Below are 57,671 nucleotides of genomic sequence, written 5' to 3'. Positions count from 1 at the left end.
AAAACGAGAGCAGGCATTCTCTGAACTTAAGAAGTTGGATATAAGCTAGTAAATAGAAGACGATTCGGAAAAAAGCCCGAATCGTTTTTTATTACTAATAGGGAAGGATGAGGATTCTAAGCTTCAATCCCATCCCTCTAATAAATTTGAGTTTGTTCAAAAACTATAGCTTGGGTAAATTAGTAGTTAGAATTAAAAAGGCGGGATCAATTGATCCCGCCTCCATATCAGTCACCATTAAACATATCAAAAATTCCTCTTGCGATACTGCCTTCGTCTTTTGCCCCGCCACGTGAAGGTGCTGCAGCAAAAACACGGCTTGCCAGACGGCTAAATGGCAAGGATTGAATCCAAACGGAACCGGGACCGCGGAGTGTGGCAAAAAACAAGCCTTCTCCGCCAAACAAGGCTGTTTTAACTCCTTTTACAAATTCGATATCATAATTTACACTACTTGTCATCGCCACTAAACAGCCTGTATCCACGCGCAGTGACTGGCCTGGCAAAAGGTCTTTTTTTATAATCGTTCCACCTGCATGAACAAAAGCGAGCCCATCACCTTCTAACTTTTGCATAATAAATCCTTCGCCGCCAAAGAAGCCGGCGCCAATTTTTCGTTGGAATTCAATCCCGACCTGAACCCCTTTAGCCGCAGCAAGAAAGGCGTCCTTTTGGCAGATAATTTTTCCTCCCAATTGGCTTAAGTCCATCGGAATAATCTTACCAGGGTAAGGAGAAGCAAACGACACCCGTTTTTTGCCGATGCCGTTATTGGTAAAGGCAGTCATAAACAAGCTTTCACCGGTAAGTACCCGTTTACCAGCGCCGAACAGCTTACCCATAAGTCCGCTTCCGGCACTAGTGCCGCTGCCATCACCAAAAATAGTCTCCATATGTATGTCATCTTCCATCATCATAAAGCTTCCTGCTTCAGCAACAACTGTCTCTTGTGGATCGAGCTCTACTTCAACAAACTGCATGTCGTCACCATAGATTTTATAATCAATTTCGTGGTTATTCATACTTTTCCCTCCACTCTTTATAATGGCAAATCTATATATATTATAAAAAATTTAGGAAAAAAGTGCCAATTTTAACATAATAAAAATAAAAAGACCCTGTTTACACAGACGTCTTTCAATATTGTCGAGAAATGGTCATTTTCATGGCATTTTTTATTTTGTCCGAATCTAAACTTCCAATCTTTATTAATTGATGGTACCTGCTAATAGGCCTGTTGATTTCCGCTCCGGGCACTCGCTTTCCGCGGGGAGGTCCGGGAGCCTCCTCGGCGCTTTGGCGCCTGCGGGGTCTCCCGTGACCTCTATATCCCGCTGGAGTCGAGTGCCCTCCGCTCCAATCAACAGGGAGTTAAATTAATCTAAAGTATTGCAACATACTATTTCTATCCCTACTAAATCTTCTGGTATAAGTTCTTCAATAGACACATATTCACTTTGGCTAAACTCATTTGGCTTAAACATTAGAACATTCATGAAAGGAATAAAATAAAAGGCTATCGAAAGTTTTTCGACAGCATAAAAAGACGCCTGTTTACACAGACGTCTTTTGCGTATTGAGGCGAAAAACCACACTCCACATAGTGTGCTCCAAAAAGGAATGTTTCTCGACTTACACAACTCAGCTCATCGCTTTGCTATTGTAACATGCCCTTGTGAATCAAACAAGTAGTTTTTATTAAATATAAATTTTCTTTTTTTAAAACAAAATACTTGCTATCTTAGTTAAATTACCATATATTCAAATAATCAGATATACAAAAATAAGAAGATGAGAAGGGTATATATATGTTTATTGACAAAAGATTCCATAATTATTCCTTAAGGAGTGTGCCAAAGGATCTCCTTTCAGGATTGATTGTCGGGGTAATCGCAATTCCACTTGGGATGGCTTTTGCTATGGCTTCAGGAGTGAAGCCAGAATATGGAATCTATACGACAATTGTTGCAGGGATTCTTATCTCCTTATTTGGCGGATCGAAGTATCAAATAGGAGGACCAACTGGAGCGTTTATTCCCATTTTATTTGGTATTGTGATGACATACGGCTATGATAATCTCCTCATCGCAGGATTTATGGCCGGTATTATTCTGCTATTAATGGGAGTATTTAAACTTGGATCACTAATTAAATATATTCCTAGACCAGTAACCATTGGGTTTACAACAGGGATAGCAGTGACTATATTTTTTGGGCAGGTTGCTAGTTTCTTAGGTTTAGTGGGAATAAAGAAACACGAGGAATTTATTAAAAATGTCCAAGAAATTTTTGTTCATTTAGATACAATAAATATTTTCAGTATTCTAACGGCAGCCATTTGTTTAGTAACCGTCATTATAACGCCAAAGGTTGCACCAAAAGTTCCAGGCCCGCTGATTGGCTTAGTGGTTTCCTCGGTCATCGCAACCATATTTTACCCAAGTCAAATTGCGACGATTGGAACCGCTTATGGTCAAATCCCAAGCACACTGCCGGAACTTCATATTCCGAACATGAATTTAGAAATGATTATCAGGCTATTAAAACCTGCATTCATTATTGCAATGTTAGGCGGTATTGAATCATTGTTATCGGCAGTGGTGGCTGATGGAATGACCAATAGCAGGCACAACAGCAATAAAGAATTAATCGGACAAGGAATTGCCAATATGATTACGCCGTTATTTGGCGGAATTCCAGCAACAGGTGCGATTGCTCGAACTGCGACAAATATTAAAAATGGAGCGATTTCGCCGTTTTCTGGCATTATCCATGGGTTTGTTGTCTTGCTAGTCCTGCTATTTTTTGCACCATATGCATCGTATATTCCATTAGCAAGTATGGCGCCAATCTTGATGGTCGTCGCTTGGAATATGAGTGAAAGAAAAGTATTTTCACATATTTTAAAAACAAAATCCACGGATTCGCTTGTCTTAACGGTTACGTTTTTATTAACCGTTTTTGTAAATTTGACTATGGCTGTTGAGGTTGGCTTAGTGATGTCTGCCATTCTTTTTGCAAAAAGAATGAGTGATGTAATGGTTACGGCTAAAGCTTTGCCAAACCGAAAACATAAACACGAAAAGGTAGAGACAGGAATTGTCTCTGATACAAATGACTGTCCACAAATTAGTATATTTAATGTGGAGGGTCCGTTATTTTTCGGTGCCGCTGAAACATTTGAAAAAACGATCATGAGCACAATAAATTATCGACCTAAAATCCTATTGTTGCGAATGAGTAAAGTGCCATTAATGGATACAACCGGAGAAGCAACGTTATCAAGTATTGTTCGTCATTTTTCTAAAAATGGTATAATTATGATATCGGGTTTAAATCAGCAGCCGGTAAATGTCTTGAAAAAGACTGGATTATATCAAATAATCGGCGAGGAACATTTTTTTGAACATACGGGTGAAGCCATCCAATATGCACTTGAGCATATTAACAAAAATAAGTGCCTAGGCTGTAAGCATTACGCATTTAGAGAATGCAAAAAGCTATCAGCTGCGGAGGCAGTAGAAGGAAGCAGAGCAAAACTTACGGCTACTTTCTAAAAGGCTGTGTTAAAGGTCTTTGTTGATTTTGTAGCTATGTTGATTGGAGCGGAAGGCGCGAGACTCCTGCGGGAGTACGGGGCTGGGGAGACCCCTCAGGCGCTTAAGCGCCGAGGAGGCTCCCCGGACCGCCCGCGGAAAGCGAAGAGCCTGAAGTGGAAATCAACAGCCAAGTTTAACACAGCCTTCTAAAAAAGCATAGGAGTGGACAATTTGAATCTTGAAATGCAACAATTTAAGGCGGAATTTTTCAAAGCATTAGCACATCCCTTGAGAATCCGCATTTTAGAACTTCTTGCCGAAGGGGATAAGAATGTAAATGAAATTCAAACCCTTGTTGGCAGTGAAGGCTCGGCAGTTTCACAGCAGTTAACTATTCTAAGAGCGAAGAATATTGTGTCTGGAACGAAAGAGGGCAACAAAGTTATCTACACTTTAAAGGACCCGATGATCATCGAATTGTTAGCCGTTGCAAGGCAAATATTTAACAATCATCTCGTGGATACGATCACAATACTAGACAAGTTTAAAGAAGATGAGGAAGAGCCAGCAATACCGAAGAATTAATTTTCTTCGGTATTTTTTTTCTTATGTTTCAGTGAAAAGGTTTTAAAGCTGTTTGCGGATTTCCCATCTCTAACCTATATAGGTTTGGAATTACTTGTGAAGGACATCATTAAAGGAATTAAGTGTTGCAAAGTTTGAGTTTAATAATCTTTCCATTTGAATGGAATGGTCCCTATTGAAGAGATGTCGATTTGACTCGAAATTTCCGAAGAAAATAAGGGGGGAATGTAGAAGTATGTAGGTTTATCTTGCTCTGTCCTTTATTGACATTTAAGCTATTAGAATGCTAAAATTTAATCAGCCGTTGCACGAGATTAGATTTATATTACAAGCTTGTTCAAAGTTTTAACCGATGTTTGGATGAGGAAATGAAGGTAAAGCTATCACGTTGTAATTTGGTGAATTTACACATGGCTTAAGTGTATAAGCCAATAGGAGGATTTTTTTTCATGAAAAACGGTAAAGTAAAATGGTTTAACTCAGAAAAAGGTTTTGGATTCATCGAAGCTGAAGACGGTAACGACGTATTCGTTCATTATTCTGCAATCCAAACAGAAGGTTTCAAAACTTTAGAAGAAGGTCAAGAAGTATCTTTCGAAGTAGTTGAAGGAGCTCGTGGACCACAAGCTGCTAACGTAACTAAAAAATAATATTGTAATCTATTATAACAGCCCGGACTAGGTTCCGGGCTGTTTTTTGCATTTTTATAGATTCCCTTCAAATAACCTCTAGTATAAAATACCCATTGTTCCAGTAATCTGCTAGCATTTCCAAGCTCATATCTGAAAGTATTTTGTTATAATAGTAGTATTGGAAAAGATGCAGATTAAAAAATTGGGGTGAGCAGATGAAATTTATCCATACAGCTGATTGGCATTTAGGAAAATTAGTCCATGGGGTCTATATGACAGAGAATCAACGCGAAGTACTAGAGCAATTTGTGGCCATTGTTGCTGAAGAAAAGCCCGATGCCGTTGTCATCGCAGGAGACTTATATGATCGCTCGGTACCGCCAACCGATGCCGTGGAATTACTTGATGAAATGCTTTTTATAATAAATGTCGAATTGAAAACACCGGTTGTCGCCATTGCAGGGAACCACGATAGTGCAGAGAGACTTTCCTTTGGCAGTTCATGGTATAAGCACAGCCAATTTTATCTTTCTGGAAAATTATCAACAAGCTTCACTCCTGTGCAAATAAACGGAGTAAACTTCTATCTTGTTCCTTATGCAGAGCCAGGGATGGTCCGTCAACTTCTCCAGGATGATTCGATCCATACCCATCAAGAAGCGATGAAAGCACTGATTGGAAAAATGGAGGAACACCTTAACCCAAACGAGCCCAATGTTTTGGTTGGACATGCCTTTGTTTTAGGTGGACAAACCTCGGATTCTGAACGAGTCTTATCCGTAGGCGGCTCAGGTTGTGTTGGAGCCGAATTGTTCGAACCGTTTTCCTATACCGCACTGGGTCACTTACACAGTCCAGAGGCAATTAACCATCACAAAGTTAAATATTCTGGTTCCCTCTTAAAATATTCCTTCTCGGAAGCAAAACAAAGAAAGTCGATCTCCATTATTGAAATGGATGAAAAAGGTAACTTTACACAACGTTATCGATCGCTCAAACCTAAACATGATATGCGTGAAATAGAAGGACATCTTGAAGAATTACTTGATCCTTATTTTTATGAAAAAGAAACCGTCCATGATTATTTGAAAATCACTCTCCTTGATGAAGGTGCTTTAATCGATCCGATTAATAAGTTACGTCAAGTGTATCCGAACGTCCTCCATCTTGAAAGAAAACTGGATATTACCGATTTAAAGAAGAAACAATCTTTCACTTCTATTCGAAGTGAAAAAAAGTCGGAACTTGAGTTGTTTGAACAATTTTACTCAGAGATGACAACCTCTGAATTTTCGCTGGATAAAAAAGAGGCAATGACTGATGTAATTGAAAAAGTGCTTAGGGAAGAGGGATTGAAATGAAACCTTTAAAACTGACGATGCAAGCTTTCGGCCCTTATGCAGGAAATGAAGTAATCGACTTTACCGCCCTGGGCAATCGTACGATGTTTGTCATTTCTGGTAAAACCGGTTCCGGGAAAACAACCATTTTTGATGCAATTAGTTATGCGATTTATGGAAAAGCGAGTGGAGAAGACCGTAATGGTCCCGAACTTCGCAGCCAGTTTGCGAAGGATGAGGTATTAACCGAAGTTTCACTTGATTTTTCCCTTCGTAACAAAGCGTATTCGATTACAAGGTCACCTCAGCAGTTGAAGAAGAAAGAAAAAGGTGATGGCTATACACAAATAGGTGCCAAAGCTGAGTTATATATGTGGACAGAAAATGGCGAGAAGAAGCTGCTGGCTTCTAAAATCAATGATGTTGAGGAAAAGATTAAGGAAATTATGCTTATTGATGCGAATCAATTCCGGCAAATATTAATGATTCCGCAGGGCGAATTCCGTAAACTCCTTACCTCAGATAGTAAGGATAAAGAAGTGATCCTGCAGCGCCTGTTCCATACCCAGTTATATAAAATGGTAGAAGATAAGTTAAAGGAAGAAGCAACGGAGTTAAAAAGGACTGTTGAAGACCAGATACAATCAAGAAATGAAGCAATTCGACGCATTCATTCGGTAACAAATGAAGAGATTCGTGGGTATCTGGATGTGGATTCTGTAAATGACACGATCATTATGCCGCTTTTACAAGCAGAAATTTCCGGCATGGGTGTAGCGTTGGAACAACTGAACCACCAATTAAAAGGAAAGGTACAGGAACAGGACAAACTTAAGGGGCAGCTTTTTGAAGCAGAAGCGATCTTAAAACAACTGCAAATGAAAGAGGAATTAAAGGGGCAAAAGGACAGCATAGTTTCTCAAGAAGAAGTATTTATTGAAAAAGAAAAGCAGGTTCAACTTGCACAAAAGGCTGCCCTTTTAGCAAAGCAGGAGGAGCTGTGCCACCGTTTAAAACGCGAAGTTGATCAACTTGAGGGAAATTTGAAGTCGATTCAGATGGAAATGGAAAAATTGGATGGACTTTTAAAACAGCATGAGCAACAGCTGCAACGGGAGCTTGGACGAGAGGGTGAGCGCCAGACGGCCCTTGATGAGCTGAATCGATTAGTAAATATGAAAGAGGATGTCTATTCGTTTGCCGCATTGCTTAAAGAAACGCAAAACAAGGATACTGAACTAAAAACTGCGAAAGAAAAGCATATGCAGTCCGAACAACTTCTTGAACAACTAGTAGGACAAATAGGATTCCTTAATCGGCAGAAAGAAGAAATTGAAAAAGGAAAGCTGACTTATTTAGAAAATGAAGGAAGAATTGAAAAAATAAAGGCTGAACTTGACCGTTATGAAAAATATGACACTCTGCTCGGAAAACATCAAGAGGCTGAACAAAATCTAAAGGCGATCACCGCCCGTTATGAAAATACGACGGCTAGATTTGCTGATGCCAGAGCAATGGTTGAAAATTTAGAGGGAAAATGGATGCACGGGCAGGCAGCGATATTAGCAGCAGGGCTTCAATCAGGTCAAGGCTGTCCTGTTTGCGGTTCAGAGCATCATCCATCACCTGCCATCCAACACGATGACAGTATTCCTACTGAAGAGGAAATGAAGGCGGCTAAGGCTCAATCTGCCAAATGGGAAAAAGAAAAGTCAGCAGATGAAGCTGCTTTTTACCAAAGTCAGTCAGCTGAGGCAGCACAAAGGGCAGCTGTAACTGAAATATTGCAAGAATTACGTACGTATCGGCCAGATTTTACAGAATCTGATTTACCTCATGCAAAAATTGAGGCTGACACCGCAAGGAACCAGCTTGTTCAGATTCAAGGAAATCTTGCTGAACAGATTAAACAGCTTGATAAGGTTAGGTTGGAAATAGAAAAAAGAGAAATTGAAAAAATTAATGTACAAAACACCATCCATCAGGTTTCCACTCAAATGAATGAGTTAACGGTGCAATTCACTGAAAAGAAGACCAATCTTTCACGGATGATGAAAGTCATTCCCGAAAATCTTCGCTCGGAAGCGGAATACGAAAAGGCTGTCTCTGTCTCCCGGAACCGCCAAGAAATACTAATTAAGCAGCTCGAAGAAGCACAGCAGCGCTTCCAGGCAGTGAAAGAAAAACTTTCCAATGAAGCGGCAAGATTACTAGATGCAGAGAAACACCATGCAAGTAAACACAAAGAGCTCGAAACGGAAAGGGAAATCTTTATTAACAAACTTTCAGAGCAGGGCTTTGAAAAATACGGTATGTATGCTGCTTCCAAACGGACAGAAGGAGAGATTCGCAGCCTTGAAGCAGAAATCCGCAGCTACCGTGAAGAAGTACGCTCGGTTTCTGACCGTTTGAAAGAACTTACTGAACTGTTAATCGACGTGAAAACACCTGATGTTGAGGGATTAAAGCAAGAGTTAGTGAAAATTACTTGCGAAATCGAGGCACTTAATCATCAAAGCACAAATTTATTTGTAAAAAAACGGGACAACGAAGAAATTTACAGCCGGGTGGAAAGCTTGAATGAACAGATGAAAGTTCTGGAAGAACGGTACAAGTTAATTGGCCATCTTTATGAAATTGCTAAGGGTCAAAATAACTTCCGAATTACCTTTGAACGGTATGTGCTGGCGGCTTTTCTTGATGATATTTTAAGAGAAGCCAACGGTCGCTTACGAAAAATGACCTCTGGCCGTTTTCAATTGCTGAGAAAAACCGATCGATCCAAAGGTAATACGCAAAGCGGTTTGGAATTGCTCGTGTTTGACCAGTATACGGGCCAGGAACGGCATGTCAAAACATTATCGGGTGGGGAAAGCTTTAAAGCTTCTTTATCTCTGGCACTAGGTCTGGCAGATGTAGTTCAAAATTATGCCGGCGGGGTATCGCTAGAAACGATGTTCATCGATGAAGGCTTTGGTACGCTGGATCCTGAGTCCCTGGATCAGGCAATTGAAGCATTAATGGATATTCAGAGCAGCGGCCGCTTGGTTGGAATTATCTCGCACGTTCCAGAACTAAAAGAACGAATTGATGTCAGACTAGAGGTCATGGCAGACCAGACGGGCAGCAGGACGGAATTTATGTTTACCAATTAATGCATTGGTAGCCTTCCATGGCCAAGCTGAAAGCAGTGTGATTTTAATGGCTTGAAATCACACTGCTTTTTGTGTTTTTCTAAGAACTTTAAAAATATCCATTACTCATAAAGGCTTAAAATTAGGAAACCGTTCTTGAGCTTCAGCAAGTGTTGAAAAGCTAGTTAATTCTGCTAAGGAACCAATTTTATCCCAAACGGCCATGACAGCAGCCGATTGGTGTGCTTTTTCAATTGCCTCCGTTGACACCCATTCAGCGATCTCGATAATCGTCCCATCCTCTGCTTGAAGAGTTAGTAAATCCCTGTTAGTAATTAAATTTTCTTCTCTTAATGTTGGGATATGTACTTTAAGAACTTCTTTCAATTCCTCTGCATTTCCTGGTTTTGGACGATAAAGTGCCATAAAAACTAATGATGACATATTTTCACCTCCTTTAATAAAATTCTCATCTTAATTATGATAATTCTTTAGCAATTGCACGTCCAGCCTGTCTTCCTGTAAACAAACAGCCGCCGACGAATGTTCCTTCCAACGAGCGATAGCCGTGAATTCCACCTCCGCCAAACCCTGAAACCTCTCCAGCTGCGTATAGTCCTGGAACAGGAATTCCTGATGCATCGAGGACTCTGCCTGATAAATCAGTCTGTAGTCCGCCCAGCGTTTTTCGACTGACAATATTTAAACGAACCGCGATTAATGGGCCCATCTTTGGATCGAGAATTCTATGTGGGGATGCGACTCTTATCAGTTTGTCACCAAGATAATTTCGGGCTCCCCGCATAGCGGTAATTTGCAGATCCTTTGTAAATTTATTTTCTATCTCCCGGTCTCGAGCTAGAACCTGCCTTTCAATTTCGGTAAAATTTAGTAAGTTATCACCTGTAAGTTGATTCATTCCATCAACAAGTTCTGTAAGGGTATTCGCAATAACAAAATCCTCGCCCTTATCCATGAAGGCTTTTACTGGTGCAGTGGGCCCGGGAAGAATACGGGCTAATACTTTTTTTATACTTTTTCCTGTCAAATCAGGATTTTGTTCAGACCCTGATAAGGCAAACTCTTTTTCTATAATCTTCTGAGTTAAAATGAACCATGAGTAGTCGTAGCCGGACTTCATAATCGCTTCAAGGGTTCCCAAGGTATCAAATCCGGGAAAGTTTGGCGCAGGAAAACGCTTACCTTTTGCATCGAGCCAAAGCGAGGATGGACCAGGGAGGATACGGATACCATGCATCGGCCAAACGGGGTCCCAGTTCTTAATACCTTCGGTGTAGTGCCACATCCGGTCGCGATTGACGATACGTCCGCCGACTTTCTCCGTTATTCCAAGCATTCTACCGTCCACATGTTCCGGTACTCCGGAAATCATATTTTTAGGCGCATCGCCGAGCCGCTCAGGCCAATTTTTCCTAATAAGCTCATGGTTTCCACCAATACCGCCGCTTGTCACCACTACTACGGATGAATGAAACTCAAAATCTCCAATCACCTCACGGGAACTTGCTTCACCGCGTGATGCGGAACTTGGTACAAGTATGTCTCCCCCGACACCTTTTACGGCACCATTTTCCTTTATTAATTCATTCACTCGATGGCGAGGGCGATAATCGACAAGACCTTTCGCCATTGCCTGTCTGACTCTAGCCTCAAATGGCTTAACCAGGCCGGGACCGGTTCCCCATACAATATGAAAGCGGGGCACTGAATTTCCATGGCCTTCAGCAGTATATCCGCCACGCTCTGCCCAGCCGACAACAGGGAAAAAACGAACGCCCATCCCTGATAGCCATTCACGTTTTTCACCTGCGGCGAAATCAACATAGGCTTCTGCCCACTTTTTCCCCCAATAATCCTCATCCTCCTCTCTATCAAACCCTGCCGCTCCTAACCAGTCCTGCCAGGCAAGCTCCCGCGAATCCCGGATACCCATTCTTCTCTGTTCGGGAGAATCGATGAGAAACAAACCTCCAAATGACCACCAAGCCTGTCCACCGATAGACACTTCGGGTTCTTGGTCTAATAGCAGCACTTTTGTTCCAGCTTCAGCCAGTTCAGCCGTAGCCACTAATCCAGCTAAACCTGCACCAACCACGATCACGTCAAATTTCAAATGAATCCCCCCGGTTAATAAAAGGTACTTATCTATTGTGTTGTTTTATTTTCTGAAAAATCAATATAATTCAGTATAACATAACTAACATAGGATTTTGGAGGTAGAATCCATTGACGAATTGAAAAATCAAAAGAAGAGGATGAGAAAATGATTCATCTGGCTCATCCTCTTCTTATCATTATTAATGACGTATCTTTCATTTTTTGGATTTTGCCTTTTCAATTTTTACTCCATAACTAATACTTTTAATGTGGGACATAGAAAGGCGCACTATTTCCCCATTATTGACCAAAAAAACAAAATCTTTATTTACCTCACAGAGTACTCCCTCTAACTTCTCAGGACCGCCACGATTAATTTGTATCCATTTTAATTTCAATGTGTCAAGAAGGTCTTGGAAATTAGCAGCTTTTTTAAACTTGAAATCTTTTGGAACTTTAATATTGAATTCCATCTGCTCCTTCATATTATCTGTAAAACTTTTAATATGAGATGTTTTGTAGTAAACGACCCCATCTTCTTCCGTGAGAAGGACGATAAGATTGTCACTTACATCCAGTAACATCCCAATTCTGGATTCTGGTCCACCTCGATCAATTCTGATTACTTTACCTATAAAACATTTCATGATGTCTTTATTCATAAAAAATTTTCCCCCTTAAAATAATTAATTATATTTATACTGCATCTATATGTATCATGGAATGATGTTGTCCTAATAAATTAGCCTGTTTATTTATAACTTAAGAGAAAAAATTGGTAATTAAAATGATCCCTTTTTAAACGAAAAAAACGACGTGTGCAAATGCACACGTCAATATATTTTATTGTTTAACAGCTATGGGATCTAACGTCACTATTAATCCATAAATTAGCCCAAAAACGTCTGTACGACCAGCCAAATATTTAATCCCATAATGATAATCGCAAAAAGAGCGGAAGCGATGGTTGTGATTCGTTTATTCGTTAACACGCCCATGAACTCTTTTTTTTGCGTAAAGTAGATTAAAGCAATTATCGGAAATGGTAACACAATGCTTAGAACGACTTGGCTGATAACAAGTGTTCGCGTCGGGTCGACCCCCATGGCAACAATGATGACTGTTGGGAGCATAGTTACTAGACGGCGGACCCAAATTGGAATGGTAAAGCCTACAAATCCCTGCATGATAACTTGGCCGGCCATTGTACCGACTACAGAACTTGATAGTCCTGAGGCGAGTAAGGAAATCAAAAATACACTAGCTGCTGCAGAGCCGAGGAGCGGTGTTAGCGTATGGTAGGCTGATTGGATGTCGGCAATCTGACTGTTTCCAGTAGTATTAAAAACAGACGCGGCCATGTACATCATTGATAAATTGATAAAGCCGGCTAAAGTCATCGCAATAAATATTTCTTTCGTGCTAAATTTTTGAATTTTGATTCTTTCTTTATCATTTCGAGGAACGATTCGTCCTTGTGTTAAGCTTGAATGTAAATAAATGGCATGCGGCATAACTGTGGCACCGATTACACCAACTGCTAGCATCAGGCTCTCGCTATTGCCAAGCCAGGGTACAACACTGTGATAGGCTATTTGAGCGAGATTTGGTTTGGAAAATATGGTTTCGACTAAATAACATAAACCAATCAGCACGGCAAATGCTGCAATAAACTTTTCAAGCGGACGAAATCCATATTTCTCTAACATTAAAATAAGGTAAGTGACGACCCCAATTATGATCGTTCCAAACAGCATTGGTATGCCCGCGAGTAAATTTAATGCAAGTGTCGCGCCTAAAAACTCGGCAAGGTCGGTCGCCATTGCTGCTAACTCAGAAACAATCCACATAATAATGGTAAGCCATTTGGGCATATTCTCTCGGCACAATTCAGGAAGACTTTTGCCTGTGGCAATGCCAAGTTTTGCAGACATGTTCTGTAAAAGCATGGCCATTAGATTAGCTAATACGATGACCCAAAGCATTTTATAACCAAAACGGGCACCACTTTGGATGTTAGTTGCAAAATTACCAGGATCTATATATGCAATGGAAGCAATGAAGGCCGGTCCTAGAAACGGTAGTAATGCCCGTATACCTTTTACTTTCCCATTTATGGCATCTCTAGCGGCAGAAACAGTTCGGTGTTCCGCTGCTTGAGCCTTGTCTACTGCAAGTAAATTTGAGTGGCTCATAAGATATCACCTTTTCTTTCATTTTTCATAAGTACAATATTTGTTCTCTAATGAATAAAAGTTGCCTCTGTGCAAAACTATATTTTTATTATACAAAATTTCGGGAAAGTTGTGTAGCTTTTGCTAAAGAAAGTTTTAATTAGGTTTAATCATTATTAATAGTGTTTTATGGGTTCTTAGTATTAAATGAACGGGTGAAATAACAAAAACCAGATGAATTTCTGGTTTTTGTTATTTCAGTGAGTTTTTTTAAAGGAAACTCCTAAATTCCTTCAAATTTTTTGATTGAAAGATAAGAGTAGATGTCGCAAAATCTACTCTTGAACAATAGAGCTATAAAGGCTAGAGTAGAATGGAAGAACGATAAAGTAGGTGGCAAAATTGGAAAAAAGATATTTTACGATTGGTATGGCAGGGCATATAGATCATGGGAAAACGTCGTTAACGAAAGCGTTAACTAATGTAGATACAGATCGTTTAAAAGAAGAAAAGGAACGTCAAATTTCAATTGAACTCGGATTTGCGCCTTTATATGAAGATAATGAAATTCAAATTTCTGTAATAGATGTTCCAGGACATGAACGGTTTATCAGGCAGATGATAGCTGGTGTAGCTGGGATAGATCTAGTAGTACTTGTCGTTGCAGCAGACGAAGGTGTTATGCCGCAAACGAGGGAGCACTTGGATATCTTGAAATTTTTAGGAGTTAAAAATGGTTTGATCGCTATTTCAAAAATAGACCGGGTAGAAGAAGAATTTATCGAGCTAGTGAAAGATGATATTTTGGAGGAACTTTCTGGGACCGTCTTTGAGGCTGCGCCGTTTGTTTTAGTAGACAGTCTTGCCAAAAAAGGGATTGAAGAAATTAAAGAATTAATCATCAAAATGTTAAAAGAACAAGAAATGCGAGATGCAAAAGGGGCCTTCCGTCTGCCGATTGATCAAGTATTCACGGTTAAGGGTCAGGGGACTGTGGTTCGAGGTACTGTTTATGAAGGAACGATCGAAGAAGGACAAACACTTAAGATTATGCCAAAAGGTATTGAGGTAAGAGCGCGGCAGATTCAAGTACATCATAATCCGGCCGAGAAGGCCTATGCTGGACAACGGACGGCGATTAACCTTTCAAGTGTTTCAAAGGAAGAGGTAGAACGGGGAGATGTGCTTGTATCGTCTGAACATTTCCTTGTTACGAAGACTTTGGATGTTGCTATTCGTGTGGTTGAGGACCTAGAGCATATGGTTAAACAGCGGATGCCAATTAAGCTTCATCTTGGAACAGCTGAGGTAATGGGGCGGATTGTCTTTTTTGACCGCAATGAAATCAAGGAAGAAAATGGTGAAGTCCTCTGCCAACTGAGGCTTGAGGGTGAAATTCTTACAAAACGAGGTGACCGCTTTATTCTACGCAGGCCAAGCCCGCAAGAGACGATAGGCGGGGGTTGGGTGATTGACCCACGCGGAGATAAATACCGGTTCGGCAATCAAACCATTGATGATCTTGAAAAGAAAAAAGTCGGCACACCGAAGGAGCGAATTACTGCTGCTTTAATGGAAGCGAAAAGTTTGCCCCTACATGAGTTGATCAAACGAACTTCCCTAGATGAAGCTACCTTAATTGAGCACTTATCGGAAGCAGAATTTGTTTTATATGATGGAAAAGAATATACACTCCAGCAGTTGATCGATTCGATAGAGGAAGATATCTTTGATAGATTGCAGGATTATCATCAACTTCATTCGATGAAGATAGGGATCAATAAAGCAGAGCTATTGCAAACGATGCAAAAAAGATTTCCTAAATCACTGCTAGATTATGTGGTGGAAAATGGAATGACAAATCACATTTTTAACAGAAAAGGACAGTTTGTTTCGTTGGCAAGTTTTGTACCACATGTACCAAAAAACTGGGCGAAGCGGACTGAAAATCTAATTAATGGATTGCAGAGGGACGGATTAAAGGTTCGTAACCTAAAGGAATATTTTGCTGATGCCGGTATTCCTGACAATCTTGAATCTGATTTACGACGCTTTCTTGAAGAGGAAGAACTTCTTATCCAGTTGGATGTACAGTTTGCCTATCATGGGGAAATATTTAAACAAGCCGTGGAGAAACTGCGCAGCCATACAGGTTCTGAATTTGAGGTCGGGGATGCAAAAGATGTTCTTGAACTGTCACGAAAATACATGATTCCGTTTTTAGAAAAATTAGATGCATTAGGACTTACAAAGCGAGTGGAAAATAAGCGGGTTTGGAAAAAATAGCCAAATAGCCTCGATCCTTGGATAGGAAAGAGGCTTTTTTCTTTTTAAGATAGAAACTCTGTAGGGTTTAGGCCGAGTTCAAGACAGATATCGCTAACCATTTGTTTTTCATTGTTGTCAAAATTTCCATCTGCATAGCCAATGGCGATGCAATAACGAGCGACAAGACGAGCAATTTCTCGCTTGGTTCTGATTTTTCCAAGGGCACGAAATGCCTCGGCACGACCAAGCATCCGATCATTTTCTATTCTAGAAACAAACATATTGAATTTTTGGAGGACCTTATTTGTATCAAACACTCGTAATTCTTCACTTTGATGGACGAACTCAGTCATTTTCTGGCGTTCAGAAGCATCCAAGTATCCGTCTGCCATCGCCACTAATGCACAGGCTGCGACTACTGCCTCGAGTACATCCTGGCTTTTATATCGATTAAATAGTTCTTGTGCTTTTTTCTTTTGATTGTTTGCCCACTCCGCATAATCTGTTTGCGAAGGGGACCAGTTGTTGCCACAGCTATTACATGAGAACTTTAGTTGATTTTTTCCAATAAAACCACCTAGTAAACCAACAGGACCAAGGATTAACCCGCCTATTGCTGCTTTACCAAGACCGAACCCTTTCTTTCCTGTCCGAACATTTGAGGAATGGCAGCGTGGACAAATGATATCATCTCCACCATACGATTGGTGAGAATTTGTTGAAGCAGGATAGGACTGTGTCGGATATCCGTAGGCAGGCTGCTGCTGATAAGATGATTCTGGCTGAAGATGAATGGGCTGCTGCTGATACGAATTTGAGCTTGATTGGTTTTGATGATATGAATTACTTTGTTGATAAGAATTAGGATTTGTTTGGCTTGGTTGATATGGATTACTCTGTTGATACGAATTAGTGCTTGATGGGTAACTTGTTGGCTGAGAAGGCGGCGTTGTTTGCACACTTGCAGGTGGGTCGTCAACGGTAATACCAAAGTTACCACATAAAGCAGCTAATCCCCCTTGAAAGCCACTGGCAATTGCATTAAACTTCCATTCACCGTTATGACGGTAGAGCTCCGCTGCCACAATTGCTGTTTCAACCGTGAAATCCCGTCCAAGGTTAAATCTCAATAATTCTTCATTTGTTTGCTCATTAAATATACGCACATAAGAATCAGAAATTTGTCCGAAATTTTGCCGTTTCGCTTGCGCATCATGGATCGTAATTGTAAAAGCAATCCGATGAATTTGGGAAGGAACCTTGTTTAAATCAATCCTGATCTGCTCATCATCCCGGGCTCCTGCACCAGTTCGATTGTCACCGCTATAGATAATGGAACCATTTCCACCTGACGGATTATTATAAAATACAAAATCCTGGTCACTGTTCACTTTCCCAGTTTGGCCTAATAAAAATGCAGAAGCATCTAAATCAAAATTGGACCCTGGCTGACTAATGTTCCAACCCAAGCCGACAACGACGTTTTGCAGTCCAGGGTGAGATTTTGTTAAATCTACTTTTTGCCCCTTGCTAAGTGTAACACCCACTTTTTTCACTCCTCTTGATTATTTTCATATGTACATTATAAATGTATTTTAAAAAAAGGGAAAAATTTCATGACAGATAAGTTTCTTCATTGTTTATACCACACTTTATGTACGTGACAAGAGTGAAAAAGTTTCAAAAATATATAAAGCTATAAAAAAGCACGCTGATCCATTTGATCAGCATGCATTAATTAGTTTATATGATTTGCACTATCATTATTTTTTCTAAATGGCCACCAATTGGCCTCGCCGAATGTTTTTACCATAACAGGTACAAACAGTGGGAGCACAACAAGTGAGTATAAGGCTAAGCCGATTAATAGGATCGTTGCAATTTCAAGCAAGGACAATACCCCTGATGGCATCATTGCTGCAAACGTTCCGCCCAAGATGATCGCTGCTGAAATAATAACTGTACCCATTTTTTTCATCGAAATCAGGATTGCTTTTTCAACCGGCATGTTTCGGTATTCGTTGAACCGGTCCATTAAGAAAATACTGTAGTCAATTCCTAAAGCTACTAAAATAACAAAGGCAAAGAAGGGAACTGCCCAACTAATACCTGAATATCCTAATAGATTCACAAAGATCTTTTCCGAAATAGCCATCGAAGTATAGTAGGTTAGGACTAATGAGCCAATCAGATAAAGGGGCATAATTAGTGAACGCAGTAGGATGATTAAGATAATACTTATCCCGACAAGCATTAATACGACGGTTCTTGAATAATCCGCTTTTGAAATAGTATCAAGATCGTTATGCATACTCGATACACCGCCAACAGCCACTTTAGCATTTTCCAGTTTAGTGTCCTTAATAACACGTTTGACTGCTTGCTTAATTTCAGGAACGCGATTAATCGCTACATTAGAATATGGATTTTTATTAAAGATCACATCAATCGTCATTACTTTTCTGTCGTTTGACATGTAAGCATTCAGTGCTTGCTCGAAATCTTTGCTGTCAAGGACGTCCTGAGGAATATAAAATCCGGTCTGCTTCTGTTTGGATACCTCGGAAAGATAATTTTGAGCAGAATTAAGGCCATCCGAAACTTTATTCAATCCGTCAGAACTTTTCGTTAACCCATCAGAAAGCTGAGTGATCTGTCCACCCATGTCTTGGTAGCCAGTAAGGAGCTGCATCTGCCCATCATTTATTCCAGAGAGTCCATCTGTTAATTGCGGAAGTCCATCAATGACTTTTCCTTGCCCTAGGGCCATTTTATCTAATCCTGTTTCAAGGTCGGAAATTCCTTTTAACAGTCCTTCCATACCGGTAATTAGGGCTTTCTGGCCATCTGTTATTTCTGCAAATTTACTATTAGCAAACTGAATTCCTGTTTGTACCCCATTTAAGCCAGTATTTAATTGCTGCAATCCTCCCGCTAATTCTTTCGTTGCCGTTTGGGAGCGCTGAACAGTCATTTTGATAGCTTGATAGTTTTGATTTTCTCTAATGTCACTATATTGTTTTTCAAGATTAGTAAAATATTGATTTGTAGCAGTTAGGGTTTTGTTCAATGTCTCCAACCTTGTCGCTACATCTTCGTATTGACCTTGAAGAGTAGCTAATCCAGACCTTGCTCTTTGGTAGCCGGCAAGCAATTGTTTACTACCAGCCAAAACCTCCGCAGATTTTGTCTTTATCTGAACCAAACCTTCTTTAATCTGTGTTGAACCAGCGGAACCAGCTTTCAGACCCTTCTCAATTTCAGTAAGTCCGCCTTGAATGTCTCCCATTCCTGTTTTTAATTTATTTGTTCCATTTATTAATTCACTGATGCCAGCTGTGGCTTCCTGCATTTTAGGCTGATTAGCCGCCATCTGGCTTCCTGCTTCCTTCAAGCCATCACTAATTTTTTTAATCCCATCATTGCCCTGACCAAGTCCATCACCAAGATTAGCCACCTGTTTGGAAAGATATAAATCATCAATCGGCTCACCGGTTGGCCGAGTCACAGAACGAACGGTATCAACATCATTTACCTTTTCTAGCTCTTGACTCATTTTTTCCGTAATCGCAATATAATCAGAAGTTTTCATTTGATCATCGTTTTTAATGACAATTTGGGTTGGCATGGATTCACCAGGACCAAATGATTCAGAAATGATATTGAATCCTTTTATGGAAGGAAAATCATCGCTGATTTCTTCAAGTGAATTAAATGATAATTGATCCTTATACGTAAATAAGAAAGGTACAAAATAGTTCCAACGATTATAAAAGCAATCAACGGACGTGCCAGCGCAAATTTCCCGGCCAAGCCCCAAAATTTACTTTCACTGTGTTCAAGTTTTTCTTTAGATGGCCAAAAAAGTTTTTTGCCAAGCACAGCCATGAAAAAGGGAACAACAGTTACAAGTGCGATTAGAAGAATCGCCACACCTACCGCAACAGCTGCTGCTGACTGATAAAGCTTGAAGGTGGAAAAGCCAATCGAAGCAAAACCAATCATTACAGCGACTCCGCTAAAGAAAACTGTTTTTCCGGCTGTCCGATAGGTTTCCACAATGGATTCTGTAACACTATCATTCTTTGCCATTTCCTCTTTAAAACGACTAAGCAGCAAAATACAATAGTCCGTTCCAATTCCGAAGAGGACCGCAACTAAGAAAATCTGAGTAAAAGTGGATAGAGGGAAGTTAACCTTATCCACTAATAGGGAAACTATGGATTGGGCCGTAAGATAACTGAAACCAACTGTTACTAACGGAATAATTGGTGCAATCGCCGACCTAAATACTAGAAGGAGGACAATTAGAATGAAACCAACGGTTATTCCTTCTGTTTTCTTCAAACCTTCCTGGGAATTGGTGACCAAGTCATCACTGATTACCCAGTTTCCCGTATAATAATGGTCCAACTTTACTTGATCAATCGCTTGATACAATTCATCCGAAATTTCCTTTGCTTCCCGATCATTCACATTCACTTTAAGAGAAACAAGAATGGTTTTTCCATCCTTTGAAACAAGCTGATCTTTCAATTGTGCTTGATCAAAATGGGTTAAAATTTCGGAAATCCCAAGTTTCGCCTTGTTCTTTTCAAGTTCATGAACAGCTTTTTCTGCTGTTGTAAAATCTGCTTTTGTTAACTTTTTATCACTGTGAAATACAAGGGCTGTTTGTAGATGACTTCCGCTGTTTTCACTTGACTGCACATCTAAGAGAATTTTTTCTGCGATGGTTGAGGAATATCCTTCTGGTACGGTAATCTGTCCTTTCTCCCGTACAAGTGCTTCCATATTCGGTGCTACCATGAAAAGTGCGGTAATAACAACGATCCAAGTTGCTAATATGAACCATTTTGCTTTTAATATAGCTCTCACTTGTTTATTCCTCCAGTTCTTCCTGTTTCTTGTTGATTAAGATTTGAGCCAATTTCTCGTAAGTATGGATAAAAGCTGTAATTTCGGTCTCTTCAAATTGAGTAATAATGGATTCAACAAGAAGCTGAACTTTTTCTTGGCAGTTTTCGTAAAGAGCATTTCCTTCCTTTGTTAACGTTAAGTAAACAACTCTGCGGTCATTTTCATCGCGCGTTCTTTGAATCAATCCTCTGTCTGCCATTCGATTGATGATTGCCGTGATGGCACTTTTATTTACCTCAAAAGCATCGGCCAATTCCGTGGAAGTGCATTCCTTCGACTGATGAATATATCTTAATATGTAATGTTGATCGTTGGTTAAGTCGTCACCAATTTGGCCTTTGATTAAATACTCCGCTTTTTTGTGTACTTGAAATGAAACAGACACATAGCGGTCAATTAATTCCTGGATGATGTATTTATCCATACTGTTTTCACCTCGTCAGATTTGAAATTAGTTAAACTGTTTAACTATTCACCTGTTAAACTATATTACATACAAAAATAACTGTCAATCAAAAAAAGCTTGACACTACCCGTTCAAATTTATGTTTTCCTCAAAACTTACTATCTTTTAAGGAAAAGTTAAGAAATAAACATAATAATGGGTGTAGATTAGATTATTTGGCTTCCTGGGGGGAATTCAGGACGGAAAAGGAGCAAGTTTAGATGAAAAAATGGATAATTATGGTAGGTTGTGTACTCGTTGTTGGTTTCGTTGGTTATCGATGGGATTCATTAAAGTTAGGTACACAAACGGTGTCAGCGCAAATCAGAACAGCAGTTGTTCAAAAAGGGACGTTAAACGTCAACATTAGTGGTTCGGGGACAGTTCAAGCGGTAACGAGTGAAGATATTAAAACAACGTTTAATAATAATGAAGTTGATGAAGTACTTGCAGCTGTGGGGGAGAATGTAACCGAAGGAGATGAGTTAATTACTTTTTCAGATGGAAGTGACCCTATAACAGCGCCCGCCACTGGGGTTATTACGACAATCGCAGTTTCCGCAGGAGAGCCAGTAACAAATGGACAAGTTGTTGCCCATGTCACAAACTATAAGCAATTACAAACCGTGGTTCAAATTGATGAGCTTGATATATCCAAAATTAAAAAGAATCAGCCAGTTGACCTAACCATTAATGCGTTTCCTGATCAAGTATTTACTGGTAAAGTATCTGCAATTTCTGAAGACGGAGTATCATCAAACGGAGTCTCTACTTTTGATGTTACCATTTCTATTAATAAACCAGATCAACTTAAAGTCGGGATGAGTGCGGAAGCAAGAATCTTAACAGAAAGTAAAGTTAATGCCCTTTATGTTCCACTTGATGCTGTATACACATCAAACAATAAGAAATATGTCATAGTCAATTCGAAGAGCACAGATAGTAACACCTCAGGAACGGAGAAAAATACAGTTCAAACAGGCATCGCAAATGAAGATTATGTGGAAATAACAAAAGGAGTATCGGGAGGAGAAACAGTAAAATTACCTCAATTAGCAAAAGCGAGCTCGTCAAATAATTCAAGTAGTAATTCCCAAAGCAGTGTTTTTGGTGGAATCGGAAACGTGGGCGGAATGAACCGGAACTTTGGAGGTCAAGGGCAATTTGGCGGTAGAGGTGGAAACTAACAGGAGGTAATTTTAGCTTCCCAAACACCTCTTTTAAATGAAAGGTAAACAGCGGACATGTCCTATGTTACGATCGCTTTATTTGCTATATAATTATTTTTAGATACAAACTTAGGAGAGATCGAAAATGCGTTTATTAGTTGTGGAGGATAATCTTCCTTTATTGGAATCGATTGTTCAGCTTTTATCAGATGAGTTTGAAGTGGATCAAGCATCCAATGGTGAGGATGCCTTATTTTTAGCGATGCAAAACATCCATGATGTGATTGTACTAGATGTCATGATTCCAGAGATTGATGGGTTCGAAGTTTTACGAACGATTCGAAAGGAAGGATTAAAGATTCCTGTCCTATTCCTTACTGCAAGAGATTCCCTCGAAGATCGTGTCAAAGGCTTAGATAGCGGTGGAGATGATTATTTAGTTAAACCATTTCAAGCAGCAGAATTGAAAGCCAGAATCCGTGCCTTGTTAAGAAGAAGCGGCAGCCTAACAACCAATCAAACCATTCAATTTCGCGGCATTGAATTGTTAGGGAAGGAAAGAGATATTGTCGTCGATGGTGAGCAGTTGAAACTCACGGCAAAGCAATATGAGTTATTAGAATATCTGATTCAGAATAAAGGCGCAATCCTAACGAAAGAGCAAATCTATGACCGTGTATGGGGCTTTGATTCGGATACAACAATCGCTATAGTTGAGGTATTCATGCACCACCTCCGTAAAAAATTAGAACCGTCAGGCTATCATATCGATATTAAAACCATTCGTGGCGTAGGCTACATGTTGAACGAAGAATAGGGGCATCTCATGTTTCGGCAAACACTCATAAAGCTGACATTTTTAAATTCATTAGTCTTTATTGTACTTATCAGCGCACTCGGAAGCGTTATTTATTTTTACACGGAGAATAAATTATATAGGGATGTAAACCAATCGCTCTATGAATCGATTGAACATTTTCAAAAGCAGCCGGAGGGACCAGGTGAAATTCGTGAGGACGATGGGGGGCCTATTCCAAGATTTATCAGGAAAGATCCCCGGATATTGACCCTAATCTGGGATCAAAATAATCAGCACTTGTTGGAACAAAACCGTGATTCTGAAATTTTTCAAGATAATGAGAAGCTGATTCGCCCCAAAACATTAAATACCTTAAAGGATGTTGATGTAGAAGATTTTTCGTTTAGGTATATTGCCTTCGAAGTGGATCATCCTCAACTAGGAAAAATCACTGTTCAATTCATCCGTAATGTAAACTCTGAACAAAAATTACTCGAAAGACTATTGTTGATAATGCTGATTGGTATGGGAGTTGGAATCATTTGTGCAGTTGCTTCTGGTTATTTTTTAGCAGGAAAGGCACTTGTACCGATTAAAAAGGCTTGGCAAAAGCAGACAGAATTTGTTTCCGATGCTTCGCATGAGTTAAGAACCCCATTAGCCGTCATCCAAGCAAAAACGGATTTACTATTTCGGTCTCCCGCTGCAACAATACAGGATAAAATTCTTGATATATCAACGATTTCAAATGAATCCAGGCGACTTTCTAAATTAGTCACCAACTTATTGACACTGGCGAGATCGGACTCTGACCAAATTGAAGTGAAAAAGGAAACGTTCCATCTAAATGAACTTTTAAAAGAAATCCATCAACAATACGAAGAAATTGTTATGTATCAAGAAAAATCACTGCGGATAGAAGCAGCTGAACCTGTTACTTTTTTTGGTGATAAAGCCAGAATTCATCAACTAATCGTCATACTATTGGACAATGCGATGAAATATACAATGGAAGGAGGAGAGATCCTGCTTTCGTGCGGACATACTCATTCGTCTATTTTCCTTAAAGTAAAAGATAACGGAATTGGTATTCCTGAAATGGATATCCCTAAAATCTTTGACCGCTTCTATCAAAGCGATAAAGCTAGAACGGCTGCCGAGGGAACAGGATTGGGCCTGTCGATTGCCAAGTGGATTATTGAGAAACATCATGGAAAAACAAAGGTGCAAAGCACCCTTGGTAAAGGGACAACAATTGAAATTACTTTTCCAAAAACCCAAAAATATTGAATTTGTTTTTTTTCTAAACACAAAGCACACGAACGAAGTTGTCGTGTGCTTTTGGCATTCTTATTCAACAATAATTGTCCCTTTAAACATTTGCATCCCGCAGCTAAAGGTATATTCTCCGGACATATCCGGAGTAAAGGTTAGTTTTGTTGTTCCCGTTTTTAGGTTGACATTGTTAATATTAAAATCATGAATCATAAATGTGGATATACAATTACTACTATCCAATGGGTTTTTAATTTCTAGTTCTACTGGTATACCCTTTTTAACTCGAATAACATTAGGTGTGTACCCCTGTGTGGTTACTTCCATCTTTACAATTGGCTTGCTTTCCTTTGTCACATCAACTTCCGTTTTGGGAACCTCCTGACTAGGTGCAGCTTGTTGAGTTGCTGTTTGCGTTGTTTGACTTTGACCTGGAATTTCGACCATATCACTGCTATACATAAATAAAAATAATGATACTATCACAACGCCTCCTGCGATGATCGCAAATGGTGAGAGCTCTTGTGTATCAAGGGATAATTTATTATTCGATTCCACGAAAATATACATGATCACGAATCCGATAATTAAAATATAAAAACCTAACAAGATTCCAAGTAAAATAGTAGGATTTATAAATTGAAGAAAGGCACCGAGAATAGCTCCAATGATCCCGCCCATTAAACCAGAAATTGATCCCATAAGGATGGCTAATATCCCAACGGGGTGTCCAGCTAAGAAACCTAAGACGAAACCAATAATCATACTGACTCCGACTACTAGAAAAATCTCACCGGAAATGATGCCAATGATACTGCCGGTCAGTAACCCTGTGATTACCGCGATGACCATACTAATCATAATCCCAGATGTATTGGCTAGCTTATTTTTATGACGGTAAACAGAATAAATGGAATATCCGGTACCAATGGCAACTACAATTGCCGAAATAATCGCAAAAATATTCATTTTATGTCTCCTCAAATGTGTATGTTTTATTCATTAAATAATTTACAACATATGAGTATTATAAATGGAAATAACCCATTCAAATTTGTATTTTTAGTGATTAATATGAACGTTTTATGAATATTAATGAGGTTAAATTAGGATATGGAATAGTAGGAGATCGATTTTATTCTTTATTTTCTTTATCAAGGGTATTTTTAAAAATTCTTTTCATGGCCTCATTCTGCATCTTAATATATTCAAGTAGAAATTCTTTTTCTTCTTCCTCTTGTTGGAGATCATCCTTTTCTTTTTCCAAGTAAGCCACCCCATTTTTTCTAATTACTAGCATTTTAACTGATTTTTTTAGACGTTTAAAGTAAATTTGAAGGAAAATTGCTGGCTTCAGCAATATATTCCATAAAAAAAATTGACTTTTTTTATAATGAAATATATAATTTTCAAAAATACTATTGAAACTGTGACGGGGATTAGTAAAGTGAAAAGGTCTTACCAAGAGAGGAAACCAATGGTGCGAGGTTTCTTAAGACGGTCATTTGAACCTGCCTCTGAGTTCTGTATCGGATACATATGAAGATACATGCGGATAATGTCCGTTATCATGGAAAGTGTATAAAGCTTTTTGCTTTATGAATTTAGGGTGGTACCGCCAGGCCTTGGTCCCTTTTTTGAGGATCAAGGCCTTTTTGTGTAGAAAAGCGGAAGCGACCGTTACTTATTTAAAAAAATTTAATGAGGTGTCAAACATGGCAAAAGATTTTGTAAAAGATGTAACTGCAATGGACGATGATTTCGCCCAGTGGTATACCGATGTGGTAACAAAAGCTGACTTAATTGATTATTCAAGTGTTCGTGGCTCGATGATTATTCGACCATATGGTTATGCTTTATGGGATAATATAAAAAATGAATTGGATCGCCGTATAAAAGAAACGGGGCATGAAAATGTTTATATGCCTTTGTTTATTCCTGAAAGCTTGCTGCAAAAAGAAAAAGATCATGTTGAAGGTTTTGCACCAGAAGTGGCCTGGGTCACACATGGCGGGTCTGAACCATTAGCAGAACGATTAGTTGTCCGTCCTACATCAGAAGTTCTTTTTTGCGAGCATTATAGTAACATCATCCATTCATACAGAGATCTGCCAAAGCTTTATAACCAATGGGCAAACGTGGTCCGTTGGGAAAAAACAACCCGTCCATTCTTACGGACATTAGAGTTTTTATGGCAGGAAGGTCATACCGCGCATGCAACTGACGAAGAGGCCATGGAAGAAACCATTAAAATGCTAAATGTTTATGCCGCAGTTTGTGAAGAAATCCTTGCGATTCCAGTTGTAAAAGGACAAAAAACGGAAAAGGAAAAGTTTGCAGGTGCAAAGGCTACTTTTACGATAGAAAGCTTAATGCATGATGGAAAAGCATTACAGTCTGGTACATCTCACCACTTCGGCACAGGATTTGCCGAGGCATTTAACATTCAATATACAGACAAAGAAGGAAAGCTCCAATATGTGCATCAAACCTCTTGGGGCTTCACAACAAGAATTATCGGTGCCTTAATCATGGTGCACGGCGATGACCGCGGCCTTGTGATTCCGCCAAAAGCAGCGCCAACTCAAGTGATGATTGTGCCGATTGCTCAGCATAAAGAAGGCGTTCTTGATTTTGCCTACGAGTTAAAAGAGACTTTATCAAGTGTTGTACGTGTAGGGATCGATGCTAGTGATAAAAAGCCAGGCTGGAAGTTCAATGAGTATGAAATGAAAGGTATCCCAGTCCGTCTTGAGGTGGGACCTAAAGATATCGAAAACAAGCAAGTGGTCCTAGTAAGACGCGATACATTAGAGAAAGTGTTTGTTCCACTGGACCAATTAGAAACGAAGCTTGTTGAGTTATTAGATGAAATTCAAACAAATTTATATAATAAAGCACTTACTCATCGTGAAGAAAGAACCACTGTTGCTGTAACACTTGATGAGTTAAAGCAATCACTCGAAGCAAAACCAGGTTTTATCAAGGCCATGTGGTGCGGTGAATTAGCATGTGAGGAAAAAATTAAAGAAGATGCTGGCGCAACATCTAGATGTTTGCCATTCGAGCAAGAAAAAGTATCTGACAAATGTGTATGCTGTGGAAAAGAAGCCAATAAAATGGTTTATTGGGCAAAAGCATACTAAAAAAAGCAAACTTTCGGGCTCTTCCTGGTTGGGAAGGGTCTTTTTTATTATATATTGTGCTGCAACCGTGAAGGAAATTAAATTTATGAGCGAATTTTTCGATTGAATGGGCGAATTTCTCAGTTCAATGAGCGAATTAAACTTTCGGCGTATCAGCGGATTTATTGATTCAATCAGCGAATCGGCTCCTCCATATTTTTTTCTGAAAAAAGGAATGAACAATGATCGTAGCGAATTATTTATATTCAGAAGGAGGGCAAGATTATGAAACCAATACTACTAGACTTTCCAAATCAATTTTACACAGAAAGATTATTAATACGTATGCCTCTGCCCGGAGATGGTAAAGTGGTGTACCAAGCAATGCAGTCTTCGTTAAATGAAATAAAAGAATGGATGCCTTGGGCCCATCACGAGCAAACCGAGGAAGATGTAGAAGTAAATATGCGTGAGGCACATGCTAAGTTTTTAACCCGCGAGGATTTAAGGTTACATATATTTAATCGAGAAACAGGAGAATTCATCGGTTCTTCTGGATTGCACAGGATCAACTGGAATATCCCAAAAGTTGAAATAGGTTACTGGATTGATACGCGCTATAGCGGGAAGGGGTATATAACGGAGGCGGCAGATGCGATAACGAAATTTGCCTTTACTGAACTCAATGCAAAACGGGTTGAAATTCGTTGTGACTCAAAAAATATCAAAAGTCGGGCCATTCCTGAACGATTAGGGTTTACCTTAGAAGGCATTTTTAGAAATGATGAAATGTCTGCAGATGGCCAAGATTTAAGAGATACGTGTGTATATGCAAAAACTAGTAATAGTTGAGATATTTGGCATTAGAAAAGAGTACTGAATTTCAGTACTCTTTTTTATTATGAAAAACCGATCAATTCTTTCACACTTGATATCAAATCTCGAAATTAATCAAGGAAATATCTTTTAAGATAGAATTTAGTAATCGCCAAATATTCGCGGGAATAGGATTTTACCACAGCAATCCATGGTGTTTCTGCGGGGAGTCCTTGCACCTGTAGACCATAATTACGGGCAATTGAGACTGCCCGGTAGAGATGAAAATTATTTGTAACGACAAGACCAATCTTGGCACCTTCGGGAATAAGCTTTTTCGAAAAATTAATATTTTCATATGTATCAGTTGATTGATCTTCTAAGATAATCCGAGTCTCATTAATTCCTTGATTCACAAGTTCTCTCCTGATGGATTCTGCTTCGGAAATATCTTCACCAGGTCCTTTTCCACCAGAAGCAATGACAAGAGTATCTTTGTTTTTCTTTAAATATTTCGCAGCTGTATTTATTCTACTCGCAAACGCCAAGGAAGGGACGGTTCCTTTAACCCTTGCCCCTAGAACAATCAAATAGTCTGCAGTTTTAGGTACTTCTTTATGACTATATTGACTAATTTTAATTTGTAATATGCCAATGTAAATTAAACCTAAGGCCGCAAAAACTCCCAACAACAATAACACTCTTTTCTTATTTTTCATTATTCACAAACCCACGAAAGTCCAAGCGTTCCTACCCCAGTGTGTACACCTGCCACAGGAATCAGCATCATTAATTCGGTTTGGATATCAGGGAATGTTTCGTTGACTAATTGTTCAAGCACGGCAGCTCTCTCGATATCATTAGCATGAACGATAGCAACTTTCCTAACATTCGTTGTTTCCAAGTCTGTTTGTAAATGATTAATCAACCAAGAAATCGCTCTTTTTTCGGTGCGAACCTTATCTTTAATCTTAGCGCCACCGTCTTCAATCGCTAAAATCGGCTTTATATTAAATAATGAAGCTAGTATTGCTTGGCCGCCGGATACTCTGCCACTTTTTTTGAGTTGGTCCAGATTCGAGGGGACTAAATATAAGCGTGTATTGTCGCGTAGTGCATTTAATTCTGCGACAACCTCACCACTCTCACATCCATTTTCCACAAGTTCGATCCCTTTTTTTATTAAAAAAGAAAGAGGGTAGGAACCTGTCAGGGAGTCAATGGGAAACAGTTTAAAATCAGCCATTTCTGCTGCCATTACTGAAGTTTGAAACGTCCCTGATAAGAGACTGGAAGCATGAATGGCTATTCCGTAGTCATAGTCTTCCTTTAACCTTGTATAAAGTTCCACAAAATCACCCAGGGCAGGCTGGGAGGTTTGAAATTTCGAATCCTCATGTTTCATTCGCTCATAAAACTCTTTTTGTGTAATATCTATTGTTTCCTTGTAGGATTCTTGGTTAATTACAATGTTAAGTGGAACTACATGTATATTATTTTGCTCGATAAACTCTTTGCTTAGCGAAGCCGTTGTGTCAGTAATCCATGCAATTTTTGCTGCATTCATGTTAATCCTCTTCCTCCAGTGAAATCTCTTATTTCTATTGATCAAATATTGATCATTACACATGTTAGTTTTATTCCATTTGTTTTTGATAACTAGATTCAACATTACAAGAAGGAATATTAACCAACAAGTTATATTTGTCATGTTAAAATATGAAAACTTTGTGAAGTTTTTAGGTGAGAAACACGAAAAGTACCTAGTTCTAATTATTAAAAATAGTAGTCTGTGATTTAAATCACTTATTTCGTGCGTTAAATATCATATAATCACTATGGAAACAGTGAAATATATAGGGAGTGTTAATATGTTAGATCAAAAAACGATTGAAATAATCAAATCAACTGTACCTGTTTTAGAAAAACATGGGGAAAAAATTACAACTCGATTTTACCAATTGATGTTTGGCAACCATCCTGAATTATTAAATATATTTAATCATGCTAATCAAAAACAAGGCAGACAGCAAAAAGCATTGGCAGGAACGGTATATGCCGCAGCCATGTATATCGATAATCTGGAAGCTATTCTTCCAGTAGTGAAGCAAATTGCACAAAAACATAGAAGCCTTGGCATCTTGCCTGAACATTACCCGATTGTCGGCAAACATCTACTGCTAGCGATTAAGGATGTATTAGGTGATGCAGCAACAGACGAGATTATTGAGGCATGGGCCCAAGCGTATAATGTAATTGCAGATGTTTTTATCAGTGTAGAAGCAGAATTATATGATGAAACTGAAAATCAACATGGTGGTTGGAAGGGTTTTCGCAACTTTATTGTTGACCGTAAAGTAGTTGAGAGTGAAGTGATCACCTCGTTTTACTTAAAACCAGAAGACAACAAAGGAATTGCCGTTTTTACCCCTGGTCAGTATATTAGTATCAAGCTAGAAATGGCTGGTGAAAAGTTCACACATATTCGTCAATACAGCCTTTCAGATGCTCCAGGAAAAGACTATTACCGAATCAGTGTTAAACGCGAAGCGGGAACTGCAAACCCAGACGGCATGGTATCTAATTACTTACACAATGGAGTGAGCCAAGGAGATATTTTAAAAGTAAGTGCTCCAGCGGGGGATTTTGTTCTTGATACTGAGAAAAATACTCCTGTTGTGTTACTAAGTGGCGGCGTTGGTTTAACACCAATGATGAGTATGTTAAAAACAGTCGTTGAAGTCCAGCCAGAACGTAAGGTAACATTTGTCCATGCAGCTGCGAATGGGAATGTACATGCACTAAGAGACGAAGTAGAAGAGGTATCAAAGCTTGAAAACGTACATTCCTATTTCTTTTACGATTCACCAACAGAAGAGGATCGCAAGAATAATCGCTTTGATGTTGAAGGCTATGTAACCCGTGAGTGGCTGAAAGAAAATATCACAACTAAGGACGCCGATTTTTATTTCTGTGGACCTGTTCCATTTATGAAAGCTATTAATCGTTCATTAAAAGAATTAGGGGTAAATCAAGAAAGAATTCACTTTGAATTTTTTGGTCCTATGGGGAATTTAGAAGAATAACAGAGAAACAAGCCGATTTCTAATAGAAGTCGGCTTTATTTTTGTAGTGAACTTACGTACAGCCTTTCAAAAAATATAAATTTGAAATCTATAAGTCGATAACTATATTAGAGAAGTTTGGTTAAAATACCAATAAGAATGAATGCCATTTCAATGCCAAATATCCCTTTTAGGAAAGGAGCTAACATTATTGCATTTTTTAACGACGATCATGAACGAGTACGGGTATGTTGTTCTTTTTCTTTCCATTACTCTAGGTATTTTTGCACTTCCGATTCCAATGGAAGCAATGTTGGCATATGCTGGATTTTTATCCTTTCTTGGAAAGCTTAATTGGTTTGGAAGTATACTCGCTTCTGCAGCTGGTTGTACACTAGGAATGTTGCTTTCCTATTGGGTAGGCTGTAAGCTTGGTATTCATTTTTTTGAAAAGCATGGGAAGCGGCTACATTTAGAGCCAGATCGTTTGAATTCAATTTCAAACTGGTTAAGAAAATATGGCAATAAAGTATTAATCATTGCCTTGTTTATTCCAGTATTTAGGCATTTTATCGGTTATTTTTCAGGGATCACACATTTACCAATTAGAGTTTATACCTTGTATACAGGGCTTGGGTCAGCGATTTGGGTTTCTAGTTTTATCTCTTTAGGAAAAATACTTGGTCCTCAATGGGAAGTTTTTTTTGAGCTTATCAGGAAATATTTAAGTTTAACTAGCGTAGTTATTGTCATTTTAATTGTAATTATTTATGGGATTAGGAAATTAAGGAATGTAGTTATAGAAACAGGAACCAAATAGGAGAACAAATTAAGATCAAAGGAGTCCTCTCAACGGTTCCTTTGATTTTTATTTAGAGAAAATAGTTGTAGAAGTTAACAATTTTCGAACTTTATGTATTTTATACGATATATGGTCCTTGAAAGTTTGATTCATATCTCAACTATGATTAAATTAAATAGAGAAATGGCCAGAAAGGATGTTATTTAATGAATAAAAATGTCATTCGTTCGATCACGGGCATAGCTGTATTATTTTGCCTCCTCTGGCTGATCGGGCTTGGCTGGGCGGTAGGGGAATTTTATGCTGGAAAACCAGAAAAGGTTCCAGAAGCAAAAACCGTTTCCAAGGTGGAGAATAAAAAGGGGTTAACCATCGTGGCGTTAGGTGATTCGTTAACTCGAGGAACAGGCGATGAAACAGGAAAAGGATATGTGGGTGTCTTGATTGATGAAATCAAGGGAAAAACAAAGCGTCCGGTACAGTTGACCAATCTTGGAATCAATGGACAAAGATCTGAATCTCTTAGGAAGCAAGTACAGGAAACAGAAGTAGGGCGCCAAATTCAAAAAGCTGATATTGTCCTAGTGACGATTGGCGGAAACGACTTGTTTCGCGGGGGGCAAGGCTTAAGCGATTTTGAAACTAAAGATATTGCAGCGATTGAGAAGAAATACCTGGATAATTTGAAGTTTGTTTTTGAGCAAATACGTAAAAACAATACGAATGCCAATGTGTTTTTCATTGGTTTGTATAATCCATTTATTGAATTAGAGCAGGGAAAAGAGATGTCGAAAGTGGTCCGCCACTGGAATTACGATAGTGCAGAAGTCAGTGCCTCTTTTCCAAAAATCGTGTTTGTACCAACCTTCGACTTGTTTGAGTTAAAGGTGAATGACTACTTATATTCCGACAAGTTTCATCCAAACTCAAAAGGGTATCGTTTAATTGCCGAACGGGTAGCCTCATTGCTTACCTGGTAAGGAGAGGAATTCGATGGAGAAAAAAATTACACTATCTGTAAAAAATCTTAAAAAAGTAATTGGCAAAAAGGAAATTATCAAGGGATTGACTTTCGATTTACGGGAAGGAGAGGTATTTGGTTTCCTAGGCCCAAATGGAGCAGGGAAAACAACGACGATCCGCATGCTTGTTGGATTAATCAAACCCACATCCGGCAGCATTCACATTTGTGGCGCGAATATAGAAGAGAATTTTCAAGAAGCAATGACCAATCTTGGTTGTATTGTCGAGAATCCGGAATTGTATCCCTATCTTTCCGGGTATAATAACCTTCTTCATTTTGCCAGAATGCTCGAAGGAATCGGAGAACAACGAATTAAAGAGGTTACTGAACTTGTTGGTTTAACAGAAAGAATTCATGATAAGGTAAAAACCTATTCCTTAGGGATGAGACAACGTCTTGGGATTGCTCAAGCCTTATTAGGGAGACCAAAAGTGCTGATTCTTGATGAGCCAACCAATGGATTGGATCCGGCAGGAATCCGTGAAATGAGACAATTTATCAGATTTCTTGCAGAGGATGAAGGCTTAAGCGTCTTAGTTTCCAGTCATTTGCTAAGCGAAATTGAACTTTTGTGTGACCGTGTCGCGATTATTTCAAAAGGGACGATTATACGAACGGATACTGTCCATCATCTGCTGGCAAATCGCGAGAGAGTCGTTTGGCAGGTTCATCCGCTTGAGAAGGGTAAGGAAGTATTAAGTTCGTTAACCAAAATTGATGTAACAGAAGATGGTACCATACTGACAGAATTTAATGAACAAAAGATACCTCTATGGAATAAGCAGTTGGTCGAAGCAGGAATTGCTGTGACTGAAATGAATCGAAAAATGCCAGTCCTGGAAGATTTATTCCTCGAACTTACGGGGGGTGACACGATTGAATAAATTGATTCAAAATGAAATGATGAAACTGATTGCCAAGAAGCGGCTTATTGTTATTGCCATCATTATTGGCGTCCTTGTCATGTTATTTACATATGCACAATATAAACAAGTTCAAACACAACGAGAAAAATTGGGAACCAGTGACTGGCGAACAATTTTACAACAGCAAATTGTTGATACGACCAATCGTTTGAGCAGTAGTCGGATTACTGATGAATGGAAGAAACAGCTGCAAATATCCCTGCAGCAGCAACAATATTATCTGGATCATGATATTAATCCTTCTGAGCCTGGTGCACCAACGTTTATGAGAATTTTCTTAGAAAACTCGATTGATCTCTTTATTCCATTAATGGTCATGGTCATTGCCAGTGATTTGGTTTCATCCGAGCACAGTTTAGGATCGATTAAACTGCTTTTGACGAGGCCGGTCAAACGATGGAAGGTACTCTTGAGTAAATATTTGACGCTTTGCTTAGCTATTTCTTTAATCATTGCGATCGCAGGAATCCTTTCTTATTTGATTTCTGGTTTGGTGTTTGGGTACAAAGGCTGGGGAGCACCCATTTTAACAGGATTTAATGTGACCGAAACAGGCTTAAATACTTCAGAAGTCAAACTTATGGGGCAATGGAAATTTTTATTAATGGACTTTGGACTGGTCTGGTTTGTCTCAATTGTCGTCGGTACCTTATCCTTTATGCTGTCGGTTTTGATTCGTAGTACGGCTGCCGGCATGGGTGTCATGCTTGCCTCTTTAATCTCAGGAGCTATATTAACGAACATGGTATCCTCCTGGGAATCTGCCAAGTACTTTTTTATGGTTAATTTACGGTTAACCGATTATATGAAAGGAACAGCACCTCCAATTGAAGGCATGGATCTTTCATTTTCCATCCAAATCCTCTTTGTGTGGTGGGCAGTTGCCTTATTCGTTTCATTTTTTGTTTTTACTAGAAGAGATGTTTATTAAGAAAAGCTCCAGCCCCTAAGTGCCGGAGCTAGAAAAAAAGGCTATTTCCGTATCATCGGGAATAGTCTTTTTATTTATACCAAATAACGAAAGTTCAAACTTGAAAGAATATTATAAAATTAATAGAATATGAGTGAGGATAACTGACAAAAGGAGGTATGTCTATGTCATTTGCAATAAAAAAGATCGATCATATTCAACTTACTGGCCCAAAGGGCTGTGAAGAAACCGCGAGGGAGTTTTTCAATGGAATTCTGGGATTAAATGAAGTAGAAAAGCCAGCAGAATTAAAGAAACGCGGCGGGGTTTGGTTTGAATTCGGGACCTTTCAACTTCACATTGGGGTAGAGGAACCATTTTCGCCAGCAAAAAAAGCACATCCTGCATTAGTGGTAGAAAATATCGAGGAATTAAAAGGTCATCTACGTGAAAAGGGAGTTTTATATACAGAGGACGATCTACTTCCAGGAGCGAGCAGAATTCATGTACATGATCCGTTTGGCAATCGACTTGAATTATTAGAATGGCTCTAGAAATTACGTTGAGATATAAATACAGCCCCACTCCAGAATTTGGATTGGGGCTGAATGCCTTAAATTGGGGGATTGAAGGCATAATTTCTTAGGGATGATTCTATTCAATTTCCAGCAGGGGGAGAAATAGAGCAAACACTCTTCTTATATTGTGAATTATTTCACATACACTCTCTGTTTTTAGAATACGATAATACAAATAAAATCTCAAGTGTTTTATAACTAAATATTTGTCAAAATGGTAAATTTTTTTTGACCAATTGGGAATGATAATTCCGTACCGTTAAAAAAAGGTTTATTTTACTAATTATATGAATCGGAAGGAGATCATTATGAAGTTTAAAATGATACTTTTATCATTAGGATTATTATTGTCTGTGCCTGGAATGGCTGGAGCAAACCAAACGGTGCCTGACACCAATAATGGGGGGCAAAGGGAAAAAGCACCTTGTGATTGTAAAGAGGGCAGAGAGCATCATATGATGCATAAAGATTGGCAAGCAAAGATGGCAGAAAGAGAGAAAATGATTCTTTCATGGGTAGACCAGTATACTCCGGATAAAAAAGGCGAGTGGACAACAGTCCTTGCGGAAAAGAAAACACTAAGTAACCAATGGATGAGTCCTGAAAATGCTGGAAAACGTGAGCAATGGAAAAAAGAAAAAATGGCGAAAATAGAAGAACTAAAAAAACAATTTGATGCAGGTAAGTTAACAAAAGAGGAATTTATAAAACAGGCACATGGCGGAAAAGAAATGTCACATTGGAGGACATTCCATGAATTAAGGAATGCCATTGAAAAGAAAGACAACAAACAGGCCGTGTTACTTCTAAATCAACTGTTAGATCAAACAAAACAGCATAATCAAAAAATCAAAGAATTACTGAAAAAGTAATAAGCTTCTGTCGAAAAACTAATTCAAAGGGATTAGTTTTTTCTTTGATTAAACAGTTCAATCTTCAATTATTCAACCTCTTCATGATGACAAGATGTCAATAATTACTGCTGTTAAAATAACTTATTAAAGGGAATATTTAAGAATGATTAATTCCGAGGAGGTTTGAAATGAGAAGGAAAAATTTAATGATGACCACCGTTGCACTAGGTGCTGCATATTTACTTCGTAATCCAAAATCCAGGCAAAAATTAATGAATCAATTTCAAGCATTTACTAAAAAATAAATCCAAAAAAACATCCTCCTCAATCAGTTGATGGGGATGTCTTTTGGATGTTTTTAATGATGCAAGAAAATACCTATGATTGACGACAATAAGTTATAAAACTTATTTTTTTAAACTAATTGTTTCTTGTTTAGTCTCTTTGATTTCCTCTTTTATCTCTTCCTTTATATCGTCAGCAATTCCATCAGTTGCTCTTTTAAATTCGCGAATTGATCTGCCGAAAGCACGGCCAATTTCAGGCAGCTTGTTTGGACCGAAGACAACTAAGGCTACGATTAAAATCAAAATTAACCCTGGTACACCAATATTAGAAAACATATTTTCATCTCCTAGTGATGAATGCTAGTTAAACCAGTCTCTATTATACCTTTTTATCATCAATTATTCAAAATCTAAATGGAATCGTAAAAAAAAAAACGGTGGACTCGCCACCAGCTTTTAATAGTCCTATCGGATTAAATCAGATTGAATGTAATGATACAGTAGTTTGGACGTGTTATCAATGGAAGATTCGTGTGTACGCTCGAATGCATGTGATGAATCGATGCCAGGTCCGATTAGACCATGGACAATATCATGACCAGAGCGGATCGCTGCTGAGGCATCTGAGCCATAAAAAGGATAGATATCTAATTTGTATTGGATATTGTTTTCTTCTGCTAGTCGAACTAAGTTTTTTCTCAACTCATAATGATAGGGTCCACTTGCATCCTTCACACAGATCGAAACAGTATACTCATCTGTCGATTGTCCGTCGCCCATTGCTCCCATATCGACCGCTAAATATTCCACCGTTTCAGGGGTGATATTTGAGTTTCCACCGTATCCGATTTCCTCATTATTAGAAATTAGGAAATGGGTTGTATAGGGTAAGATAATATTTTCAGTCTTAATTTTCTTTATTAATTGCAGAAGAATGGCCACACTTGCTTTATCGTCCAAATGGCGGGATTTAATGTATCCGCTTGGTGTTACTTCTACACGTGGGTCAAAGGAAACAAAATCACCGACCTCAATTCCCAATGCACGAACTTCCTCAGCAGTATGTACTTTCTCATCAATTCTAATTTCGATATTTTCCTGGTTTCGCTCAGCTTTCCCAGCATCTTTATAAACATGGACTGATGTTTGGTGCATCAAAATGGTTCCAGAATATTTTTTGCTGCTGCTGGTTTCGATTTGGCAATATTCTCCTTCAATCGAGTTATATTTAAATCCGCCAATCAAGTCAATTTTCAATCGACCATTTGACTTTACTTCCTTTACCATCGCACCAAGAGTATCCACATGGGCCGTCAACATCCGATGTTTACTTGAGTCTTTTCCCTCAATTGTGGCGATTAAACCGCCTTTACGGTTTCTATAGGATTTGATTTGTAAGTCAGCAAGGTAATTTTCAACAAAGGTAATCACTTCATTTGTGTTTCCTGATGGGCTTGGAATGGATACCAAGTCAGTAATTAATTTTAACGTTTCTTGTGGATTTATAGTAGACAAAGCAAATACCCCTTTCTGTTTTCTTTCACTAATATTATACATAATTACGAAAATGATGTGTTTAGATACGATTATTATCAACTTTTCCTTGGGTGATGCATAGGTTAACAAGTATTAAATTTTTTTAAATAGGAATAAAAAATGACGGTATGGGCATGAATGGAACTATTCTAACTATTTAAAAAACTAATTGAATATATACCAATGGGAGGAGAAAAAGTTGACCAGAGCCGAATTATACCACTCTAAGCCGAAGCAATCATCCTTTAAGGGTCTATTTTTTTTCATTTTAGCTTGTATTGTATTAACCGCCGGTTTTTTTGTTTTTCGTTATTTCTATCAAAACACAATTCGAATTGAAGCACCAATTGAAAATCCGGGACCAAAGGTGGTTATCCATCTTCCAAACGGACAAAAGGTCTATACGTATGAGAAGCTAATTTTTGAAAAGGATGGGAAAACCTATTATAAGGGTGAGCGCAACACGATTGATTTAACAGGGGGAACCGTTGACTTTGAAGAGTGGAAATAAGTAGAAGTCAAGAAAGACTAGCGGCAGCTAGTCTTTTTATTTAAACCATCCCTTTTTCTTAAACCAAACTGACATGCCGATCGCTACGAGAATCATCAGCCCAATGGTTGCGAAATATCCATATTTCCATGTTAACTCAGGCATATAATGAAAGTTCATCCCATATAGACCTGCAATAAAGGTGAGCGGCATGAAAATCGTGGTAATAACGGTAAGGACCTTCATTACATGATTTGTTTGATGTGAATTTATCGAAATATAACTATCCCTGATGTCCGTGGTAAGTTCACGGTTTGCCTCAATCATCTCTGTTAATTTTAATAAATGGTCATGAATATCAGAATAGTATTCCCTTTTCCTCTGTATGGAAGTCATTCGCTGAGAATTTAGGACCCTGTAAATTAGATCACGCATCGGTGTAATGGTATGCCTCAAGGATAGGAGGTGGTGTCTAGTGTCAAATAAATCCTCGAGCAATGCCTCCATGGATCTTCCTTTAGAATTCTCGTCAATTTCATTTAACCGATCTTCAATTTGATAGACAAGTGGGAAATAATTATCAACCATTTTATCAAGTACAAGGTAAAAAACATGGGATGGATCCCACGTTTCTATGTTAGTCGACAAATTACAACGTTTCCATACTTCCTCAATTTCAGTTGAAAATTTATGATGAAAAGTAATTATATAGTTCTTGCTTAGAAAGAAATCAATTTCTTCCCGAGTAATCATCTGTTGATTTAGTGCTTGTGTAACTAAAAAAGTGTGATCTTCATAATAATCAAGCTTTGGTCGCTGTAAAGTATGGATACAATCCTCAATGGCTAATGGGTGAAAGGAAAGAGGGGTTCTTAGGAATTCGATTTCTTCAGTGGTTGGCTGATGAAAATCAATCCAATACCATTTAAAATCTCCACTTATCAGTTCCTCAATTGAAAGGTCTGGTTTCAATTGGTTAGTTTGGGATATCGCAATTGTTCTAATCATGTTAACTCCTTAGTTCGTTCGATTATCATTCCATAAAAAGATATTATGTATAACCTTATTATAACTTTTATTGTTCAATTTTCAAAATTATATAAGGAGTTTTCCTGTCTTTATTGTCCATTTATTAATTGAGGATTTAAAGGAAAAAAGGAGGCATTCTATATAGCAGAATGCCTCAGATTGTCGAGAAAGGGTATTTTTCTCGGCAATTTTTTATTCTCAGCATTTAATTATTCATTGTACCTGCTAATGGGCCTGTTGATTTCCGCTCTAGGCACTTCGCTTTCCGCGGGCGGTCCGGGGAGCCTCCTCGGCGCTAGCGCCTGCGGGGTCTCCCCAGCCCCGTCCTCCCGCAGGAGTCTGCGTGCCTTCCGCGGAAATCAACAGGGAGGTAATCAACCTAAAGAATTGCAACACACTTTTTCTAGCCTTGCTAATTGTGTTGCAATCTTTTTCATATTTTGGCAGGCTGCCGTAAGGAGAGCCTGTTCGCTTGCTTTCTTCAATCCCCGTAACCGGCAATAGCGAAGCCAGTGCAGCTCTTTTGAGTCTGCGAAGCTTCGCTCAATTTTTTCCTTTCTAAATTTATAAAGCATTTTTCCAGATTTAGATAAGCGATTTTCCCTACCTTTTCCTTGTGCTCTTCCCAAACATGACGTGTCACTACTTTTACCTTATTTTTGGAGCGTGTACATTGGGAAAGAAGTGGGCAGTTTTCACATTTCTTCGAATCAGATTTATATTCTTTATAACCCTCACGGTTTGTTGTACCGTAGGGTAATTCTTGATTATTAGGACAAACGTATAGATCTCGTTCTTTATCATATGTAAATTTCCATTTTGGGAATAAACCAGTAGTAGGATGAAATCTTCTATGGGCAATTACTCCAAAGATATTTCGGTCAGATAATCCCTTACAAATCGGGTTCGTGAGATAACCGGAATCAAGTGCCACAGCTTCTACCTTAAATCCAAATCGTTGGACCTGACGGTCCAACCGGCTTAGGTAAGGAACAGAATCATGAACATTTCCAGGAGTAACATATACATCGGTAATAATGTTAAATTTCATATCAGTAGTCCGGTGATCGAGATAACAAAACATTTCCTGCTTGTTTTCACGAGACATAAATCCACATTCAGGATCAGTGGTACTAACCCGAATTTCTTTAGTTTCCTTCACTTCTTCCCTTTCCTTTAACGGCTTTTTTCCGTGAGCTAATCTGTCCTCTTCTACGGCTTTATTCAATTCATTAAAATATTCACGAGTCTCTACTTCAATTTCTTGTTTTGTAAATTTATGTCTATTAGCGTTAGCCTTTAAATGAGTAGAATCCGAAAATAAGACACGACCACCTACCATTTTGTGATTCATTGCCTGGAGAAAAATCTCATCAAATATTTCCTGAAAGATATCGGTACCTTTAAAACGATGTTGGCGATTCCAACTAATCGTTGAGTGGTGTGGAACAGGATCCTTAAATTTCAGGCCTAAAAACCAGCGGTAGGCAACATTCATTTCAATTTCTCTTTGTAATTGTCGCTCGGATCGGATGCCATAAATATAACCAATAAACATTATTTTAAATAGAATAGTGGGATCGGAAGGGCGTCCGTTATCATCACTATAATAAGGACGTACCTTTTCAAGAAGGAATGAAAGATCAATATATTTATCGATTAAACTTAGAAGGTGATTGTCAGGAACCAATTCATCAATAGAAACAAATTCATATTCACTTTGGGTAGATACTCTTGGTTTAAACATAGATTTCACCACTTAATTTTTTATTGTTTGGTTGTGTTAAGAGCAGTGTATTATTGATTTTACAGCTCTGTTGATTTGCGTGGAAGGCACGCAGACTCCTGCGGGAGTAAGGGGCAGGGGAGACCCCGCAGGCGCTTCAGCGCCGAGGAGGCTCCCCGGCACGCCCGCGGAAAGCGAAGTGCCTGGAGCGCAAATCAACAGACATGTTGCAAAGCCTATATATTAATAATATTATAATAAATTAACGCGGTGAATGGTTAAAGTTATTGTAGAAAATAAGAGGCTGTCGAAAGTTTCTCGACAGCCTGAGGCATTCTATATAGCAGAATGCCTCTTTACTAATTAATAATGGTTATACGATTGGTGAAGTTTCTTTATTCCGTATCGCTTGTGGTATATAAACACAGAACGGTTCACTTTCCAGATAATTGCCTGTTACGGCATAAGTTCGTGAGCGGGAACCGCCGCACATTTTGTTGTATTCACAGACGCCGCATTTGCCTTTGTAGTTATCAGGTTGACGTAGTTCTTTAAATACTTTTGCCTCACGATAAATTTCTGCAAGCGGGGTATCACGGATGTTACCACCGACAATAGGAAGTAATCCACTTGGCATAACATCTCCAATATGGGAGACAAAGGCGAAGCCGTTGCCATCATTTACCGCTTTTGGTGCACGCTTCAAGCCATCATGCATGGAAGCAAAATCAGTTGTAATCGAGTCTTCGTAATGAATTTCACCTTTTTCAATTAACTGGTCGCGCGTCTTTTGCTGTAAAACAACCCTGCGGTAATGTTGTGCTGCGGTAGTTTTAATATCATATGGTGCAGTTTTGCTTAATTCATACAACCAACGAAACACCTTTTCATGCTCAGCAGGAGAAATACATGCGTCCATTTGACCCCTGCCAGTTGGTACAAGTAGGAAGATGTACCACATAACTGCGCCTAGCTCGCCAACTAGTTTTGCCATTTGTTCAAGCGAGTCATAATTATAACGAGAGATTACTGTATTGATTTGGAGCGGCATGTCTAATTCATTTAAGTATTTAATTTTTTCAACGGTTAAATCAAATGATCCAGGGGTCCCGCGGAAATGATCATGAATCTCTGGTGTTGGGCCGTCTAAACTAAAGCCCCAGCGTGAGAGTCCGACATCTTTGAACTGTTTCATTTTTTCTTTTGTTACATTCGCTGTGGCACTAGGTGTCATCGAAACGCGCATCCCTTTTTTAATTGCATAATCAGCAAGTTCATAAAGGTCTTCTCTCATCATACAATCCCCGCCTGTAAAAACGAGCATTGGATTATCCATCTCATAAATTTGATCAATTAAATTGATTCCTTCTTTATGTGAAAGTTCCCGTGGGTCTGGAGTAAGCTGCGCATCAGCACGACAGTGAATGCACTTAAGCTGACAGGCTCTCGTTACTTCCCAAATAACGATAAATGGATTTTTATCATAATCTATTACATTTCTCATTCCATGAGGGTGCCCCATAGCATGTGGATGTCCTTTTCCTATTCCTTGCATCATCATCACCCAAATTCATTAATATTTATAAACTATAGGTTTATTATAGGTTTATCAGCCCACAGTGGATGGGAGTATTGTTACAATATTTCTACATCCTAGTGAGAATTATGTGAGATCTATAAACTTCTTTTATGTTACATTTATGTTACAAAAATATTAATAAATAATGTAAGATTCCATGAAAAGCATGATATATAGTGGATAGTTACTTAGTTGTGTTTGTTATATTTTCGGTTTTCTTTGCTAGTATTGGATTTTTTTACCTTGTAAGCCATATCCTTGGGGTTTATTCCATCCTTAATGTTCGTTTATGATGTAGGTACACAAACGAATTGAAAGGGTGCTACGATGAAAAAACATCTATTATCATTCGCAGCAACGGCGGGGATCCTGTTTTCTACATTTGTTGGTTCTGCTAGTGCACATGAAAATATTTATACTGTCCAATCGGGAGATACACTTTGGAAGATTTCACAAGCAAACAAAGTCACGGTTGCAGACTTGAAAACTTGGAATCACCTAACAAGTGATAATCTCTATGTAAATCAGAAGCTATCATTATTAGCACCACACAGCCACGAACTAATTGCACCTACCTATACGGTCCAAAAAGGGGACACACTTTACCTTATTTCAGTGCGCTACAAACTTTCCATTGCCCAGCTTAAATCATTGAATAACCTCACATCAGATATGATCTATGTAGGACAAGTCTTAAAGGTAACTGTGGGTGGTACATCAAATCCAGTACCTGGACCAACAGTATCAAAGGCGCAACTGGTGATGGATGAAGCAAAAAAATACATAGGAACACCGTATTTATGGGGTGGCAATACGCCGGCAGGTTTTGATTGCAGCGGTTTGACAAGTTATGTATTTAATAAAGTTGGAGTAACCATTCCACGAACGGCAGCAACACAATGGTCTGGACTGAAGGCTGTCAGCAGCCCAAATCCCGGAGATCTAGTATTCTTTGAAACATACGCTCCGGGTCCTACACATGTAGGGATTTATTTAGGAAACAATCAATTCATTCAAGCGGGATCAAAAGGTGTATCGATTGCAGATATGACAAATTCCTACTGGAAACCAAGGTACCTTGGTGCAAGGACTGCATTTTAATAGATAAGTAGAAGGGTCTTTCAACACTGAAAGGCTCTTTTTATTTTTTCAAAATTAAAAATATAGTATGATAAGACTAATTAAAATAATTGAAGTGAATGGAGTTGTCGGATGTATAAAAGAATTTTTAGTATAGGGATATTGCTTGTAATTATTGCGATTGGTTTTTTTCAAAAGGATGAATTACTGCATCTTATTAAACAAGGTGGAGCCTTATCGATTTTCATTAGTATGTTATTAGTGTCAATATGTGTCTTTTTTCCTGTCATCCCGTTTCCAGTTTTAGCAGGAATGATTGGAGCCGTATTTGGAACGGCCCAAGGGATGCTTGTATCCTTAACAGGGGCCATGGCTGGGACGATGGCTTTCTTCTTCTTATCCAGGTATGGTTTTCGCGATTTTGCCCAGGATAAACTGATGAAATATGCAAAAGTTCAGGAATACGATGAGTTTTTAAACAGAAATTCCTTTGTAGCGATATTAACCTGTCGATTAATTCCTATCATTCCAGCTCCGGTTGTCAATATCATTTGTGGATTAAGTCATGTGAGATGGCTAACATTTTTTATCGCATCCATAATCGGAAAAGTTCCAAACATTCTGCTTTTGTCGTATGCAGGTGCTTCATTTAGTAACAACAAGCTTTATTCTTTCGGACTTTACGGCGCCTATATGGTCATCATTATCCTGATTAACTTTGTTATTGTTTATCGAAAGCAGGCAAAGAATTCTCTTGATTAAACAACTTCTTGAATATTTAAATCATTTTGTTCTTCAACGGAGATTAGTTCCTTAAAGAAGCTTTTTAAAATAAGCCATTTAGCTGGATAGCTGTAAATAAAATCTTCGATCACCTGTGAGGAGTAATACAAAAAACAATCGATAGGAACTTTTTCTTTTTTTAAATCGTATAAAAGTGCATGTGGAATGGTGTAATAGTCATTCAACTGGTAGGGGTTGAACTTTACTACTTGAATTTTTTGGTCGTGGATCATCTTCTTTAAGGATTGTTCTTGAACTGAAATACTTTCTTCCTTAGTTAGACCATTTAAACAGATACGATCATTGATAAAATAAATTCCCTTCATTTTCAACACCTCATCTATTTACTTGATTGGTATTGTTATTGACAGGGTTTAGGAGAAGTATACTTATCCAGGTGTGGAAATTTCTATAAAAAAAATTACCCGGCCATGGGGCCGGGTATTCAAACTAATCTATATTTTAAGGGGGCGGAGGTTTAAGGTTCTTCCGTGAACCTATTTAAATCTTAATGGAAAATTATTAATAAATTATGAACGAAAGATTAATAGTTTAAGAAAAGAAAAGGAGAGTAAATGAAAGATTTCCATTGTTGTGCGACATGCAGGCATTTTAAAGCAGAAAAAAAGCCAGAGGGGATGCACTACTTTTGTAGTCGTTTAGGCTTTGAGACAAAAACGAACTACCAATTTAATTGCTGGAGTCCGAGAGAAAATATTAAGAAAATAATCGATAATGTTAATAAGGTTAGAAAGGAAAGTGATACTTAACGATAAGTTTCACTTTTTTTAGTTTTGGTAGATGACAAATGTCCATTGTCCTTCTTTGATAATCATGTTATTTTCATGAATATCATTTCTATTTAATTGAATCGCGCTTTACTTGAAAGGAGGAAATCCTATTGGCAGTTACACATACTTTTTCAAAAAAAGAGGAACTAGCTAATTCCATCACACACGGAGTGGGGGCACTATTAAGTATTTCTGCCTTAGTTATTTTAATTGTATATGCATCCCTATATGGAACGGTGTGGCATGTGGTTAGCTTCACGATCTTTGGAGTAACAATGTTTATACTTTATATGTCATCTACCTTGCTTCATAGTTTTCCTGAAGGAAAGGCAAAGGACATTTTTGAAATTTTTGACCATTCGTCTATTTACTTTTTTATTGCCGGGACCTACACACCATTTTTATTAATCGTAATCAAAGGAACACTAGGTTGGTCACTTTTTGGAATCGTTTGGGGACTTGCGATTGCGGGTACCGTCTTTAAATGCTTTTTTGTGAAAAAGTACCTTTTTTCATCAACGGCGCTTTATGTGGTCATGGGCTGGTTAATTGTCTTCGCATGGAAACCATTAGTGAATAATCTATCCTTGGAAGGGATGACCTATTTAGCTATTGGGGGCGCACTGTATACAATCGGAGCCATTTTCTATGTTTGGCGTGGGTTTAAATATCACCACGCAGTCTGGCACCTATTTGTATTAGCAGCCAGTGTTGCTCACTTTTTTTGTGTGTTGTTTTATGTCTTGCCGATTCATTCTTAAGTTGTTCATGAGGACAAAAGTCTGTTTCGAAGAGCAAACTTTTTCCTCATGGAAAGTTCATGAGGACAGAAATCAGAACCGAAGAGCAAACTTTGTCCTCATGGGAGTCATAAGGTCAGAAATTCGAATAGTGTGTGATCAAACATGCCGCATTTTTCTATAGTTAAATGTCTCCCGAGAAAACCATAGGCTCATTAAAAAGCTAATAATGCCCGTGAACAGTAAAACTTCCCCGATTATTTTCATATTTTCCGCAGTGACTTCTTTCCCAAAGATTAATCCTAAAATGATTGAGGATAAAATGGAGCCCAAATATCGGCAGGTTTGAAATAAGCCGGATGTTGTCCCAATAATCTCTTTTGGACTCTCCTTAACCATGGCCACTTGGAGCACAACATTTCCAATTCCATAGCTTAAGCCCATGATTGATAAAATAATCCCGATACCCAAATAGGAAGTATTTACAAAAAATAGGATAAAAGCCAGTGCACCAATAATTGATATAAAAGAGCCAACCATAATCGGCAGGTTTACACCAGCCCGGTCGATCCATTTTCCCGTTACAGATGAAATAATAATGCTTATTCCAGACATAAATAACATTAACAAGCCACTCATTTCCACGCTTAAACCCAATCCTTCTTGAAAATAACTTGGCAGCCCGAAAAATAAACAATAAAAAAAGATATTCAAAAATATGAACTGGATGTATACCATCGAAAGCTTTGGATGTGTTTTAAAAATACGAATATCAATGAATGGCTCCTTGACTCTTAACTCCCTCAGAACAAATAAACTGAAAAAGATGATTCCAACAAACCCCGACAGATAATGAATTTTTCCTTCAAAAGATAACAAAAACCATAAAAAGAATACCATTCCTGCAGCGAAGTACCCGATTCCTAGAAAATCCAAGTTGGAGAATAATTTTTTCATGTGAGCCTTATCTTGTTTGATGTCCTTCGGAAACATATACCACCCCAGCAGAAAGCTGAGGATAATAAAGGGGAAATTCACCCAGAAGATGGCAGGCCAATTGCCCCAAACAATTAAGAAACCTCCAATGGTAGGCCCTAGTGCTACCATTGCCGAAGCGAAAATCGATAATACGGCAAGGGCTGAGGCCTGTCTTTCTTTGATATGGTCTCGAATTAACGACATCCCTGCTGGATAAATGGCACTGCTCCCAATCGATTGAAACAGTCTCATGACAAGCAACATGAGAAAGGTATGTGACATAGGTGCACCAAACGCTGACAAGGCAACTAAAATGAGCCCCGTTAAAAAGGTTTTTTTTCTCCCAAAAATATCACCAATTTTTCCTGTAACCGGCTGTGCTACTGCACTTGCTAAATAAAAGCTGGATATCAACCACGAAACGGTTGTAAAGGAAAGCTGAAAATCCTTCTGTATACTGTGTAATGCTAAGGCGATCATTGATGAATTAAGTGGATTTAACATCGTTCCAGAGGCGACAGCTGTTAAAAATAATGCACGATTTTTCTTCATGTCTTCATCCTTTGCTGGATTTAGATTCAGTTTATTTTTTGCAATATATTTATTTCTATGAGTGCCACATTGAAAATTTATCATTCTAGGAATAGCCTCCAAACTAATATAAATAAGATAGGGATTTTTGAGTATGAAGTGGAGGAGTCTTATGGATGATATTTATCCGATTTTAGAAGTCATTGATCAACCAGGCCAAAAGGTATTAGCAACCATTGTTCGTGTTCAAGGATCAGCATATAAAAGAGAAGGTTCTTCCATGCTTTTTTGTGAAGATGGGAAGCAATTTGGCATGTTAACTGCAGGTTGCTTGGAAACAGATTTGACCATTAAAGCTCAAGAGGTTTTCATCAAGCAAGAAGCAAAAATGTTCCATTATAATTTGGCAGATGAAGACGATATGAGTTGGGGTCAAGGGAATGGCTGCAATGGAACAATTGATATTTTACTAGAGCCAGTCTCTGAAAAATTAACAGAGGATCTCTTTGTTGTAAAAAGATCCCTAGATAACTGTAAACCTGTAATCGTGTTAAAAAAGCTCGATGAATTAGGGGAGTATCTGTTTATTGAGGAGGAAGGGGATCCGTTTGGCAATTGGTCAGGGGATATTCCTAAAATTTCCTTTACATCTAAAAGTGGAATCATACCTGGAACTGATTCCATTTATCAACATACGTATCAACCTAAGCCAAGGCTCATAGTCTTCGGGGCAGGACCAGACGCAAAACTGCTTGTTCACCTGGCAGTGGAAACAGGATTTTCAGTAACGGTATGTGATTGGCGGGAAGAGTTTTGTCAAAGAAAATATTTTCCCAAAGCTGAGCAGCTCCTTTTGGGCTTTCCTAAAAAGCTTTTGAAGCAAATTTCCTTCTCTCCCTATGATTTTTTGGTCATCATGACACATCATTTTGAGAGGGATCAAGAAATATTAGAGGTGGTACGCAAGGAGCATATAAAGTACTTAGGTGTACTAGGGCCGCGGGAAAGAGCCAAAAGGCTGCTTAAATATGAACATGTCCCAACCTGGATTTATTCACCTATGGGTAAGAATATTGGAGCAAAGGGTCCTGAGGAAATCGCTGTTAGTATCGTTGCTCAATTGATTGAGGTGTGGAGAAAGCCAGTCCATGAAAGAGTGCAACTTCTGTGGACCATTCCCGAGTAAGCGGAGATTGTTCTTCAGTAGGTAATAACAGTGTTATAGGCAGTTATAAGTTGGATTTACTCAGTATAAAATCCACCTATACATGGGGGGAGGCCAGGATTTGGAGGTTATTGGGAAAAGTGTCATTCGCAAAGAGGCGTTTGATAAGGTGTCTGGAAGGGCGAAATATACTCATGACTATCATACGATTCCGATGCTGTCTGGCAAAATGGTCATTAGTCCTTATGGGCATGCCAAAATTGTGAAAATAGACACAACGGAGGCTTCAAAGATTCCCGGGGTAAGGGCAATCCTCGCTGGGAAGCACTACCCATTAACAGGGGAAGCAATCCGAGATCGACCGCCAATCGCAGTTGACAAGGTTCGTTATCATGGGGAAACGGTTGCGCTTGTTGTTGCCGATTCACCTGCGCAGGCTAAAATGGCTGCTGATCTTATTAAGGTCCAATATGAATTGCTGCCGGTGGTTAATTCACCGTCACAAGCATTTGAAAAAGGGGCACCATTAGTCCATGAACGATTAGGTGATTATAAAAAAGAAGAAGATTCTCACCCGGTGCCTGACACCAATATTGCTACCCATATAAAAATCCGCAAGGGCAATAGGGAAAAGGGCTGGAGCGAAAGTGAAACTGTAGTGGAAGCAAGTTTTTCCTTTTCCCCTTCTGATCATGTCGCAATGGAAACTAGATGTGCGTCTGCTGAGATATTACCTGAGGGGACTATCATTATTACCACTTCATCTCAAGCACCTTTTATGACCAAAAGGCTTATCGCTGATTACTTTGGTGAGGATATGGGGAAAATTATTGTCCGTACTCCGCTCGTAGGTGGAGCCTATGGCGGGAAGGCAGCCGTACAGCTTGAAGTTTTGGCCTATCTAGCTTCAAAAGCAGTTGGCGGAAAACCAGTAGAGATATTGAATACGAGAGAAGAAGATATATTAACCTCTCCCTGTCACATAGGTTTAGATGCAAAAGTTAAACTTGGAGCAGACAGTAGTGGCAAAATTAAAGCAGCAGAAATTCGCTTTTTATGGGATGGCGGGGCCTATTCTGATAAAGCAATTGATCTAACAAGAGCAGGTGCAGTCGATTGCACTGGTCCCTATAATATTGAAAATGTCTGGTGCGATTCGTACTGCATGTACACGAACCACCCCTATGCAGCCCCATTTAGAGGATTTAGTCATTCGGAACTTTCCTTTGCCATTGAGCGGACAGTGGATTTACTGGCGCAAAAATTAAAGCTAGACCCGCTGGAACTACGCAAAATTAATGCCATAAAACCGGGGAATACCACCCCTACAAGGGTCCGCTTAAATAAAAGTAATGTAGGTAACTTATCAAAATGTATTGAGAGAGTTAGAGATTTAATGAAATGGGACGAAGGTCCAATCAAAGAAATAAGTGAACGGATGATCAGGGTAAAAGGAGTTAGCTGCAGCTGGAAAACATCGACCATTGATCCAAACGCACCATCGGGGGTCATTCTAACGTTTAATCGTGACGGTAGTATTAATTTGCTATCTGGTGTGATTGAAATTGGAACAGGGACGAAGACAGTCCTTGCTCAAATGCTTGCTGAAAGACTGAAAATGGATGTTGATAAAATTTATGTACGTATGGAAGTAGATACTCAAACAACACCAGAGCATTGGAAAACAGTCGCAAGCAGGGGAACATTTATGGCGGGGAGAGCACTATTGGAGGCAGCCGAGGATATCATTATGCAATTGAAAGATATCGCTTCAACGGTCTTAAGGGCACCAATAGAAGATCTTGAAGTAGCAAATAGTCGAGTCTTTTTACGGGATGACCCATTAATCGGAGTCCCTTTTAAAGACATTTGTTATGGTTATCAATATCCAAATGGTAATTCAATTGGAGGACAAATCATTGGCAGGGGCAATTATATATTACGTCATCAAACCCATTTGGATCCTGAGACTGGCGCTGGAAAACCTGGGCCCGAATGGACGGTAGCAGCTTATGGAGTGGAAATCGAGTTGGATAAAAGGGATCTTACCTATCGACTTCTGAAGGCTTGTACTGTTGTTGATATTGGCAGAGTCTTAAATGAAAAAGCTGCTTTGGGTCAGGTTATGGGTGCCATGAGCATGGGCTTAGCCTTTGCAGGGCGAGAAACATTTTATTTTGACGAACTTGGCAGGGTTCTGAATCCCCAACTTCGAACGTATCGACCACTTCGCTACGGAGAGAATCCAGAATATTTAGTAGAATTTGTGGAAACGCCGCTGCTGGATGGTCCCTATGGGGCCCGTGGCGTTGGAGAGCATGGTCTTATGGGCATGCCTGCTGCACTCGGGAATGCTTTGTCGACAGCGGCAGGAGTTTCGCTCCACCATTTGCCGCTCATTCCAGAGTTGATTTGGAAAGCAAAGGAGGCGCAAAAATAATGCTTCCCTTTGATTTTGATTATTATAAGCCGGCCACATTGAAAGAAGCAGCCGATTTACATCACTATTTAGATCAGCAGGGCAAGCAGCCGATGTTCTTTTCGGGAGGAACCGAATTAATTACACTTGGAAGAATAGATTTAGCCTATACCGAAGCTGTTATTGATATCAAGGATATCCCCGAATGTAATGCAATGCAGGAAAGTGGTGAGCATTTGCTGCTTGGCAGTACCCTCTCACTTACAAAAATAGAAGAAGCAAATCTTTTCCCATTATTAACGAAAACTGCCAGTCAAGTCGCTGATCATACGGCTCGAGGGAAGATTTCTTTAGGCGGGAATATCTGTGCTCGAATTTTTTACCGGGAAGCTGTTTTGCCATTTTTACTTTCTGATAGCCAAGTTTTAATTGTCGGTCCAGAAGGAAAAAAGATGGTGCCAATCAATGAGATATTTTTAGAAAAGCTTCAACTGAAAAAAGGGGAATTTCTCGTTCAATTAGTAACAGAAACACGGTTTATCAAAGCACCGTTCTTTAGTTTCAAGCGTCGTCAGCAGTGGGATACGGGCTACCCTTTGATCACGGTAGCGGCATTAAAAATAGGTCAGGAAGTACGTGTCGCAATCAGTGGCTTTTGCCCTTTTCCATTTCGGTCAAAGGAACTTGAAGCTTCGTTAAATAAAAGAGATCTGCCAGTAGTTTCAAGGATTGATGAGGGGCTTTCCAAGTTACCAAAGCCTATTTTAGATGATGTAGAAGGGTCAGCAAAATATAGGCTATTTGTTTTGCGGAATCTATTGATGGATGTGTTAGCAGTTTTGGATGGAACTTGAAGTCAGATTCATAAAATAAAAAAAGGAGGGGAGAGTAACTTGAAATCTCACATAATTACGATGAATATAAATGGAGAAAATCGAAGTGTAACCGTTCGGTCTGCCGATACACTTTTATATGCGATCCGGGATAAACTTGGTTTGACAGGTGCAAAACCGGGCTGTTTAAACGGAGATTGCGGCGCATGTACAGTTAATGTAGAAGGTTGGCCGATGAAGTCCTGTTTAATGCTTGCTGTTGAAGCGGTGGGAAAAAAAGTAACAACTATTGAGGGGTTGGAGAATACACCCATCCAGCGTGCTTTTGTGGAAAACTTTGCTTTTCAATGCGGTTACTGCACCCCCGGCTTTATTATGAATTGCCATTCGTTAATACTAAAGCATCCAGAAGCAGATGATCAAATGATTAAAGAATGGCTGGAGTCGAATATCTGCAGATGTACCGGCTATGCTGAAATTGAAAGGGCATTGAAATCAGTGCTCAAGAAGAAGTGACAAAAAGGGGAACAATCTAACGAAAAAGGATGCCATTTTATGGCACCCTCGACCATGATTTATTTTTTTTTCATTTCAAAATAGGTGTCCAGTACACGGCGGCCAATTTTCAGGTTTGCTCGGTTGTCTTTTTTTCCCTGATATGCCCATGGAACAATAACGGCCATGGCGATTTCTGGATTCGAACTAGGGGCGTAGCTAATCAGGCTTAGGTTCATTACTGGAGGAGGTTCCTTACCAAACCTATATCGCTCCGGTCCGTCATAAAAGGCTTCAGCTGTACCTGTTTTACCAGCAGGTGAGTAGGGTGCAGTGCTGAAATACTTATAGGCCGTACCGCCACGTTCTTGCATGACCTTTTTAAAACCTAATCGGACACGGTACATCCAATCTGGTTTCACATCAATCGTGTTAAGGACGGTTGGAGAGATTTCTTGTATAACAGGACCTAGTTCATCTTTCCCTTCCTGTGGTTCGAGCATTTGTTTGACCACATGGGGCTGCATTCGATATCCACCATTCGCAATTGTTGAAACATATTGTGCCAACTGCATGGCGGAATAGGTATCATATTGTCCAATCACAAGGTCAAGCAAATATCCAGGCAGGTGGCTCTGACCTTTAAATCCAGTTTGTTCATTTGGTAAATCAATTCCAGTTCTTGATCCAAGACCAAACGAAGCAAATGAGTTTCTAATCGTGTCAAAAGCCTTCGCGCTAATATTTAAGGGTTTATCATATTCATAATGCCCTTTTCCAATTCTAATAGCCGTATGAAACATATAAACGTTGGAAGATAATTTTAGGGCATTAATTTCGTTTAATTTACCTAAGTAGGCATACGATTTTTTTAGAGGAGTAGCTTGAATTTTTAAACCTTTATCATCAAAAACAGTCCCGGGGCCAATCGCACCTGTTTTATAACCAGTCAAAATCGTGGCACCCTTGACAGTCGAACCCACGTTATACGTGGTGGTAAAGGTCCCGAGGGCATCATCTTCCATTTCAACGCTGCCAGTTTGTTTGTTCCTGACTATTTTTTTACCTGACATGGCTAAAACTTCACCTGTTTTTGGGTTCATTAAGACAACATAGGCACGGTCAGTTAAGAAAGTACCAGGATATCTTTTAGCTGCCCAAAGCTCCTCCTCTATGATCCGATCAACTTTCATTTGCAAATCCATATCAATGCTTAAGACAAGGTCTTTTCCCTTTTTTCCCTTTGATACGGGATGATTTTCAATTATATTGCCTGTTTTATCAGTAACATTTTTTAATTTTGATTTATAGCCGTGAAGAACATCTTCATACTGCCATTCAAGTTGGCTTTTGCCAACACGATCATTACGGCTGTAATCCCGAGCCAAGAAGTATTCCAATTGTTCAGCTGGCAGCCCTTCATCTGATTTGGTGACTTTTCCTAACACAGACTTTAAGGTTCCGTCAAAAGCATAGCACCTCTCCCAGTCGGTAGTAGTATCCACCCCTGGAAGGGATTGAAGATTTTCGCCCACGACGGCCAATTCTTTAGCGGTAACTCCTTCATTTTTAATAATTTGTGTTGTAAATTTGTATCCACTATTGAACTCTTTAAAAAGTGCAAGTACCTCAAGTCTATTCTTATCTATTTCCTTTAATTCTTCAGGTGTTATGCGCTCTAATTTTAATTGATAAATATCCCTGTCTGTTAATTTTTTGGCATAAAATAATTCCATTTCATTTTTTGTGATTTTGGCATTAGCACGCTCAGGATTATTCATAATCCAGAAATCAAGTTTATCCCTTTCGGATACCTTGTCTTTTTTTTTATTGATTAGTTTTGCTAATTTTTCAGCCGTTTCAAGCATTTGTGGTTGGCTAAATCCCTCGTTCGTGTAACTGATCGCATTCTTTGGGACATTATCAACGATGATTCTGTAATCTCGATCAAATATTTTTCCTCTTGGGACAGGATTACTGACCGTTACATCTTCTTTTCTTTCTAAATCTCTTTTAAAATTTTCGCCATACACGATTTGCACAAAGCCAAGCCGGAGGATTAAAACAGAAAATAGTAAAAAAACACTAAAAAAAATGATATTTAAACGAAAGGGGAAGTGTGACTTCTTCTTTTTCTGTTTATCCAAATTGCCTGCACATCCTTTTTACAGAACAAAAATGTTTACATATATATCCTGCCCATTTGTAAATAGTGGTATGAAAATTGTTCAAATTCTTTAAGTGATGGGATCATTTATCGACAGTATTTATGTTTCTATGAATTTTTTGTCTATAAAAAAATTTCTAATTTTTTCCCATATTTGAAATTTTAATTTATAATAAATTGGGATGTGGTTGTTTTCTTGAACGAACATCTTTAGAAACAGAAAAAAAGATTGATTAGGAGGTCTGTATATTATGGAACAGAAAGTGATCGATCCAGCTGTACAAAGGGCAATAGCTCAATTTAAGGGTTTGGATGAAAAAATCACACATTTTTCAAGTATCATCGGTTTGGCTGATTGGGATCAAAAGGTCATGGCACCGAAAAAAGGGAGAAGTATCTTTGCCAAGGCAACTGGCACACTAAGGACGGAAATTTTTAAACTCTCTGTCTCTCAGGAAATGGGCGACTTGCTAGCTGAACTAACTCTTCCTGACAACTTTGATTTATTAGATGAAGTAACAAAAGCAAAAGTTAGAGAATATAGAGCGTACTACCAAAAATCGAAGAGCATTCCTGCTGACCTTTTTCAGGAATATAGCATTCTAACAGCACAGGCAAATGATGCCTGGGAAGAGGCTAGGGAAAACAATGATTTTGCCTGCTTCCTGCCCTATTTAGAAAAAATCGTTGAGTACAAACGGAAATTTGCTGAAATATATGGATATGTTGACCACCCATACGATGCGCTCCTGGATGAATTTGAACCGGGATTAACGGTTAAGAGACTGGACCCGCTATTTGCCAAGTTAAGAGATTCTAGTGTTAAACTATTAGAACGTATTCAACAAAATGGAAACCGGACACAGGCGGAAATTTTTGATCAATCGTTTGCAATTGAAAAACAAAAAGAATTTAATCGCTTTATCTTGCCTATCATTGGTTTTGACCTGGAGGCCGGCAGGTTGGATGAAACAGTCCATCCGTTTGCCCAAACCGTTAATACTGGAGATGTACGGTTAACCACTCGTTATTTAGAAAGAAACGTCCGGTCCGCACTATTCGGTACAATACATGAAGCGGGTCATGGAATCTATGAACAGCATATCAACCCTGATTATGAGGAATCAGTTCTCCAAAGCGGAGCATCTTTCGGAATCCATGAATCGCAATCGAGGTTTTTAGAAAATATGGTCGGCCGCAGCAAGGCTTTCTGGACATACTTTTACCCTAAACTGCAGGAGTATTTTCCGAAACAGCTCGAAACTATTTCTGTGGATGAATTTTATTGGGCGGTTAATACGGTGAAACCCTCATTTATCCGTGTAGAAGCGGATGAGTTAACGTATAATTTGCATATTATGCTTCGTTATGAAATCGAAAAGGCATTAATAAGCGGAGAGATCGAAGCGAAAGACCTTCCGACAGTCTGGAACCAGAAAATGCAGGATTACCTTGGTGTAACACCAAGTACTGACTCAGAAGGCGTACTCCAAGATGTTCATTGGTCATTTGGCGGTATTGGTTATTTTCCGTCCTATTCATTAGGAAATCTCTATGCAGCTCAAATTCTGCGTACGATTCAAAAAGACCTTCCTGATTTTTACAGCCATATCGAAAACGGGAGATTTGACCTGATTCAAGATTGGTTAAAAGAAAATATTCATCAGTACGGTAAGCTTTACACCCCAAATGAATTGATTGTAAGGGTAACGGGTGAGGAATTAAACGCCGAATACCTTGTCGAATACCTTGAGAAAAAATATGCAGAGGTTTACGAATTGTAACTATTTAAGTTTATTAAACATGTAAACTCACATTGACAATAAACTTGAATTATATTATAGTATGAGTAATTAAATATTTCCTTTTTAAAGGGGAGTAGCTGCTACAATAAAGTCGTCATTCCGAGAATTCAATTCTCCGGCTTTATTGGCAACATTTGCGTTGTTAGCAAGACCTTTACTTTACTGTAAAGGTCTTTTTGTGTTTTTTTAGGCCTTTACTGTATCCAGTAAAGGCCTATTTTTATGGCGTAGGGGAGTATATTAAAAAAACAAACTTTTGAGGAGGAAACATTCATGGACTTAACTCTGTTACTCGAATACGGCTGGGTGTTAATGATCTTGGTGGCATTAGAAGGTCTGTTAGCTGCAGACAACGCTTTAGTACTCGCAATTATGGTTAAGCAATTACCTGAGGAAAAACGTAAGAAGGCCTTATTTTATGGCTTAGCCGGAGCCTTTGTGTTCCGCTTTGCTTCCTTGTTCGTGATTTCATTTCTTGTTGATGTATGGCAGGTTCAAGCAATTGGGGCTCTTTATTTACTGTTTATGGCTGGAAATCATATATTCCGTAAGGTAATCAAAGGGAAGGCAGCAGAGGATAAAGAGGAGAAGGAAGGATCAAAAAAAAGCAGCTTTTGGATGACTGTATTAAAAGTCGAAGTGGCTGACATTGCTTTTGCGGTTGATTCGATTCTTGCTGCTGTCGCGATGGCGGTTGCTTTACCAGACACTCCACTGCCTAATATCGGCGGTCTGGATG

The 57,671-nt window shown here is 38.9% G+C and carries 48 protein-coding genes, 1 pseudogene and 1 other annotated feature (2 of these 50 running past the window's edge); of the genes and pseudogenes, 29 read left to right on the top strand and 20 right to left on the bottom strand.

From position 1 onward, the window contains the following. Positions 1-49, top strand: the 3' portion of a protein-coding gene (locus QF028_RS16025; protein WP_429466857.1) for a DUF4153 domain-containing protein. The gene continues 1,412 nt to the left of window position 1, outside the view; only the last 49 of its 1,461 coding nucleotides appear in the window; its start codon lies off the left edge, out of view; it ends in the stop codon at positions 47-49. A 178-nt stretch (positions 50-227) separates the two neighbouring features. Here QF028_RS16025 and QF028_RS16020 read toward each other — a convergent pair whose 3' ends face one another. After that, positions 228-1,022, bottom strand: coding sequence for a TIGR00266 family protein (locus tag QF028_RS16020; RefSeq protein WP_215012927.1), 795 nt, complete (start codon positions 1,020-1,022; stop codon positions 228-230). Positions 1,023-1,808: 786 nt separating this feature from the next. Here QF028_RS16020 and QF028_RS16015 point away from each other — a divergent pair. The 5 genes from QF028_RS16015 to QF028_RS15995 all read left to right on the top strand — a co-directional run bounded on the left by QF028_RS16015 (position 1,809) and on the right by QF028_RS15995 (position 9,251). Next, positions 1,809-3,557, top strand: coding sequence for a SulP family inorganic anion transporter (locus QF028_RS16015; RefSeq protein ID WP_429466854.1), 1,749 nt, complete (start codon positions 1,809-1,811; stop codon positions 3,555-3,557). 213 nt (positions 3,558-3,770) lie between these two features. Continuing rightward, positions 3,771-4,124 carry an ArsR/SmtB family transcription factor gene (locus QF028_RS16010; RefSeq protein ID WP_088086799.1) on the top strand — a complete coding sequence of 118 codons (354 nt, stop codon included), beginning with the start codon at positions 3,771-3,773 and terminating at the stop codon, positions 4,122-4,124. A gap of 449 nt (positions 4,125-4,573) precedes the next feature. Continuing rightward, on the top strand, positions 4,574-4,774 hold the full coding sequence (locus QF028_RS16005) for a cold-shock protein (protein ID WP_007083969.1): 201 nt from the start codon (positions 4,574-4,576) through the stop codon (positions 4,772-4,774). Positions 4,775-4,971: 197 nt separating this feature from the next. Next, positions 4,972-6,117 (top strand): exonuclease SbcCD subunit D, encoded by a 1,146-nt coding sequence (locus QF028_RS16000; protein WP_429466851.1) that lies wholly within the window; start codon positions 4,972-4,974, stop codon positions 6,115-6,117. Continuing rightward, positions 6,114-9,251: an AAA family ATPase gene (locus tag QF028_RS15995; RefSeq protein WP_429466849.1), complete on the top strand. Its 3,138-nt coding sequence runs from the start codon at positions 6,114-6,116 to the stop codon at positions 9,249-9,251. Before QF028_RS16000 ends, QF028_RS15995 begins: the two co-directional genes overlap by 4 nt. Before the next feature lie 105 nt (positions 9,252-9,356). Here the strand turns inward: QF028_RS15995 and QF028_RS15990 are convergent, their stop codons facing one another. The 4 genes from QF028_RS15990 to QF028_RS15975 all read right to left on the bottom strand — a co-directional run bounded on the left by QF028_RS15990 (position 9,357) and on the right by QF028_RS15975 (position 13,543). Continuing rightward, a complete protein-coding gene (locus tag QF028_RS15990) occupies positions 9,357-9,674 on the bottom strand; it encodes a putative quinol monooxygenase (protein WP_429466847.1) in 318 nt (105 codons plus the stop codon). A gap of 34 nt (positions 9,675-9,708) precedes the next feature. Further along, on the bottom strand, positions 9,709-11,364 hold the full coding sequence (locus QF028_RS15985; protein ID WP_429466845.1) for an FAD-binding dehydrogenase: 1,656 nt from the start codon (positions 11,362-11,364) through the stop codon (positions 9,709-9,711). 199 nt (positions 11,365-11,563) lie between these two features. Next, positions 11,564-12,010 carry a hypothetical protein gene (locus QF028_RS15980; protein ID WP_429466843.1) on the bottom strand — a complete coding sequence of 149 codons (447 nt, stop codon included), beginning with the start codon at positions 12,008-12,010 and terminating at the stop codon, positions 11,564-11,566. Between the two features lie 228 nt (positions 12,011-12,238). Beyond that, the gene (locus tag QF028_RS15975) at positions 12,239-13,543 is read right to left on the bottom strand and encodes an Nramp family divalent metal transporter (protein WP_215003285.1); all 1,305 of its coding nucleotides are present in this window, start codon (positions 13,541-13,543) and stop codon (positions 12,239-12,241) included. A 381-nt stretch (positions 13,544-13,924) separates the two neighbouring features. Here QF028_RS15975 and selB point away from each other — a divergent pair, with 381 nt between their 5' ends. Beyond that, positions 13,925-15,808, top strand: coding sequence for a selenocysteine-specific translation elongation factor (gene selB, locus QF028_RS15970; RefSeq protein ID WP_429466841.1), 1,884 nt, complete (start codon positions 13,925-13,927; stop codon positions 15,806-15,808). 44 nt (positions 15,809-15,852) lie between these two features. Here selB and QF028_RS15965 read toward each other — a convergent pair whose 3' ends face one another. The 3 genes and pseudogenes from QF028_RS15965 to QF028_RS15955 all read right to left on the bottom strand — a co-directional run bounded on the left by QF028_RS15965 (position 15,853) and on the right by QF028_RS15955 (position 21,134). Beyond that, positions 15,853-17,337 (bottom strand): TerD family protein, encoded by a 1,485-nt coding sequence (locus QF028_RS15965; protein ID WP_429466839.1) that lies wholly within the window; start codon positions 17,335-17,337, stop codon positions 15,853-15,855. 191 nt (positions 17,338-17,528) lie between these two features. Continuing rightward, positions 17,529-20,668 (bottom strand): annotated as a pseudogene (locus QF028_RS15960) (MMPL family transporter). A 4-nt stretch (positions 20,669-20,672) separates the two neighbouring features. Beyond that, on the bottom strand, positions 20,673-21,134 hold the full coding sequence (locus QF028_RS15955) for a MarR family winged helix-turn-helix transcriptional regulator (protein ID WP_410883210.1): 462 nt from the start codon (positions 21,132-21,134) through the stop codon (positions 20,673-20,675). Positions 21,135-21,376: 242 nt separating this feature from the next. Here QF028_RS15955 and QF028_RS15950 point away from each other — a divergent pair, with 242 nt between their 5' ends. The 3 genes from QF028_RS15950 (at position 21,377) to QF028_RS15940 (ending at position 24,413) form a co-directional block, all read left to right on the top strand. Then, positions 21,377-22,342: an efflux RND transporter periplasmic adaptor subunit gene (locus QF028_RS15950; protein WP_429466836.1), complete on the top strand. Its 966-nt coding sequence runs from the start codon at positions 21,377-21,379 to the stop codon at positions 22,340-22,342. Between the two features lie 127 nt (positions 22,343-22,469). Further along, positions 22,470-23,141, top strand: a complete 672-nt coding sequence (locus QF028_RS15945; protein ID WP_215003277.1) for a response regulator transcription factor — start codon at positions 22,470-22,472, stop codon at positions 23,139-23,141. 9 nt (positions 23,142-23,150) lie between these two features. Then, positions 23,151-24,413 (top strand): sensor histidine kinase, encoded by a 1,263-nt coding sequence (locus QF028_RS15940; protein WP_429466834.1) that lies wholly within the window; start codon positions 23,151-23,153, stop codon positions 24,411-24,413. A gap of 60 nt (positions 24,414-24,473) precedes the next feature. Here QF028_RS15940 and QF028_RS15935 read toward each other — a convergent pair whose 3' ends face one another. Both QF028_RS15935 and QF028_RS15930 read right to left on the bottom strand, forming a co-directional pair. Beyond that, positions 24,474-25,367, bottom strand: a complete 894-nt coding sequence (locus QF028_RS15935; protein ID WP_429466832.1) for a cupredoxin domain-containing protein — start codon at positions 25,365-25,367, stop codon at positions 24,474-24,476. A gap of 166 nt (positions 25,368-25,533) precedes the next feature. Next, positions 25,534-25,665, bottom strand: coding sequence for a hypothetical protein (locus QF028_RS15930; RefSeq protein WP_282599713.1), 132 nt, complete (start codon positions 25,663-25,665; stop codon positions 25,534-25,536). 153 nt (positions 25,666-25,818) lie between these two features. Next, positions 25,819-26,035 (top strand) — a binding site (T-box leader). Positions 26,036-26,113: 78 nt separating this feature from the next. Between QF028_RS15930 and proS the strand changes: the two genes are divergently transcribed. Together proS and QF028_RS15920 are read left to right on the top strand one after the other, a co-directional pair. Then, positions 26,114-27,544 (top strand): proline--tRNA ligase, encoded by a 1,431-nt coding sequence (gene proS, locus QF028_RS15925; protein ID WP_215003271.1) that lies wholly within the window; start codon positions 26,114-26,116, stop codon positions 27,542-27,544. Between the two features lie 264 nt (positions 27,545-27,808). Beyond that, positions 27,809-28,375 (top strand): GNAT family N-acetyltransferase, encoded by a 567-nt coding sequence (locus tag QF028_RS15920; RefSeq protein WP_215003269.1) that lies wholly within the window; start codon positions 27,809-27,811, stop codon positions 28,373-28,375. Positions 28,376-28,470: 95 nt separating this feature from the next. On the opposite strand, the gene QF028_RS15915 is transcribed toward QF028_RS15920, so the two are convergent. Both QF028_RS15915 and QF028_RS15910 read right to left on the bottom strand, forming a co-directional pair. Beyond that, entirely contained in the window at positions 28,471-29,058 is a 588-nt protein-coding gene (locus QF028_RS15915; protein WP_429466829.1) for a YdcF family protein, read from the bottom strand. Further along, positions 29,058-29,906 (bottom strand): DegV family protein, encoded by an 849-nt coding sequence (locus tag QF028_RS15910; RefSeq protein WP_429466827.1) that lies wholly within the window; start codon positions 29,904-29,906, stop codon positions 29,058-29,060. Before QF028_RS15910 ends, QF028_RS15915 begins: the two co-directional genes overlap by 1 nt. A 304-nt stretch (positions 29,907-30,210) precedes the next feature. On the opposite strand from QF028_RS15910, the gene hmpA reads away from it, so the two are divergent. The 7 genes from hmpA (at position 30,211) to QF028_RS15875 (ending at position 36,516) form a co-directional block, all read left to right on the top strand. After that, positions 30,211-31,425 carry an NO-inducible flavohemoprotein gene (gene hmpA, locus QF028_RS15905; protein WP_429466825.1) on the top strand — a complete coding sequence of 405 codons (1,215 nt, stop codon included), beginning with the start codon at positions 30,211-30,213 and terminating at the stop codon, positions 31,423-31,425. A gap of 190 nt (positions 31,426-31,615) precedes the next feature. Beyond that, positions 31,616-32,224 carry a DedA family protein gene (locus QF028_RS15900; RefSeq protein WP_410883188.1) on the top strand — a complete coding sequence of 203 codons (609 nt, stop codon included), beginning with the start codon at positions 31,616-31,618 and terminating at the stop codon, positions 32,222-32,224. Positions 32,225-32,412: 188 nt separating this feature from the next. Further along, positions 32,413-33,186, top strand: coding sequence for an SGNH/GDSL hydrolase family protein (locus QF028_RS15895; RefSeq protein ID WP_429466823.1), 774 nt, complete (start codon positions 32,413-32,415; stop codon positions 33,184-33,186). Between the two features lie 13 nt (positions 33,187-33,199). Continuing rightward, a complete protein-coding gene (locus tag QF028_RS15890; protein ID WP_429466821.1) occupies positions 33,200-34,114 on the top strand; it encodes an ABC transporter ATP-binding protein in 915 nt (304 codons plus the stop codon). Beyond that, on the top strand, positions 34,107-35,087 hold the full coding sequence (locus QF028_RS15885) for an ABC transporter permease (RefSeq protein WP_088086820.1): 981 nt from the start codon (positions 34,107-34,109) through the stop codon (positions 35,085-35,087). Before QF028_RS15890 ends, QF028_RS15885 begins: the two co-directional genes overlap by 8 nt. Positions 35,088-35,251: 164 nt before the next feature. After that, entirely contained in the window at positions 35,252-35,620 is a 369-nt protein-coding gene (locus QF028_RS15880) for a glyoxalase (RefSeq protein ID WP_429466818.1), read from the top strand. A 332-nt stretch (positions 35,621-35,952) separates the two neighbouring features. Next, the gene (locus QF028_RS15875) at positions 35,953-36,516 is read left to right on the top strand and encodes a hypothetical protein (RefSeq protein ID WP_429466816.1); all 564 of its coding nucleotides are present in this window, start codon (positions 35,953-35,955) and stop codon (positions 36,514-36,516) included. 389 nt (positions 36,517-36,905) lie between these two features. Here the strand turns inward: QF028_RS15875 and QF028_RS15870 are convergent, their stop codons facing one another. Beyond that, on the bottom strand, positions 36,906-37,121 hold the full coding sequence (locus QF028_RS15870; protein ID WP_215012873.1) for a twin-arginine translocase TatA/TatE family subunit: 216 nt from the start codon (positions 37,119-37,121) through the stop codon (positions 36,906-36,908). Between the two features lie 129 nt (positions 37,122-37,250). Beyond that, positions 37,251-38,342: a M42 family metallopeptidase gene (locus QF028_RS15865; protein WP_429472375.1), complete on the bottom strand. Its 1,092-nt coding sequence runs from the start codon at positions 38,340-38,342 to the stop codon at positions 37,251-37,253. A gap of 178 nt (positions 38,343-38,520) precedes the next feature. Here QF028_RS15865 and QF028_RS15860 point away from each other — a divergent pair, with 178 nt between their 5' ends. After that, entirely contained in the window at positions 38,521-38,832 is a 312-nt protein-coding gene (locus QF028_RS15860) for a hypothetical protein (protein WP_429466814.1), read from the top strand. 36 nt (positions 38,833-38,868) lie between these two features. Here QF028_RS15860 and corA read toward each other — a convergent pair whose 3' ends face one another. The 3 genes from corA to QF028_RS15845 form a co-directional block, all read right to left on the bottom strand. After that, a complete protein-coding gene (gene corA, locus QF028_RS15855) occupies positions 38,869-39,819 on the bottom strand; it encodes a magnesium/cobalt transporter CorA (RefSeq protein ID WP_429466812.1) in 951 nt (316 codons plus the stop codon). Positions 39,820-40,214: 395 nt separating this feature from the next. Next, a protein-coding gene (locus QF028_RS15850) for an IS1182 family transposase (RefSeq protein WP_429466810.1) occupies positions 40,215-41,587 on the bottom strand; the annotation gives its coding sequence in 2 pieces (ribosomal slippage) (positions 40,215-40,444 and positions 40,444-41,587; 1,374 coding nt in all). Between the two features lie 352 nt (positions 41,588-41,939). Continuing rightward, entirely contained in the window at positions 41,940-43,070 is a 1,131-nt protein-coding gene (locus QF028_RS15845; RefSeq protein ID WP_429466808.1) for a TIGR04053 family radical SAM/SPASM domain-containing protein, read from the bottom strand. A gap of 402 nt (positions 43,071-43,472) precedes the next feature. Between QF028_RS15845 and QF028_RS15840 the strand changes: the two genes are divergently transcribed. Both QF028_RS15840 and QF028_RS15835 read left to right on the top strand, forming a co-directional pair. After that, on the top strand, positions 43,473-44,246 hold the full coding sequence (locus QF028_RS15840) for a LysM peptidoglycan-binding domain-containing protein (RefSeq protein ID WP_429466806.1): 774 nt from the start codon (positions 43,473-43,475) through the stop codon (positions 44,244-44,246). A gap of 111 nt (positions 44,247-44,357) precedes the next feature. Next, on the top strand, positions 44,358-44,987 hold the full coding sequence (locus QF028_RS15835) for a TVP38/TMEM64 family protein (RefSeq protein WP_429466804.1): 630 nt from the start codon (positions 44,358-44,360) through the stop codon (positions 44,985-44,987). Here QF028_RS15835 and QF028_RS15830 read toward each other — a convergent pair. Next, positions 44,984-45,334 (bottom strand): hypothetical protein, encoded by a 351-nt coding sequence (locus tag QF028_RS15830; RefSeq protein WP_098934025.1) that lies wholly within the window; start codon positions 45,332-45,334, stop codon positions 44,984-44,986. The two genes, QF028_RS15835 and QF028_RS15830, sit on opposite strands and share 4 nt — an antisense overlap. 575 nt (positions 45,335-45,909) lie before the next feature. Here QF028_RS15830 and trhA point away from each other — a divergent pair. Further along, on the top strand, positions 45,910-46,560 hold the full coding sequence (gene trhA, locus QF028_RS15825; protein WP_215001749.1) for a PAQR family membrane homeostasis protein TrhA: 651 nt from the start codon (positions 45,910-45,912) through the stop codon (positions 46,558-46,560). Between the two features lie 138 nt (positions 46,561-46,698). Here the strand turns inward: trhA and QF028_RS15820 are convergent, their stop codons facing one another. Then, positions 46,699-48,069 carry an MFS transporter gene (locus QF028_RS15820; RefSeq protein WP_429472373.1) on the bottom strand — a complete coding sequence of 457 codons (1,371 nt, stop codon included), beginning with the start codon at positions 48,067-48,069 and terminating at the stop codon, positions 46,699-46,701. 151 nt (positions 48,070-48,220) lie between these two features. Between QF028_RS15820 and QF028_RS15815 the strand changes: the two genes are divergently transcribed. The 4 genes from QF028_RS15815 to QF028_RS15800 all read left to right on the top strand — a co-directional run bounded on the left by QF028_RS15815 (position 48,221) and on the right by QF028_RS15800 (position 52,981). Beyond that, the gene (locus QF028_RS15815; protein ID WP_429466801.1) at positions 48,221-49,234 is read left to right on the top strand and encodes an XdhC family protein; all 1,014 of its coding nucleotides are present in this window, start codon (positions 48,221-48,223) and stop codon (positions 49,232-49,234) included. A gap of 100 nt (positions 49,235-49,334) precedes the next feature. Further along, the gene (locus tag QF028_RS15810; protein WP_429466800.1) at positions 49,335-51,653 is read left to right on the top strand and encodes a xanthine dehydrogenase family protein molybdopterin-binding subunit; all 2,319 of its coding nucleotides are present in this window, start codon (positions 49,335-49,337) and stop codon (positions 51,651-51,653) included. After that, positions 51,653-52,486, top strand: a complete 834-nt coding sequence (locus QF028_RS15805; RefSeq protein ID WP_410883159.1) for an FAD binding domain-containing protein — start codon at positions 51,653-51,655, stop codon at positions 52,484-52,486. Before QF028_RS15810 ends, QF028_RS15805 begins: the two co-directional genes overlap by 1 nt. 60 nt (positions 52,487-52,546) lie before the next feature. Then, on the top strand, positions 52,547-52,981 hold the full coding sequence (locus QF028_RS15800) for a (2Fe-2S)-binding protein (protein ID WP_215002067.1): 435 nt from the start codon (positions 52,547-52,549) through the stop codon (positions 52,979-52,981). A 59-nt stretch (positions 52,982-53,040) separates the two neighbouring features. Here QF028_RS15800 and QF028_RS15795 read toward each other — a convergent pair whose 3' ends face one another. Further along, a complete protein-coding gene (locus QF028_RS15795; RefSeq protein WP_429466799.1) occupies positions 53,041-55,107 on the bottom strand; it encodes a peptidoglycan D,D-transpeptidase FtsI family protein in 2,067 nt (688 codons plus the stop codon). 271 nt (positions 55,108-55,378) lie between these two features. Between QF028_RS15795 and QF028_RS15790 the strand changes: the two genes are divergently transcribed. Next, positions 55,379-56,911, top strand: a complete 1,533-nt coding sequence (locus QF028_RS15790) for a carboxypeptidase M32 (protein ID WP_429466797.1) — start codon at positions 55,379-55,381, stop codon at positions 56,909-56,911. 294 nt (positions 56,912-57,205) lie between these two features. Next, on the top strand, positions 57,206-57,671 hold the 5' portion of the coding sequence (locus QF028_RS15785; RefSeq protein WP_215001760.1) for a TerC family protein. The gene runs 323 nt beyond the window's last position; 466 of the gene's 789 nt are visible here — the first part of the coding sequence; the start codon lies at positions 57,206-57,208; its stop codon lies off the right edge, out of view.

The sequence above is a fragment of the Neobacillus sp. B4I6 genome (assembly GCF_050434045.1).
Lineage (GTDB): Bacteria > Bacillota > Bacilli > Bacillales > Cytobacillaceae > Neobacillus.
The sequence above is the reverse complement of the archived record's forward strand: the minus strand, read 5'-3'. Positions and strand labels throughout refer to the sequence as shown.

Coding starts and splice junctions, on each gene's coding strand:
- QF028_RS16020 (WP_215012927.1), bottom strand. CDS start 1,022: ATGAATAACCACGAAATTGATTATAAAATCTATGGTGACGACATGCAG.
- QF028_RS16015 (WP_429466854.1), top strand. CDS start 1,809: ATGTTTATTGACAAAAGATTCCATAATTATTCCTTAAGGAGTGTGCCA.
- QF028_RS16005 (WP_007083969.1), top strand. CDS start 4,574: ATGAAAAACGGTAAAGTAAAATGGTTTAACTCAGAAAAAGGTTTTGGA.
- QF028_RS16000 (WP_429466851.1), top strand. CDS start 4,972: ATGAAATTTATCCATACAGCTGATTGGCATTTAGGAAAATTAGTCCAT.
- QF028_RS15995 (WP_429466849.1), top strand. CDS start 6,114: ATGAAACCTTTAAAACTGACGATGCAAGCTTTCGGCCCTTATGCAGGA.
- QF028_RS15990 (WP_429466847.1), bottom strand. CDS start 9,674: ATGTCATCATTAGTTTTTATGGCACTTTATCGTCCAAAACCAGGAAAT.
- QF028_RS15980 (WP_429466843.1), bottom strand. CDS start 12,010: ATGAATAAAGACATCATGAAATGTTTTATAGGTAAAGTAATCAGAATT.
- QF028_RS15975 (WP_215003285.1), bottom strand. CDS start 13,543: ATGAGCCACTCAAATTTACTTGCAGTAGACAAGGCTCAAGCAGCGGAA.
- QF028_RS15955 (WP_410883210.1), bottom strand. CDS start 21,134: ATGGATAAATACATCATCCAGGAATTAATTGACCGCTATGTGTCTGTT.
- QF028_RS15950 (WP_429466836.1), top strand. CDS start 21,377: ATGAAAAAATGGATAATTATGGTAGGTTGTGTACTCGTTGTTGGTTTC.
- QF028_RS15945 (WP_215003277.1), top strand. CDS start 22,470: ATGCGTTTATTAGTTGTGGAGGATAATCTTCCTTTATTGGAATCGATT.
- QF028_RS15940 (WP_429466834.1), top strand. CDS start 23,151: ATGTTTCGGCAAACACTCATAAAGCTGACATTTTTAAATTCATTAGTC.
- QF028_RS15935 (WP_429466832.1), bottom strand. CDS start 25,367: ATGAATATTTTTGCGATTATTTCGGCAATTGTAGTTGCCATTGGTACC.
- proS (WP_215003271.1), top strand. CDS start 26,114: ATGGCAAAAGATTTTGTAAAAGATGTAACTGCAATGGACGATGATTTC.
- QF028_RS15920 (WP_215003269.1), top strand. CDS start 27,809: ATGAAACCAATACTACTAGACTTTCCAAATCAATTTTACACAGAAAGA.
- QF028_RS15915 (WP_429466829.1), bottom strand. CDS start 29,058: ATGAAAAATAAGAAAAGAGTGTTATTGTTGTTGGGAGTTTTTGCGGCC.
- QF028_RS15910 (WP_429466827.1), bottom strand. CDS start 29,906: ATGAATGCAGCAAAAATTGCATGGATTACTGACACAACGGCTTCGCTA.
- hmpA (WP_429466825.1), top strand. CDS start 30,211: ATGTTAGATCAAAAAACGATTGAAATAATCAAATCAACTGTACCTGTT.
- QF028_RS15895 (WP_429466823.1), top strand. CDS start 32,413: ATGAATAAAAATGTCATTCGTTCGATCACGGGCATAGCTGTATTATTT.
- QF028_RS15890 (WP_429466821.1), top strand. CDS start 33,200: ATGGAGAAAAAAATTACACTATCTGTAAAAAATCTTAAAAAAGTAATT.
- QF028_RS15880 (WP_429466818.1), top strand. CDS start 35,252: ATGTCATTTGCAATAAAAAAGATCGATCATATTCAACTTACTGGCCCA.
- QF028_RS15875 (WP_429466816.1), top strand. CDS start 35,953: ATGAAGTTTAAAATGATACTTTTATCATTAGGATTATTATTGTCTGTG.
- QF028_RS15870 (WP_215012873.1), bottom strand. CDS start 37,121: ATGTTTTCTAATATTGGTGTACCAGGGTTAATTTTGATTTTAATCGTA.
- QF028_RS15865 (WP_429472375.1), bottom strand. CDS start 38,342: ATGTATAATATTAGTGAAAGAAAACAGAAAGGGGTATTTGCTTTGTCT.
- corA (WP_429466812.1), bottom strand. CDS start 39,819: ATGATTAGAACAATTGCGATATCCCAAACTAACCAATTGAAACCAGAC.
- QF028_RS15845 (WP_429466808.1), bottom strand. CDS start 43,070: ATGAGAAATGTAATAGATTATGATAAAAATCCATTTATCGTTATTTGG.
- QF028_RS15840 (WP_429466806.1), top strand. CDS start 43,473: ATGAAAAAACATCTATTATCATTCGCAGCAACGGCGGGGATCCTGTTT.
- QF028_RS15835 (WP_429466804.1), top strand. CDS start 44,358: ATGTATAAAAGAATTTTTAGTATAGGGATATTGCTTGTAATTATTGCG.
- QF028_RS15830 (WP_098934025.1), bottom strand. CDS start 45,334: ATGAAGGGAATTTATTTTATCAATGATCGTATCTGTTTAAATGGTCTA.
- QF028_RS15820 (WP_429472373.1), bottom strand. CDS start 48,069: ATGAAGAAAAATCGTGCATTATTTTTAACAGCTGTCGCCTCTGGAACG.
- QF028_RS15815 (WP_429466801.1), top strand. CDS start 48,221: ATGGATGATATTTATCCGATTTTAGAAGTCATTGATCAACCAGGCCAA.
- QF028_RS15805 (WP_410883159.1), top strand. CDS start 51,653: ATGCTTCCCTTTGATTTTGATTATTATAAGCCGGCCACATTGAAAGAA.
- QF028_RS15800 (WP_215002067.1), top strand. CDS start 52,547: ATGAATATAAATGGAGAAAATCGAAGTGTAACCGTTCGGTCTGCCGAT.
- QF028_RS15790 (WP_429466797.1), top strand. CDS start 55,379: ATGGAACAGAAAGTGATCGATCCAGCTGTACAAAGGGCAATAGCTCAA.